Source organism: Amycolatopsis sp. 3B14 (genome assembly GCF_050958625.1).
GTDB classification, from domain to species: Bacteria; Actinomycetota; Actinomycetes; order Mycobacteriales; family Pseudonocardiaceae; genus Amycolatopsis_E; species Amycolatopsis_E thermoflava.
In genome coordinates, this window is sequence record NZ_JBHZEN010000024.1 from 55,375 (window position 1) to 110,385 (window position 55,011).

57 protein-coding genes and 1 riboswitch (2 of these 58 cut by a window edge) are annotated in these 55,011 nt (G+C 73.5%); of the genes, 21 read left to right on the top strand and 36 right to left on the bottom strand.

The annotated features are described in order from the left end of the window. A protein-coding gene (locus tag ACCP09_RS15275; RefSeq protein ID WP_433747160.1) for a methylenetetrahydrofolate reductase crosses the window boundary here: on the bottom strand, positions 1-542 show its 5' portion. It extends 304 nt beyond the left edge of the window; only the first 542 of its 846 coding nucleotides appear in the window; the start codon lies at positions 540-542; its stop codon lies off the left edge, out of view. A 162-nt stretch (positions 543-704) separates the two neighbouring features. Here ACCP09_RS15275 and ACCP09_RS15280 point away from each other — a divergent pair, with 162 nt between their 5' ends. Genes ACCP09_RS15280 through ligM form a run of 3 tightly spaced genes read left to right on the top strand, consistent with a single transcriptional unit; the run spans position 705 to position 3,519 of the window. Then, a complete protein-coding gene (locus ACCP09_RS15280; protein ID WP_433747163.1) occupies positions 705-1,424 on the top strand; it encodes a PIG-L deacetylase family protein in 720 nt (239 codons plus the stop codon). Beyond that, the gene (locus tag ACCP09_RS15285) at positions 1,421-2,110 is read left to right on the top strand and encodes a 4-carboxy-4-hydroxy-2-oxoadipate aldolase/oxaloacetate decarboxylase (protein ID WP_433747166.1); all 690 of its coding nucleotides are present in this window, start codon (positions 1,421-1,423) and stop codon (positions 2,108-2,110) included. The genes ACCP09_RS15280 and ACCP09_RS15285 overlap by 4 nt, the downstream gene beginning before the upstream one ends. Before the next feature lie 5 nt (positions 2,111-2,115). Next, entirely contained in the window at positions 2,116-3,519 is a 1,404-nt protein-coding gene (gene ligM, locus ACCP09_RS15290) for a vanillate/3-O-methylgallate O-demethylase (RefSeq protein WP_378364900.1), read from the top strand. Between the two features lie 49 nt (positions 3,520-3,568). Here ligM and ACCP09_RS15295 read toward each other — a convergent pair whose 3' ends face one another. Both ACCP09_RS15295 and ACCP09_RS15300 read right to left on the bottom strand, forming a co-directional pair. Further along, positions 3,569-5,179: an SLC13 family permease gene (locus tag ACCP09_RS15295; RefSeq protein WP_433747170.1), complete on the bottom strand. Its 1,611-nt coding sequence runs from the start codon at positions 5,177-5,179 to the stop codon at positions 3,569-3,571. An 86-nt stretch (positions 5,180-5,265) separates the two neighbouring features. After that, a complete protein-coding gene (locus tag ACCP09_RS15300; protein WP_027930513.1) occupies positions 5,266-5,859 on the bottom strand; it encodes a TetR/AcrR family transcriptional regulator in 594 nt (197 codons plus the stop codon). A 93-nt stretch (positions 5,860-5,952) separates the two neighbouring features. On the opposite strand from ACCP09_RS15300, the gene ACCP09_RS15305 reads away from it, so the two are divergent. Next, a complete protein-coding gene (locus ACCP09_RS15305; protein ID WP_433747173.1) occupies positions 5,953-7,257 on the top strand; it encodes a cytochrome P450 in 1,305 nt (434 codons plus the stop codon). Positions 7,258-7,263: 6 nt separating this feature from the next. Here ACCP09_RS15305 and ACCP09_RS15310 read toward each other — a convergent pair whose 3' ends face one another. From ACCP09_RS15310 to ACCP09_RS15340, 7 genes are all read right to left on the bottom strand, one after another. Continuing rightward, positions 7,264-7,881: a class I SAM-dependent methyltransferase gene (locus ACCP09_RS15310; RefSeq protein ID WP_433747176.1), complete on the bottom strand. Its 618-nt coding sequence runs from the start codon at positions 7,879-7,881 to the stop codon at positions 7,264-7,266. A gap of 176 nt (positions 7,882-8,057) precedes the next feature. Next, positions 8,058-9,218 (bottom strand): hypothetical protein, encoded by a 1,161-nt coding sequence (locus ACCP09_RS15315; protein WP_433747179.1) that lies wholly within the window; start codon positions 9,216-9,218, stop codon positions 8,058-8,060. Next, positions 9,215-9,790 carry an RNA polymerase sigma factor gene (locus ACCP09_RS15320; protein WP_123682507.1) on the bottom strand — a complete coding sequence of 192 codons (576 nt, stop codon included), beginning with the start codon at positions 9,788-9,790 and terminating at the stop codon, positions 9,215-9,217. The genes ACCP09_RS15315 and ACCP09_RS15320 overlap by 4 nt, the downstream gene beginning before the upstream one ends. 57 nt (positions 9,791-9,847) lie before the next feature. Next, the gene (locus tag ACCP09_RS15325; protein ID WP_433747182.1) at positions 9,848-10,195 is read right to left on the bottom strand and encodes a hypothetical protein; all 348 of its coding nucleotides are present in this window, start codon (positions 10,193-10,195) and stop codon (positions 9,848-9,850) included. Between the two features lie 10 nt (positions 10,196-10,205). After that, entirely contained in the window at positions 10,206-10,505 is a 300-nt protein-coding gene (locus ACCP09_RS15330; protein WP_027930519.1) for an alcohol dehydrogenase catalytic domain-containing protein, read from the bottom strand. A 28-nt stretch (positions 10,506-10,533) separates the two neighbouring features. Then, positions 10,534-10,800: a DUF1876 domain-containing protein gene (locus ACCP09_RS15335; protein ID WP_027930520.1), complete on the bottom strand. Its 267-nt coding sequence runs from the start codon at positions 10,798-10,800 to the stop codon at positions 10,534-10,536. A 79-nt stretch (positions 10,801-10,879) separates the two neighbouring features. Further along, positions 10,880-11,611, bottom strand: a complete 732-nt coding sequence (locus ACCP09_RS15340) for a Type 1 glutamine amidotransferase-like domain-containing protein (RefSeq protein ID WP_400984147.1) — start codon at positions 11,609-11,611, stop codon at positions 10,880-10,882. A gap of 53 nt (positions 11,612-11,664) precedes the next feature. Here ACCP09_RS15340 and ACCP09_RS15345 point away from each other — a divergent pair, with 53 nt between their 5' ends. Continuing rightward, positions 11,665-12,300, top strand: coding sequence for a GntR family transcriptional regulator (locus tag ACCP09_RS15345; protein WP_027930522.1), 636 nt, complete (start codon positions 11,665-11,667; stop codon positions 12,298-12,300). Continuing rightward, positions 12,297-12,758 carry an OsmC family protein gene (locus ACCP09_RS15350; RefSeq protein WP_433747188.1) on the top strand — a complete coding sequence of 154 codons (462 nt, stop codon included), beginning with the start codon at positions 12,297-12,299 and terminating at the stop codon, positions 12,756-12,758. The genes ACCP09_RS15345 and ACCP09_RS15350 overlap by 4 nt, the downstream gene beginning before the upstream one ends. A 29-nt stretch (positions 12,759-12,787) precedes the next feature. On the opposite strand, the gene ACCP09_RS15355 is transcribed toward ACCP09_RS15350, so the two are convergent. Next, on the bottom strand, positions 12,788-13,480 hold the full coding sequence (locus tag ACCP09_RS15355; RefSeq protein WP_433747191.1) for an alpha/beta fold hydrolase: 693 nt from the start codon (positions 13,478-13,480) through the stop codon (positions 12,788-12,790). Between the two features lie 92 nt (positions 13,481-13,572). Between ACCP09_RS15355 and ACCP09_RS15360 the strand changes: the two genes are divergently transcribed. Beyond that, positions 13,573-14,559, top strand: coding sequence for an NAD(P)-dependent alcohol dehydrogenase (locus ACCP09_RS15360; protein ID WP_433747194.1), 987 nt, complete (start codon positions 13,573-13,575; stop codon positions 14,557-14,559). A 110-nt stretch (positions 14,560-14,669) separates the two neighbouring features. Here the strand turns inward: ACCP09_RS15360 and ACCP09_RS15365 are convergent, their stop codons facing one another. After that, positions 14,670-15,812, bottom strand: coding sequence for an ROK family transcriptional regulator (locus tag ACCP09_RS15365; protein WP_433747298.1), 1,143 nt, complete (start codon positions 15,810-15,812; stop codon positions 14,670-14,672). 105 nt (positions 15,813-15,917) lie between these two features. Between ACCP09_RS15365 and ACCP09_RS15370 the strand changes: the two genes are divergently transcribed. The 6 genes from ACCP09_RS15370 to ACCP09_RS15395 all read left to right on the top strand — a co-directional run bounded on the left by ACCP09_RS15370 (position 15,918) and on the right by ACCP09_RS15395 (position 22,743). Beyond that, entirely contained in the window at positions 15,918-17,024 is a 1,107-nt protein-coding gene (locus ACCP09_RS15370) for an ABC transporter ATP-binding protein (RefSeq protein ID WP_123682514.1), read from the top strand. Positions 17,025-17,131: 107 nt separating this feature from the next. After that, positions 17,132-18,310 carry a xylose isomerase gene (gene xylA, locus ACCP09_RS15375; protein WP_433747198.1) on the top strand — a complete coding sequence of 393 codons (1,179 nt, stop codon included), beginning with the start codon at positions 17,132-17,134 and terminating at the stop codon, positions 18,308-18,310. A gap of 48 nt (positions 18,311-18,358) precedes the next feature. Beyond that, positions 18,359-19,558, top strand: coding sequence for an ROK family protein (locus tag ACCP09_RS15380; RefSeq protein ID WP_123682516.1), 1,200 nt, complete (start codon positions 18,359-18,361; stop codon positions 19,556-19,558). A 79-nt stretch (positions 19,559-19,637) separates the two neighbouring features. Then, positions 19,638-21,305 carry a PP2C family protein-serine/threonine phosphatase gene (locus ACCP09_RS15385; RefSeq protein ID WP_433747202.1) on the top strand — a complete coding sequence of 556 codons (1,668 nt, stop codon included), beginning with the start codon at positions 19,638-19,640 and terminating at the stop codon, positions 21,303-21,305. 8 nt (positions 21,306-21,313) lie between these two features. Next, a complete protein-coding gene (locus tag ACCP09_RS15390) occupies positions 21,314-22,393 on the top strand; it encodes a cobalamin B12-binding domain-containing protein (protein WP_433747205.1) in 1,080 nt (359 codons plus the stop codon). After that, positions 22,390-22,743, top strand: coding sequence for an STAS domain-containing protein (locus ACCP09_RS15395; RefSeq protein ID WP_431909187.1), 354 nt, complete (start codon positions 22,390-22,392; stop codon positions 22,741-22,743). The genes ACCP09_RS15390 and ACCP09_RS15395 overlap by 4 nt, the downstream gene beginning before the upstream one ends. A 500-nt stretch (positions 22,744-23,243) precedes the next feature. On the opposite strand, the gene ACCP09_RS15400 is transcribed toward ACCP09_RS15395, so the two are convergent. The 5 genes from ACCP09_RS15400 to metH all read right to left on the bottom strand — a co-directional run bounded on the left by ACCP09_RS15400 (position 23,244) and on the right by metH (position 31,182). Next, positions 23,244-24,758, bottom strand: coding sequence for a sigma-70 family RNA polymerase sigma factor (locus ACCP09_RS15400; protein ID WP_433747209.1), 1,515 nt, complete (start codon positions 24,756-24,758; stop codon positions 23,244-23,246). A 104-nt stretch (positions 24,759-24,862) separates the two neighbouring features. Beyond that, positions 24,863-26,041 (bottom strand): 4-hydroxybenzoate 3-monooxygenase, encoded by a 1,179-nt coding sequence (locus ACCP09_RS15405; RefSeq protein ID WP_433747212.1) that lies wholly within the window; start codon positions 26,039-26,041, stop codon positions 24,863-24,865. A 130-nt stretch (positions 26,042-26,171) separates the two neighbouring features. Beyond that, the gene (locus ACCP09_RS15410; RefSeq protein WP_027930534.1) at positions 26,172-26,639 is read right to left on the bottom strand and encodes a DUF6292 family protein; all 468 of its coding nucleotides are present in this window, start codon (positions 26,637-26,639) and stop codon (positions 26,172-26,174) included. A 68-nt stretch (positions 26,640-26,707) separates the two neighbouring features. Further along, positions 26,708-27,577: a hypothetical protein gene (locus tag ACCP09_RS15415; RefSeq protein ID WP_433747215.1), complete on the bottom strand. Its 870-nt coding sequence runs from the start codon at positions 27,575-27,577 to the stop codon at positions 26,708-26,710. After that, complete coding sequence (gene metH, locus ACCP09_RS15420; protein ID WP_433747218.1) at positions 27,574-31,182, bottom strand: methionine synthase; 3,609 nt, start codon at positions 31,180-31,182, stop codon at positions 27,574-27,576. Before metH ends, ACCP09_RS15415 begins: the two co-directional genes overlap by 4 nt. A 15-nt stretch (positions 31,183-31,197) precedes the next feature. After that, positions 31,198-31,275, bottom strand: a riboswitch (S-adenosyl-L-homocysteine riboswitch). 87 nt (positions 31,276-31,362) lie between these two features. Here metH and ACCP09_RS15425 point away from each other — a divergent pair. The 3 genes from ACCP09_RS15425 (at position 31,363) to ACCP09_RS15435 (ending at position 33,283) form a co-directional block, all read left to right on the top strand. Further along, the gene (locus ACCP09_RS15425) at positions 31,363-31,869 is read left to right on the top strand and encodes a zinc-binding dehydrogenase (protein WP_433747221.1); all 507 of its coding nucleotides are present in this window, start codon (positions 31,363-31,365) and stop codon (positions 31,867-31,869) included. Between the two features lie 21 nt (positions 31,870-31,890). Continuing rightward, entirely contained in the window at positions 31,891-32,016 is a 126-nt protein-coding gene (locus tag ACCP09_RS15430) for a hypothetical protein (protein ID WP_433747224.1), read from the top strand. 259 nt (positions 32,017-32,275) lie between these two features. Further along, positions 32,276-33,283, top strand: a complete 1,008-nt coding sequence (locus tag ACCP09_RS15435) for a zinc-dependent alcohol dehydrogenase (protein WP_433747228.1) — start codon at positions 32,276-32,278, stop codon at positions 33,281-33,283. A 2-nt stretch (positions 33,284-33,285) separates the two neighbouring features. On the opposite strand, the gene ACCP09_RS15440 is transcribed toward ACCP09_RS15435, so the two are convergent. From ACCP09_RS15440 to ACCP09_RS15470, 7 genes are all read right to left on the bottom strand, one after another. Further along, positions 33,286-34,419: a winged helix DNA-binding domain-containing protein gene (locus ACCP09_RS15440; protein ID WP_431909087.1), complete on the bottom strand. Its 1,134-nt coding sequence runs from the start codon at positions 34,417-34,419 to the stop codon at positions 33,286-33,288. Positions 34,420-34,445: 26 nt separating this feature from the next. Further along, the gene (locus ACCP09_RS15445) at positions 34,446-35,489 is read right to left on the bottom strand and encodes an enoyl-CoA hydratase/isomerase family protein (protein ID WP_433747231.1); all 1,044 of its coding nucleotides are present in this window, start codon (positions 35,487-35,489) and stop codon (positions 34,446-34,448) included. Beyond that, entirely contained in the window at positions 35,486-36,133 is a 648-nt protein-coding gene (locus tag ACCP09_RS15450) for a TetR/AcrR family transcriptional regulator (RefSeq protein ID WP_123682526.1), read from the bottom strand. Before ACCP09_RS15450 ends, ACCP09_RS15445 begins: the two co-directional genes overlap by 4 nt. A gap of 79 nt (positions 36,134-36,212) precedes the next feature. Next, complete coding sequence (locus ACCP09_RS15455) at positions 36,213-36,974, bottom strand: 3-hydroxyacyl-CoA dehydrogenase (protein WP_433747233.1); 762 nt, start codon at positions 36,972-36,974, stop codon at positions 36,213-36,215. A gap of 105 nt (positions 36,975-37,079) precedes the next feature. Then, positions 37,080-37,598, bottom strand: a complete 519-nt coding sequence (locus tag ACCP09_RS15460) for an NUDIX domain-containing protein (protein WP_027930543.1) — start codon at positions 37,596-37,598, stop codon at positions 37,080-37,082. Between the two features lie 31 nt (positions 37,599-37,629). After that, on the bottom strand, positions 37,630-37,839 hold the full coding sequence (locus ACCP09_RS15465; protein ID WP_123682529.1) for a hypothetical protein: 210 nt from the start codon (positions 37,837-37,839) through the stop codon (positions 37,630-37,632). A gap of 74 nt (positions 37,840-37,913) precedes the next feature. After that, on the bottom strand, positions 37,914-38,036 hold the full coding sequence (locus tag ACCP09_RS15470; protein ID WP_267283890.1) for a hypothetical protein: 123 nt from the start codon (positions 38,034-38,036) through the stop codon (positions 37,914-37,916). A gap of 182 nt (positions 38,037-38,218) precedes the next feature. On the opposite strand from ACCP09_RS15470, the gene ACCP09_RS15475 reads away from it, so the two are divergent. Continuing rightward, complete coding sequence (locus ACCP09_RS15475; RefSeq protein ID WP_433747238.1) at positions 38,219-39,682, top strand: aminotransferase class I/II-fold pyridoxal phosphate-dependent enzyme; 1,464 nt, start codon at positions 38,219-38,221, stop codon at positions 39,680-39,682. Positions 39,683-39,688: 6 nt separating this feature from the next. Here ACCP09_RS15475 and ACCP09_RS15480 read toward each other — a convergent pair whose 3' ends face one another. Continuing rightward, entirely contained in the window at positions 39,689-40,342 is a 654-nt protein-coding gene (locus ACCP09_RS15480; RefSeq protein WP_433747241.1) for a response regulator transcription factor, read from the bottom strand. After that, a complete protein-coding gene (locus ACCP09_RS15485; RefSeq protein ID WP_027930547.1) occupies positions 40,330-41,451 on the bottom strand; it encodes a sensor histidine kinase in 1,122 nt (373 codons plus the stop codon). The genes ACCP09_RS15480 and ACCP09_RS15485 overlap by 13 nt, the downstream gene beginning before the upstream one ends. A 109-nt stretch (positions 41,452-41,560) precedes the next feature. Between ACCP09_RS15485 and ACCP09_RS15490 the strand changes: the two genes are divergently transcribed. Then, a complete protein-coding gene (locus tag ACCP09_RS15490; protein ID WP_433747245.1) occupies positions 41,561-42,082 on the top strand; it encodes a YceI family protein in 522 nt (173 codons plus the stop codon). Between the two features lie 80 nt (positions 42,083-42,162). On the opposite strand, the gene ACCP09_RS15495 is transcribed toward ACCP09_RS15490, so the two are convergent. Genes ACCP09_RS15495 through ACCP09_RS15505 form a run of 3 tightly spaced genes read right to left on the bottom strand, consistent with a single transcriptional unit; the run spans position 42,163 to position 44,944 of the window. Further along, positions 42,163-43,173 (bottom strand): ABC transporter permease, encoded by a 1,011-nt coding sequence (locus tag ACCP09_RS15495; protein WP_433747248.1) that lies wholly within the window; start codon positions 43,171-43,173, stop codon positions 42,163-42,165. Then, on the bottom strand, positions 43,170-43,826 hold the full coding sequence (locus ACCP09_RS15500) for an ABC transporter ATP-binding protein (protein ID WP_228684728.1): 657 nt from the start codon (positions 43,824-43,826) through the stop codon (positions 43,170-43,172). Before ACCP09_RS15500 ends, ACCP09_RS15495 begins: the two co-directional genes overlap by 4 nt. 17 nt (positions 43,827-43,843) lie before the next feature. After that, entirely contained in the window at positions 43,844-44,944 is a 1,101-nt protein-coding gene (locus tag ACCP09_RS15505; protein WP_378337034.1) for a polyprenyl synthetase family protein, read from the bottom strand. A gap of 356 nt (positions 44,945-45,300) precedes the next feature. Between ACCP09_RS15505 and ispH the strand changes: the two genes are divergently transcribed. Genes ispH through ACCP09_RS15520 form a run of 3 tightly spaced genes read left to right on the top strand, consistent with a single transcriptional unit; the run spans position 45,301 to position 47,905 of the window. Then, positions 45,301-46,590: a 4-hydroxy-3-methylbut-2-enyl diphosphate reductase gene (gene ispH / locus ACCP09_RS15510; RefSeq protein WP_433747253.1), complete on the top strand. Its 1,290-nt coding sequence runs from the start codon at positions 45,301-45,303 to the stop codon at positions 46,588-46,590. Next, a complete protein-coding gene (locus tag ACCP09_RS15515) occupies positions 46,587-47,633 on the top strand; it encodes a terpene synthase family protein (protein ID WP_433747256.1) in 1,047 nt (348 codons plus the stop codon). The genes ispH and ACCP09_RS15515 overlap by 4 nt, the downstream gene beginning before the upstream one ends. A gap of 17 nt (positions 47,634-47,650) precedes the next feature. Next, positions 47,651-47,905: a hypothetical protein gene (locus ACCP09_RS15520; RefSeq protein ID WP_433747259.1), complete on the top strand. Its 255-nt coding sequence runs from the start codon at positions 47,651-47,653 to the stop codon at positions 47,903-47,905. A gap of 727 nt (positions 47,906-48,632) precedes the next feature. Here the strand turns inward: ACCP09_RS15520 and ACCP09_RS15525 are convergent. The 7 genes from ACCP09_RS15525 to ACCP09_RS15555 form a co-directional block, all read right to left on the bottom strand. Next, positions 48,633-49,409, bottom strand: coding sequence for an adenylate/guanylate cyclase domain-containing protein (locus tag ACCP09_RS15525; RefSeq protein WP_027930553.1), 777 nt, complete (start codon positions 49,407-49,409; stop codon positions 48,633-48,635). Positions 49,410-49,690: 281 nt separating this feature from the next. Then, positions 49,691-50,290 carry an energy-coupling factor transporter transmembrane component T family protein gene (locus ACCP09_RS15530; protein ID WP_433747263.1) on the bottom strand — a complete coding sequence of 200 codons (600 nt, stop codon included), beginning with the start codon at positions 50,288-50,290 and terminating at the stop codon, positions 49,691-49,693. Continuing rightward, positions 50,287-50,961, bottom strand: coding sequence for an energy-coupling factor ABC transporter ATP-binding protein (locus ACCP09_RS15535; protein ID WP_027930555.1), 675 nt, complete (start codon positions 50,959-50,961; stop codon positions 50,287-50,289). Before ACCP09_RS15535 ends, ACCP09_RS15530 begins: the two co-directional genes overlap by 4 nt. Next, entirely contained in the window at positions 50,958-52,064 is a 1,107-nt protein-coding gene (locus ACCP09_RS15540) for a thiolase family protein (RefSeq protein WP_433747266.1), read from the bottom strand. The genes ACCP09_RS15535 and ACCP09_RS15540 overlap by 4 nt, the downstream gene beginning before the upstream one ends. 272 nt (positions 52,065-52,336) lie before the next feature. Further along, complete coding sequence (locus tag ACCP09_RS15545) at positions 52,337-53,566, bottom strand: class I adenylate-forming enzyme family protein (RefSeq protein WP_433747269.1); 1,230 nt, start codon at positions 53,564-53,566, stop codon at positions 52,337-52,339. After that, complete coding sequence (locus ACCP09_RS15550) at positions 53,566-54,135, bottom strand: biotin transporter BioY (RefSeq protein ID WP_027930558.1); 570 nt, start codon at positions 54,133-54,135, stop codon at positions 53,566-53,568. Before ACCP09_RS15550 ends, ACCP09_RS15545 begins: the two co-directional genes overlap by 1 nt. Before the next feature lie 51 nt (positions 54,136-54,186). After that, positions 54,187-55,011, bottom strand: the 3' portion of a protein-coding gene (locus tag ACCP09_RS15555) for an AI-2E family transporter (protein WP_027930559.1). Its footprint extends 345 nt past the window's final position; 825 of the gene's 1,170 nt are visible here — the last part of the coding sequence; the start codon falls outside the window, past its right edge — the gene reads right to left on this strand; it ends in the stop codon at positions 54,187-54,189.

The following is a 55,011-nucleotide window of genomic DNA, read 5'->3' on the forward strand; positions in this document are numbered from 1 at the left end:
GACGAGGCGATCCGCTCCGCCCAGGCGTGCGTGGTCGCGGCGGTGAAGCAGATCTGCGTGAGGATCCGCGTGGCCAGCGGCGCCTTCTGCTTCAGCGCGAGGTCGACGGCCTCCTGCGGGATGACGCCGTGGCCCTCGGGGTAGCCGCCGATGCCGATCGCGCGGAACGAGTGCCCGGTGCGTTCCAGCGCCTGCAGCAGCGCGTAGGCGTCGGGGTAGGGCCCGGCCGGGGCGGGCGCGTCGCCGCCGACGACGAACACCGAGTCGGCGCCGGCCTCCCGCAGGCGGGACGCCACGTCGGCGACGTGCCGGTCGTCGCGGAACAACCGCGCGGCGAGGTGCGGGGTGGCGCGGTAACCGTGGCCGAGCAGCCGTTCGGTGAGGTCGAGGGTGGTGTCGAGGCCCTTCGCCTCGGTGACCGTGACCGTCAGCGGCACGGTCACCGGCACGTGCTCGAGGACCTTCCGTTCGGTGCTCGCGAACGGCATGACCTCGTAGCTCATGGCGCGCACGAGATCCGTCAGGCGACCGGAGTGGCTCATGCAGCCCAGTAGACCCGAGCCGGCGCGGGGTTTCGCCCGGCATCGAGACAGCCCCGGGCGCGACAAATGACGCACACCGGAGCCGCCTGGAGGACCTCACGGCCGCCCCGCGCGGCTCCTAGTGTCCATCGTGGGTGCCGACGACGACACGAGGAGAAGGCGATGACGTTACTGGTGGTCAGCGCGCACGCGGGGGATTTCGTCTGGCGCGCGGCGGGTGCGATCGCCCTGGCCACCAGCCGGGGCCGGCGGGCCAAGGTGCTGTGCCTGAGCTTCGGCGAGCGCGGCGAGTCCGCGAAGGCCTGGCGCGAGGGCAAAACGCTGGACGAGATCAAGGAGATCCGGCGCGGAGAAGCGGAAAACGCCGCCGCGGTGCTGGGAGCCGAGATCGAGTTCCTCGACGCCGGCGACTACCCGCTGCAAGAGACCCCGGAGCTGGTCGACCGCATGGTTCGGGTCTACCGGGAGGTCAACCCGTCGGTGGTGCTGACCCATCCGCCGGCCGACCCCTACAACGGCGACCACCCCGCCGCCGCCCGAATGGCCTTGCAGGCACGGGTGCTGGCGCAGGCCATCGGCTACGACGCGCCGGGCGAGCCGCTGGGCGCGCCGCCGGTGTTCTTCTTCGAGCCGCACCAGCCGGAGCAGTGCGATTTCAAACCGAACGTGCTGCTGGACATCACCGAGGTGTTCGACACCAAACGCAAAGCCATGGAGTGCCTGCCCGCGCAGCAGCACATGTGGGACTACTACACCGATCTCGCCAAACGCCGCGGCGTGCAGGTCAAGCGCAACGCCGGCCCGAACCTCGGGCTGCCGCACCACACCATGGGCGAGGCCTACATGCGCCTCTACCCGCAGGTGACCGGGGAACTCGCATGAGGACGGTCATCGTCACCGACCCGCCCCGCGCCCCCATCCAGAAGGTCGACGCACTCGCCGAGTTCGGTGTGGCGACCGTGCACGAGGCCTTGGGGCGCACCGGTTTGCTCGGCCCGGAGCTGCGCCCGATCCAGGACGGCGCCCGGGTCGGCGGCACCGCTGTCACGGTCTTGTGCTGGCCGGGCGACAACCTGATGATCCACGCCGCTGTCGAACAGTGCCGGCCCGGCGACCTCCTCGTCGTCACCACCACGTCCCCCTGCCTCGACGGCCTGTTCGGCGAACTGTTCGCCACCGCCCTGCAGTTCCGGGGCGTGCGCGGGCTGGTCACCACCACCGGCGTAAGGGACGTGACCGACCTGCGCGCGATGAACTTTCCGGTGTGGTCGGCCTCCGTGTCGGCGCAGGGCACCGTCAAAGCCACCGCGGGCGCGGTCAACGTGCCCATCGTCGTGGGCGGGCAGCTGATCCGCCCCGGCGACGCGGTCCTCGCCGACGACGACGGCGCCATGGTCGTGCCCCGCGCCGACCTCGACCGCGCCCTCGACCAGTCCCGCGCCCGCGCGGAGAAGGAAGAAGCCACGCGGAAGGCCTTCCGCGACGGCGAACTCGGCCTCGACCGCTACGGCCTGCGCAGCAAGCTCACCGACCTGGGCGTCACCTACGTCCCCTACCAGAACGGATGACCCGCATGACCGCGAAGAACCTGCAGGAAGTGCTCGACCAGGCCGGAAACACGGTCCAGCTGCTGCGCGACTCCCAGATCGGCGCCTACATCTACCCCGTCGTGCCCAGCGAGTTCACCAACTTCCGCCGCGAGGTCACCGCCTGGCGGGAGACCGCGGTGCTGTTCGACCAGAGCCACCACATGGTCAACCTCTTCCTCTCCGGCCCGGATGCGCTCAAGCTCATCTCCGACACCGGCATCAACAGCGTCGCCAAGTTCGGAGTCAACACCGCCAAGCAGTTCGTGCCGGTCTCCCCCGAGGGCGGCGTGATCGGCGACGGCATCCTGTTCCACCTCGCCGAGGAGGAGTTCGTCTTCGTCGGCCGCGCGCCCGTCGCGAACTGGCTCACCTACCAGGCCACCCGCGGCTACGACGTGGACGTGCGCCTGGACCAGCGCTCCCCCTCCCGCCCCTACGGCAAGCCCGTCAGCCGCGACCTGTGGCGCTTCCAGATCCAGGGCCCGCGCGCCTGGGACGTCATCGAGAAGGTCAACGGCGGCCCGGTGGAGCAGGTCAAGTTCTTCCGCATGGGCTACCTGACCATCGCCGGCGAACGTGTCCGCACCCTGCGCCACGGCATGGCAGGCGCGCCCGGACTGGAGATCTGGGGCCCCTACGAGACCTACGACAAGATCCGCGACGCCATCCTGGAAGCCGGCCGCGAGTTCGGCCTCGAACCCTGCGGCGCCCGCGCCTACTCGTGCAACACCCTGGAATCCGGCTGGATCCCCTCGCCCCTGCCCGCCGTGTATACGAGCGAGGAGCTGCGGGCGTACCGGGAATGGCTGCCCGCCGAGAGCTACGAGGCCACCAACGCGCTCGCCGGCAGCTTCGTCTCCGACGACATCCGCGACTACTACCTCAACCCCTGGGAGCTCGGCTACGGCTCGTTCGTGAAGTTCGACCACGACTTCATCGGCCGCGACGCGCTGGCCGCCATCGACCCGGAAACCCAGCGCCGCAAGGTGACCCTCGCCTGGAACGCCGAGGACGTCGGCAAGCTGCTGGCCAACCCGGTCGCCAAGGACGGGCCCGTCTACCAGTTCTTCGACCTGCCCAACGCCAACTACGGATCGTCCAACTTCGACTCCGTCACCGACGCGGACGGCAACCTCGTGGGCCTGTCCCTGTTCACCGGCTACAGCGCCAACGAACGCACCGCACTCTCCCTGGCGACGGTCAACCCGGACGTCCCGCTGGGCGCCGAGGTCACCGTCGTCTGGGGCGAGCCCGGCGGCGGCAGCCGCAAGACCACGGTCCAGCCGCACGAGCAGTTCGCCGTCCGCGCGATCGTCAGCCCCGCCCCGTACTCGGCGATGGCGCGGGAGTCCTACCAGCCGGGCTGGCGCACCGCCGTGACCGTCTGACCCCGAGCAGGCCGGTCGCCACCCGACGGGGGTGGCGACCGGTCATCCATCACGCGAAGCCGACCGCGGCGACCATCACCGGGATCAGCAGCATGATCAGGATCGCGCCGACGACGTCGAAGGCCGCGCCGGACCGGATCATCTTGGTGATCGGCACCGCGCCGGAGCCGTAGACGATCGCGTTCTGCGGCGTGGAGACCGGCAGCATGAACCCGAACGACGCGGCGAAGGTCGCGGCCAGCGCCGGCGTGAACGGGTCCACCCCGGCGGCGATCGCGATCGGGATGACGATCGGCACCACCACCGCCGCCGACGCGGTATTGGAGGTCGTCTCCGACACCAGGATCGCCAGCAGCACCGCGAAGAGCGTCAGCGCGATCCCGCTGCCGATGCCGAGCGCCCCGGCCAGCCCGGTGCCCACGCGCTCCGCGAGCCCGGTGTCCGCCAGCAGCGAGCCGAAGATGATGCCGCTGCCGAACAGCAGGATGGTGCCCCAGTCGATGCGGGCGGCCTCGGACCAGGTGAGGGTGAACCGGCGCTCCCGCCAGTTCGTCGGCAGCACGAACAGCAGCGCCGCGCCGAGGACGGCGACGATGCCCTCGTCGAGCCGGTCGCTGACCAGTTCGTAGGCGCGGGAGTCGTTGCCCGCCACCAGTGCCACGATGCCCGGCGTCACCCACAGCACCACGGTGATGCTGAAGGCGATCAGGGTGTTGCGCTCGGCGACCGAGAACCGGCCCAGCTTCGCCCGCTCACCGGCCACGTACTCCTCGACGCCGGTGAGCTTCTTGATCTCCGGGCGGTTGAGCAGGATCAGCAGCACGATCAGGACGACGAACATCGCCACGCAGGCGGGCAGCGCCATCGTGGTCCACTGCAGGAACGAGATCCGCTCGCCGGTGGCCTCCTCGATCAGGCCGCGCCCGATCAGGTTGGGCGGCGAGCCGATCGGTGTGAGCAGACCACCGACGCTGGCGCCGTAGGCGAGGACGAGCATCAGCGCGATGCCCACCCGCAGCCGCAGCGGGTCGAACCGCTCCCCCTCCGGCATGCGGCCGCGGATCAGCTCGGCGATGACGGTCAGCAGGCCCACCGCCGTGGGCAGCAGCATCGCGACGGTCGCGGTGTTGGAGATGAACGCCGAGATCACGCACGTGACGAACCCGAGCGCGGCGATGACGCGCCAGGTGCTGCGGCCGACGCCGGGGACGGAGAGGATGAAGAAGGCGAACCGGCGGGCCAGACCGTGCCGCAGCATCGCCTGCGCCAGGATGAACGCCCCGATGAAGACGAACACCGTGGACGAGCCGAACGGCTCCAGCACGTCGTCGGCGGGCAGCACGCCGAGCACCACGATGGCGGCGACCCCGATCAGGCCGCCGATCGGGATCGGCACCGGTTCGCACACCCACAGCACCACCACGCCGAGCAGGACCGCCGCCAGGGTCTGCTGGCTGGAGTCCAGCGTGGTGGGCACGAACAGGAAGACGATGGTCACGAGCGGGGCGAGCACGAAGCCGACGGTCCGCCGGGCCCGCTCGAACCGCTCCTCCGCCGGGGACAGCTTCTGCTCGGCGAGGCCGCGGTAGGTGCCGCCGGTCAGCAGGGCCGAGGTCACGCTCTCCGTACGTTCTCTGGTGCGTTCCTCACTTGTGGACATGAAAGGGACGATAGCGACGAACGTGACCCACGTCACTCTTTCGTGTCCGGTTTCCGCCGGGCGCCGGCTGCGGGCGCCGGGGCAGGTCAGCGTGCCCGGGGTCCCATGAGCAGCATGACGACCTCGGTCGCCACGTCCACCGTGCCCGCCAGGTTCCCGCCCTCTTCCAGGGTGATCGCGATCAGCTCGCGCAGCCCGCCGAACAGGGTGATCGCCAGCTCCCGCGACGGCGGCACCACACCGGCCGCCCGCAGTTCCGGCGTGTCCGCCAGCGTGCGCATCAACGTCACGAACGAGTCCATCGTCTCGCGGGACAGCGCGCGGCCGGCCTCGCCCAGCGAGGGCGCCGCCCGCATCCAGCTCAGGCACAGCGCGGGATCGCTCTCCATCGACGCGATCAGCGCCTCCACCGCCTGGCGCGCCTGCGCCTGCCAGGGCGCGTCCCGCTCGACCGCGGCCGCGATGTCCCGGATCATCCGCGCGTTGGTCTGCCGCAGCAGCTCGACGAAGCACTCCTGCTTGCTCGCGAACTGCTCGTAGAAGGTGCGCTTCGACGTGCGGGCGTGGTTGACCACGTCGGCGATCGTGACGTCGTGGTAGTCCCGTTCGCGCAGGGCGGCGGCCATGCCCTGCAGCAGCCGGTCGCGGAACCCGGTGCCCGCCACGTCGACGTCCGTCACGCCGCCAACCTAACCCAGCCGCTTGACCGGGCGGCACGTCCGGCTCTACCGTGCCTGGTACCCGGCAGTACCACGGTGGAGGTGGATGTCGTGATGACCCGGCTGCAGGACGGCGTGAAACCGGTGGTGCGCTGGGGCATCGGCCACGCGCTGCCGCGCACGGTCCTGCGTGCCGCGGCCCGGCGCGGCGACCTGCAGGCGCGGCTCGTGGCCGAGGCCGCGGTCTCCCCCACCGCCGCGTTGTCCGGCCTGTTCGACGAGATCCGCGGCCACGGCCCGCTCTACAAAGGCTCGTTCGCGTACGTCACGACCAGCCACGCAACGGTGCGGGAAGTGCTGACCAGCAACGACTTCCGCGCCGGCGTGGGCGCCGGGTCGGACGGGGTGCTGGCGCGGCTGAGCGAGTGGTCGGCGTCGGACAGGCTGCACCCGATCGCGCCGCCGTCGCTGCTGGCGACCGAGCCGCCGGACCACACCCGCTACCGCAAGCTCGTGACCCGCGTGTTCACCGTCCGCGCCGTGGAGAAGCTGCGCTCCCGCACCGAAGAGATCGCCCGCGAGCTGCTGGACGCGCTCGACCCGGACCGGCCCGTCGACCTCGTCGAGGCCTACTGCGCGCTGCTGCCGGTGACCGTGATCGCCGAGATCCTCGGGGTGCCGCCGGAGCAGCGGCAGCGGGTGCTGGAGCTGGGCACCGCCGCGGCGCCGAGCCTGGACCTCGGGCTGCCGTGGCGGGAGTTCCGCGCGGTCGAGTCGGCGCTGGCCGACTTCGACGCCTGGCTCGGCGACCACCTGGAGCGCCTGCGTGCCGACCCCGGCGACGACCTGCTCAGCCAGCTGGTCGCGGCGCGCGAGGACGGGGTCGGGCTGACCGATCTGGAGCTGCGGGCGACCGCCGGGCTGGTGCTCGCCGCGGGCTTCGAGACGACGGTGAACCTGCTCGGCAACGGGATCACCCTGCTGCACGACCACCCCGACCAGCTCGCCGCGGTGCGTGCGGAGCCGTCGCTGTGGCCGAACGCGGTCGACGAGATCCTGCGCGTCGACCCGCCGGTGCTGCTCACCGGGCGCACCTGCGTGCGTGACACCGAGGTCGGCGGTGTGCGGGTGCGCGGGGGTTCGGTGGTGACGACGATCCTGGCCGGCGCCAACCGCGACCCGGAGGTCTTCGAGGCCCCCGCGAGGTTCGACGTCCGCCGCGAAAACGCCCGCGAGCACATCTCGTTCTCGGCGGGCAGGCACTACTGCCTGGGCGCCGCGCTGGCCCGCATGGAGGGCGAGGTCGGTCTGCGGACGCTGTTCGACCGCTTCCCGGAGCTGCGCCTCACGCCCGGCGCGACCCGCCGGAGCACCCGCATCCTGCGGGGCTTCGAACACTTGCCGGCGCGGCTGCGCTGAGCCGGGTCACGGGGACACCGCCACGCCGAGGTAGTCCGCGCCGAGGGACTTCGGCGCGCCCTTCTCGTAGAACCGGTCGAGTTCGCGGATGACGAACCCGGCCTCGGTGACCACGTCGGCGATCTGGCGTGTCAGGCGGCAGCCGCCGAACACGCGCCCCTGCAGGGGGTCCAGGCGGTGCTGCCAGCGCTGAACCTTGCCGTCCTCGGCCAGACCGTGGTCGAGGAAGTGCAACGTGCCACCGGGTTTCAGCACCCGCCGGACCTCCTTGAGCGCCGCCACCACGTCCGGGATCGTGCACAGCGTGTAGGTCGACAGGGCGGTGTCGCAGGTGTTGTCCGGCAGCGGTACGGACTGCCCGTCCAGGCCGGACCGCTCGACCGGGACGGACGAGGCGGCGACGCGCTCGGCGGCCAGCTTCCAGGCCACGTCGGAGGGTTCGATCGCGTGCACGGCGGTGACCGCGGCCGGGTAGAACGGGACGTTGTGGCCGGAGCCGAAGCCGATTTCCAGGACCCGCCCGTGCAGGCCGGCGCACGCGCGCGCCCGGTAGGGGCCTGCCACTTCCATGCCGCACAGCACGTTGATCAGCCGCGGCAGGACCTGCTGCTGGTAGATGCCCACGCCTGCACGGTGCCCCCACCGGGCGGCCGGCGGTAGTGCCGAAAGACCCGCACCGGCCAGTTCACCTCGCCAGACCAGTGTGCGGCCCGTGCGCACCCGGATAGGTCCGAAGTGGACGAGCACGACCGGCGCGGGCCCATGCCGGGTGCCGTGGCGGCGCCCCTTCGGTCGCACTGTCAGCGAAGCACGACCGAGCCGTTGTAGAGGGCGGCCCCTCGCGCGTCCTGCACCCGCACCCACGCCTCACCCGTGTCGGGATACACCGGCTTCGCGCCGTCGGGCAGCCAGACCGCGAACGTCCCGTTCACGACCGGCACCGTGACGGCCTCCCCGGTGCCGAAGTCGGCGACCATGCTCGTGGCCGACCGGGGCGCGAGGCCGACGAACGGCACCTTCCCGGCCTGCGCGGGCACCGACAGCCTGCGGACCGGGATCGACGTGCCGAGGAACGTGTCGAGGTGCAGTGACGATCCGGTGGGCCCGGTCACGCACGCGATCATGTGCGCGGCGCTGCGCCCGAGCACCACGCGGTACGGCCCGTGCTCCAGCAGGCCGCCGGGCTGGTAGCCGTCGGCGTCGGCGGGCGGTGCGGGCAGCGCGGCCAGGCATTCGTCGAGCGCGCGGCCGGCGGGCGAGGTCCGGTCACCGGGCCGGTCGACGACGCTGACCAGCGGCGCCGGGGCCGGCGGCAGCTCGACCCGCGGCCCGGGGCGGGTCTTCTGGCCCTGGACGGACATCCCGGCCCACAGGGTCGTGGTCGCCGGGTCGGTCGCGGTGAAGGCGGTGAACGCGCCGGTCCCCGGCATGACCGGCTCGACGGTGATGCCGAGGCCATCGGGCAGGGACAGCTCGATGGCCGGCCACGAAGGATCGGCGACCCCGGCAGCCAGTCCCGTCCCGGTGTAGAGCAACAGCCCGGCGCGGCTGCCCGCGGCGTAGGCCGGCTCGGCGGCCGGATCGGACACGGTGACCGTGGTCGCCGTGGTCTCGCAGAACACCGGCCTGCCGCCGGCGAGGTAGGAGGTGACGACGTCGTCGCCGAGCACGTGGCTGCCGGTGGCGCGCCACACCTCCCGCGGCGGGACCTGCCCGGTCTTGCCCGCGGACTCGATCGCGGCCCAGCACCGGTCGTCCACACCGCCGGAACCGGCGGGAACCGGCGCGGACGAGCGGAAGAACTGGGCGCCGACCAGCACCCCGGCGACGAGCACGATCACGGCGGCGCCGGCCACGAGGGCGCGGCCGCGGTGGGGGGCGATCCCGGCTTGCACGGTCGCGCGCATCCGTTCGCGGACCTCGGGCGGCAGTTCGCGGCGCGGCGGCAGGGTGTGGCTCATTTCTCCTCCAGCAGGGCACGGAGCCGGGCGCGGGCGCGCGACAGGTGTGCGCGCACGGTCACCTCGGCGACCTCGAGCAGGGCGGCGGCGTCGGCGATCGGCAGCTCGCCGAGCAGGCACAGCTCGACGACCTGCCGTTGCGCCGCGGGCAGGGCGCGGACGGCGTCGACGATCCGCTGCAGACGCGCCTCGGCGTCGATGCGGTCGGCGACGCCGTCGGCGTGGTCGGACACCGCGGCGGGAGCGGGCATCCGGCGCAGCAGCCGCAGCCGCCGCGCCCGGCCCCGGTGCTCGTCGCGCGCGAGGTTGCCCGCGACGGTGAACAGCCAGGGCAGCGCGCTGTCGCGCACCAATGTGACGTCGCCGCGTCTGCGCCACGCGGCCAGGAAAGTCCCGGAGGTGAGGTCCTCCGCGCTGGCCCAGGAGCCGGTCAGCCGGTAGGCGTGGTTCCACACCGCCTGCGCGTGGCGTTCGAAGAGCGCCGTGAAGGCCTCGCGGTCACCCCGCGCGGCCCGCGCCCACAGATCGGCGTCGCCCGGCTCCACCGGTGCCCCCAGTCCGGTCAGTTGCATGGTCACACCGGACAGTGGCCGGCACCGCGCCTGGTGTTGTCACCCCGCCTGATGTTGTCACAGCGTCCAGAGCGACGCGCCGAGGTCGAGCACGACCCTGGCCGGGATCTCGCCGGCCCGCAGTTCGGCGAGGCACGTCTCGGCCACCACGCACGTCCGCCCGGCGGCGTGCAGCGTGAACACGTCGGCCGTGTCGCGGCGGGTCCCGGCGATCGAGCCGGTCACCGCGTCGAACAGCGGCACCGTCAGTGCGCCGCGGGCGGGCAGCGCGACGCGCCCACCCGGCGGGCCAGGTCCGAGCCCGCCGACGCCGAACACCGCGACCAGCTCCCCCGAGGCAAGCCGGGACACCTTGACCGCCCGGAACGCGGTCGTCCCGGCGCACGTCAGCGCGGCGGCGTCCACAGCGGACTGTTCATCCGGGACGCTCGCAGTGCCCGCACGCCGAGCCGAGCCAGCTGATCGCCACGCGCTCCCCAGGCCGGTGCAGCGAGGCGACGGGCCCCAGCGCCTCCACCACCCCGACGCCCTCGTGCCCGGGTATCGACGACGGGCTCGGCCGCAGCGGCCAGTCGCCCTGGAGGAGGTGGACGTCGGTGTGGCACAAGGCGCTGGCGAGCATCCGGACCAGCACCTGGCCCGGTCCGGGCTCCGGCACCGGGCGGTCCCGGATCTCCAGCTTGGCGCCGGTCTCGGACACGACAGCCGCTTTCATCACGGTCCTCCCCTGGCCGGCAGCGCTGTCAGTACCGCAGGTGCGCGGGCTGGTGGGTCACTTCCTCGATGTCGCCCGCGGCCGCGTCGAGCAGCCGGTGCGCCAGATCGCTGAGCGCCCGCGCGGTGGCCAGCTCGTCGCCGATCTCGGGCACGTTGGTGTCGGCCGGGTTGAGGCGGGCCGTCCCGATCCCGACCAGGTTGGTCCGCTCGCCGGTGCGCAGCCGCGCCGTGGCGCGGGTGCGCGTCTCGTGCTCGTCGATCACGATGTCGACGCGCCAGTTCTTGTCCCGCATGGCAGCCTCCCGGTGGTCTCCGGCTTCCACGCTGCTCCGGCCGGCGGGGCGCAGGAAGGGCCGGAAGTCACCGCGTGCGTCAGCGGATCCGGCGCACGTCCAGAGGTGTCTCCACCGCGCCGCCGTCCGGGCCGCGCTCCACCCGGTACGCCCCGGCGCGGTCCCGCTCGGCGAGCGCCTCGGCCAGTTCGCCGCCGCGGTAGAGCAGCCCGGCCCCGTCGTCGGTCGCGTAGCCGGGCGGCAGCGTGCCGTCCGCCACCAGCGACTGGAACAGCGGCCGCCGGGCGGGTTCGCTGTCGTGGTGGACGCCGTTGGACCACGGGAGCAGGCCGAGCCCGTTGGTCACCGGCCGCAGCTCGGGGCCGAACGAGTCGGTCGTGCCCCCGGTGTGCCAGCAGATGGAGCCCGCGGACACGCCGGTGAGAACGACCCCGGCCTGCCAGGCGTCGCGCATCACCGCGTCCAGGCCGTGCAACCGCCACAGCGCCAGCAGCCCGGCGACGCTGCCGCCCCACACCCAGATCACGTCCTGGGACAGCAGGTGCCCGGCGAGGTCGGCGATGTTCGGCATCGGCAGCAGCGCCACGTGACTGCCCGCCCACCCCTCGCGCCACGCGTTCTCGTAGAAAGTGGCGGTCAGGCGGCGGTCGTCGCCGCAGGCGGTGCCCAGGAAGCACACCCGAGGCGCGCGGCCGGTGACGCCGGCGAGCTCGACCGCGTAGCGCGTCAGGGGGCCGACCTCCCAGTCCAGTCGCGCCGAGGCCCGGACGCCGCCGGAGGTGGCCAGGATCGTCGGTTCGTCGGCTGCCATGGCGTGATCCTACGGACTGGCGTCGCTTGCATGCATTGTATACAGTGCATGCCGTGGAGACGACGTACGACCGCGTGCGGGAGCTGATCGTCGGCGGAGCCTTCCCGCCCGGGCAGCGCCTCACCGAACTCGACCTGTCGCAGCGGCTCGACGTGAGCCGCACGCCGGTGCGGGAGGCGTTGCGGCGCCTGGAAAGCGACGGCCTGGTCGAGAGCGGGCAGCGGGGTGTCACCGTGATCCGGCTGAGCGATGCGGAACTACGCGAGGCCTACCTCGTCCGCGCCTCCCTGGAAGCGCTTACCGCCGAACTGGCCGCCCAGCGGCAGCAGGCGGGGGAGATCGCGCCCGCCGCGCTGGCCCGGCTGACCGGTCACGCCGACGACGCCGACCGCGCCACCCGGGCCGGCGACCTGATCGCCGGTGTGCGGCACAACCGCGAGTTCCACCGGCACGTCGCCGTCCTCGCCGGGAACTCCCTCGCACTCGGTTTCCTCGACCGCGTGTGGGACCGGATCCTCGTGTCCACACGGGACTCCCTGTCCGCCCCCAGCCGCACCGGCCAGGTCGACGACGAGCATCGCCGGCTCGTCGGGGCCATCACCGCCGGGGATGGGCCGTCAGCCGCGGCCCTGGCCCGCGACCACGTCCTGAGCACCCTGTCCGCACTACCCGGAGGAACATCCCGATGAGCAAGGAACACGGCTACGAGGTCACGGTCAGCTGGAACGGCTCCACCGACGGGGGTTACCGCGCCTACGACCGCGGGCACGACGTCACCGCCGAGGGCAAGGCGCCCATCGCGGCGACCGCCGACCCGGCCTTCCTCGGCGACCCGGCCCGCTGGAACCCCGAGGAGCTGCTGGTGGCGTCGCTGTCGCAGTGCCATCTGCTGACCTACCTCGCGTTGTGCGCCCGGCACGGCATCACGGTCACCGGCTACCGGGACACCGCGACCGGCCGCATGGCCGAAACCGCCGGCGGCGGCGGGCACTTCACCGAGGTGACACTGCACCCGGAGGTCACGATCACCGACGCGAGCGCGGCGGACAAGGCCGCCGAGCTGCACCACCGGGCGCACGAACTGTGCTTCATCGCGAACTCGGTGAACTTCCCGGTCCACCACGCCCCGCTGATCCACGTCGCCTGATCGCGGAGATCACGGAAATCCGGAGTGGACTAACCGAGCGCGGCCACGATCGCCGCGCCGAGGTCGGCCGGCCTGCTGAACTGGGGCCAGTGCCCGGTCGGCAGGTCGACCAGATCCACGTTGCCCATCGCCGCGAGCTCGGCCACATACGGGTGCTGCGCGGCGATCAGCTCACGCACCTGGGCGGCGGGCATCGACGTGCAGATCACTGTTGCCGGGATGGCGCGGCGGCGCTCGTCGGACAGCTCGACCGGTTCGCGGGTCACGGCAGCCGGCTCGGGAATCGCCTCGGCGCGCATCCGCTCGCGCAGCTCGCCGGTGAGGCCGGCCAGTTCGCTGTCCTCGAACGCCGCCCAGTCCGGCAGCGGCACGTCGGCGCCTTCCGCGGGCAGGGCGTCGTTGATGGATGCGCCGCTGGACAGCGGCCCGGCGTCGACGAAGACGATGCGCGCCACGCGGTCCGGGCGGGCGTCGGCGGCGGCGTAGGCGAGGGGCCCGCCGCCGGAGTGACCGACCAGGACCACCGGCTCGTCCTCCGCGTCGATCGCGGCCACGATGGCGGCGACGTGGTCGCGCACGCCGATCCCGGAGCGGTCGGCGTCCGCTTCGAGGCCGGGCAGGGTCAAGGCGCGCACGGTGTGGCCGGCGGCGGTCAGCGGGGGTTCGACGTCGCGCCAGGACGACGCGCCGAGCCAGAAGCCGGGGACGAGGATGACGATCATCGGCAGAGCCTAGAACGTCAGGGTTGTCCCCGATACCGGTTTTACCGGGATCGCCTTACGGTCGCCGTACCGCCACGACACGGAGGCTTCCGATGAAGGCGATCGTCCAGGACCGGTACGGCTCACCCGACACGCTTTCCCTGCGGGAAACCGCCCAGCCGCGGCCCTCGTCCGGTGAGGTCCTCGTCCGCGTGCGCGCGGCCGCGGTCAACGCCTACGACTGGCACATCATGCGCGGCGATCCCTACGTCCTCCGCCTCACCGCGCGTTCCTTGCGCGGCCCGCGGTTCCGCATCCGGGGCCGGGACCTGGCCGGCGTCGTCGACGCGGTGGGGGACGGCGTCACGGGCCTGTCCCCCGGCGACGAGGTGTACGGCGACACCGGCGAGTCCGACGGCGCCTTCGCCGAGTACGTGTGCGTGCCCGCGGAACGGCTGGCGCCCAAGCCGGCGAAGCTCACCTTCGAGCAGGCCGCCGCGGTGCCGCTCGCCGGCAGCACCGCGCTCGTCGGGCTGCGCGACGCCGGGCGGTTGCGGGCGGGACAGCACGTCCTGGTCAACGGCGCGTCCGGCGGGGTGGGCACGTTCGCGGTGCAGATCGCGAAGGCGCTGGGCGCGACGGTGACCGCGGTGTGCAGCACGCGCAACGTCGAACTGGTGACCTCGCTCGGGGCGGACCACGTCGTCGACTACACGCGCGAGGACTTCGCTCGGGGCATGAACCGCTACGAGCTGGTGCTGGACCTCGTCGGGAACCGCTCGCTCGCGGACCTGCGCCGGGTCCTGACACCGGAGGGCACGCTCCTGCTCTCTGGCGGAGGCGTCTCCCGCGGCGGCAGCGTGTTCGGCCCGATGGGCCTGATCATCCGCGGACGGCTCGCGTCCCGGTTCACCCGGCAGCGGATCGCGGACTTCTCCGGCTCGTCGAACCGGGCGCTGCTCACGTCCCTGACCGAACTGATCGAGGCGGGCCGCGTGGAGCCGGTGATCGACCGGGACTTCCCGCTGGAGAAGACGGCGGAGGCGATCCGCTACCTGGAGACCGAACACGCGCGGGCGAAGGTGGTGATCACGCTCTGACGGCCGCCGGCCGCGCCGCACACCACGTCGCGCCACCACCTTTCCCCCCCGGCGGGGGTACCGCTTCCCGCGCCGCCACGTCTCGCGGCGCCGAACAGCAACGGGGACGGTCAGCCCTCGATCCAGCTCAGCGGGTCCGCCACCACCCGAGCGATCACACTGCCCGCCGCGCCGCGGAGGGCCGCGTCGGCGCCCAGTTTCGCCTGGCGCAGGGTCAGCCCGGGCGCGAGCCGCTCCACCACGCGCTGCCGGAAGGGCTCCCCGAAGGCCGCGAGCCGACCACCCAGCACGATCGTCTCCGGGGCGAGCAACGCGCGCACCCCGACGAGCGCGTCGGCCATCGCCTCGCTCGCCCGGTCCACCGCCCGCAGCGCCGCCGGGTCCGCCGCGCGCACCCGCCCCACCAGCGGCTCCTCCACCCCCAGCAGCCGGGCCACGCCCCCATCCGCCACGCCCGCCGACGCCGCCATCCCGGCGCGGCCCGCGTACAGCTCCAGGCACCCCCGCCCGCCACAGGCGCACACCTCACCACGGCGCCGCACCGGGACGTGCCCCAGGTCGCCGGCCAGTTCGGCCGCCGGGTTCAGCGGCGCGAGCCCGATCACCTCCTCGCCGCCGAGGTACCACCAGTCCCGCGCCGCCCCGGCCTGATACTCGGCCAGCGCCGCGCACGCCACCTCGCCGGCCACCAGCACGTCCAGCCCGTGCAGGTCCAGCGCCCGCAACTCCCCCGCCACCAGCGCCCGCACGTCGACCCCGCGCCACCCCAGGGGCAACGCCGTCACCAGTCCACGCGACACCAGCCCGCCGACCGCGACCCCCACCCCGGCCACCAGCCGCCCGGCCGTGGTCGCCTCGTCGAACAGCCGCCGCAGCACCGGCCGCGCCGCGCGCGCACCCTCCGCCGCACCGGCCCCGGCCACGTCGAACCGCCGCAGCTCCCGCGCGAGCGGCCGCCCCGACAGGTCCAGGATCACCCCGGCGATGTGCCCGGACCCGAACTGCAGCCCCAGCGCCACCGGCCCGTACGGATCGAGCACCAGCCGCCCCGCCGGACGGCCCGGCGCCCGGCCCGGCTCCGGCCCGAGGTCCCGCACCAGCTCGGCCCCGGTCAGCTCCGCCACCAGGCTGGACACCGTCGCCTTCGTCAGCCCCGTCCGCTGCGCCAGCTCGACCCGCGACACCGGCGCGTCCCTGGCGATCAGCTCCATGACCAGCGCGACGTTGTGCCGCCGCATCGCCTGCGCGCCCATCGCCTCCACATTCGTCAGTTTAGTGAATTGACGAACTCTGGCCAGCACCGCGGCCGCCCGGATAGACAGTCCGGGTACGACGACGTGACGCGAAGGGCGGTCCCCATGGCTGAGGTCAGCTACCGGCAGGCGTCGCGGCTCTACCCCGGCAACCCGCCGGTCCGGGCCGTGGACAGCCTCGATCTCGACATCGCCGACGGCGAGTTCCTGGTTCTGGTCGGCCCGTCGGGCTCGGGCAAGTCGACCGCCCTGCGGATGCTGGCCGGCCTGGAGGACGTCGACGAGGGCGCCATCCACATCGACGGCAAGGACGTCACCGCCGTCCCGCCGAAGGACCGCGACATCGCGATGGTGTTCCAGTCCTACGCGCTCTACCCGCACATGACCGTCGCCGAGAACATGGGCTTCGCGCTCAAGCTCAAGCGGGTTTCCAAGGCCAAGATCGCCGAGCGGGTGCGCGAGGCCGCCGCCCTGCTCGACCTGACCCCGTACCTGGACCGGAAGCCGAAAGCGCTTTCCGGCGGTCAGCGCCAGCGCGTCGCCATGGGCCGCGCGATCGTCCGCGAGCCCGCCGTGTTCCTGATGGACGAGCCGCTGTCCAACCTGGACGCGAAGCTGCGCGTGGAGACCCGCGCCAACATCGCCGCGCTGCAGAAGCGCCTGGGCACCACCACCATCTACGTGACGCACGACCAGGTCGAGGCCATGACGATGGGCCACCGCGTCGCGGTGCTCAAGGACGGCAAGCTCCAGCAGTGCGACACCCCGCGCAACCTGTACGAACGCCCGCGCAACGCTTTCGTGGCCGGCTTCATCGGCTCGCCCGCGATGAACCTCAAGACGGTCGCCCTCACCCCGGACGGCGCCCAGCTCGACGGGCTGACCGTGCCGCTCCCCCGCGCGACGCTCGCCGCGGCGCGCTCGGCCGGGGTGGAGTCGGTGACGCTGGGCCTGCGGCCGGAGTCGCTGCGCCTGGCCGGCGCGGGTGAGCAGGCGGCGAAGCTGACCGTCGAACTGGTCGAGGAGCTGGGCGCGGACGCCTACATCCACGGCGGCGTGAAGATCGGCGACCGCGTGGAGCGGTTCGTGGTCCGCGCCGACGGCCGCCGCCCGCCGCAGCTGGGCGAGACCGTCCAGATCGCGGTCGGCGACGCCGACGAGGTGCACGCCTTCCACCCCGAGACGGGCGAGCGGCTGCCCTCCGCCGACTGACCCGACGACACCACGAGGGGCCGGTGGCGGATCCGCCACCGGCCCCTTGACTGTCCGCACCCCTCGCGAATAAGTTACTCCGGAAAACAAAACCCAGAGGAGCTGCGATGGCGCGCCAACCGACCCCTGAGGACAAGTTCTCGTTCGGCCTGTGGACCGTGGGCTGGACCGGCACGGACCCCTTCGGCGGCCCGAGCCGCCCGGCGCTCGACCCGTGGGAGTACTCCGACAAGCTCGCCGAGCTGGGCGCGTGGGGCATCACCTTCCACGACAACGACGTCTTCCCCTTCGACGCCGACCTGGCCACGAAGCAGCGGCTCACCGGACGGCTCAAGGACGCCGCCGACAAGGCGGGCCTGGTGATCGAGATGGTCACCACCAACACCTTCAGCCACCCGGTGTTCAAGGACGGCGGCCTGACCTCCAACGACCGCGGCGTGCGCCGCTTCGGCCTGCGCAAGGTGCTGCAGGCGGTCGACATCGCCGCCGAGATGGGCGCGAGCACCTTCGTCATGTGGGGTGGCCGCGAAGGCTCCGAGTACGACGGCTCCAAGGACATCCACGCCGCGTTCGAGCGCTACAAGGAGGGCCTGGACACCGTCGCCGACTACATCAAGTCGCAGGGCTACGGCCTGCGGATCGGCCTGGAACCCAAGCCGAACGAGCCGCGCGGCGACATCTTCCTGCCCACCGTCGGCCACGCGCTGGCGCTGATCGCGCAGCTGGAGCACGGCGACATCGTCGGCCTCAACCCGGAGACCGGGCACGAGCAGATGGCCAACCTCAACTACACGCACGCGCTGGGCCAGGCACTGTGGAGCGGCAAGCTGTTCCACATCGACCTCAACGGCCAGCGCGGCCTCAAGTACGACCAGGACCTGGCGTTCGGCCACGGCGACCTGATCTCCGCGTTCTTCACGGTGGACCTGCTGGAGAACGGCTTCCCGGGCTCCCCGGACGCGCCCCGCTACACCGGCCCGCGGCACTTCGACTACAAGCCCTCGCGCACCGAATACATGGACGGCATCTGGGACTCGGCGCGGGCGTGCATGTCGACGTACCTGATGCTGGCGGAGAAGGCGAAGGCCTTCCGCGAGGACCCGCGCGTCCGCGAGGCGTGGGACCGGGCGGGGGTCCTCGAACTGGCCGAGCCGACGCTGGGCGCGGGCGAGTCGGTGGCGGACTTCCTGGCCGCCGACGACGGCTTCGACCCGGAGAAGGCGGCCCAGCGCGACTACGGGTTCGTCCAGCTGCAGCAGCTCGCGCTCGAGCACCTGATCGGCTGATTTCGTCCATCGGCTGGACGAAATCAGTGCGCCGTTAGGATCGCCGCCGTGACCGCCCTCGATCAGCAGACGAGCGCCCGCCAGTCCAGCCTGCGGGCGAGCAACCTGGCGCTGGTGGCGCGCACCGTGTGCGCGTCCGCCCGGCCGTTGTCGCGGGCGGACGTGGCGGCGGCGACCTCGATGACCCGCACCACCGCCACGCGGCTGGCCGACGAGCTGGTCGCGGGCGGGGTGCTCGGCGAGATCGAGCCGGACGGCGGCGGCAGGCGCGGCCGTCCGGCCACTCCCCTGGTGCCCGGCTCCCGGCTGGCCGCGGTCGGGCTGCAGGTCAACGCCGGGTTCCTCGCCGTGCGGGTGGTCGACCTGCGGGGCCGCGTGGTCGCCGAGTCGCTGGAGTACGCCGACCTGGTGGAAAGCGATCCGGAAGCGACCCTGGACCGGCTGGGCGCGCTGTCCGCGAGGGTGCTGGCCGGGCTGCCCGAAGGCCTGCGGCTGGTCGGGGCGGGCCTGGCGCTGCCCGGCATCGTCGCGGCCGCCACCGGCACGCTGCTGCGCGCGCCGAACCTCGGCTGGTCCGGCGTGCGGCCCGCGGAGCTGCTCGACCCGGCCGCGGTGGCCGGGTTGCCGCTGCGGGTGGGCAACGAGGCCAGCCTCGCGGCCCGCACGGTCGCCGAGGTCGCGCCGGGGCGGCCGGGCCCGTTCCCGGACTTCGTGTACCTGTCGGGCGAGATCGGCATCGGCGGCGCGGCCGTCGTCGGTGGCGAGGTGATGGCCGGGCGGCACGGGTGGGCGGGCGAGATCGGCCACGTGTGCGTCGACCCGGCCGGCCCGGCCTGCCGCTGCGGGTCGACGGGTTGCCTGGAGACCTACGCCGGCCGGGACGCGCTGCTCGCCGCCGCCGGCCTGACACCCGCGTCGACCCCGGCGCACCTGGCGGAACTCGCCGCCGCGGGCGACGCGCGGGCGCGGGAGGCGGTGACCGCGGCGGCACAGGCGCTCGGCGTGGCGCTGGCCGGGGTGATCAACGTGCTGGACATCCCGACGGTGGTGCTCGGCGGGCACCTGGCGCAGGTGGCGGACCTGCTGCGGCCGGAGCTGGAGAGCCGCCTGCGGGAACGCGTGCTGTCCGCGCGGTGGACCCCGCCCGCGATCCACGCGGCGAAGAACATCCCCGCCCCCGGCGCGACCGGCGCCGCGTACCGGGAACTGGCCGGGGTCCTCACCGACCCGGCCCGCTGGCTGCCGTGACCGGCGCGGGTTCGGGACCGGCCGGCCCCGGTTGATCACCGACCCGGTTTGCTCCCGTCCGGCGCGCTGGGGGAAGCTGATGCCGAGGCATCTCACCCCGACCACGTTCGAAGGGAGCGGGCACGCCGGCGCCCACGTCTTGACTGAATCCGACCGTCTCGTCTCCGCCTCCCCCGCCGGGATCGACGCGGGCTGGGACGGTGCGCCGCACCCCGCCCTGCTCGCCGCCCCGGACGGCACCGTCCACGCGGCCAACGAAGCCGCCCGTCTGCTGTTCCCCGCGCTGCGTCCCGGGCGTTTGCTCGCCGACTGCGTCTCGGCCTGGTTGTGCGCCGCCCACGCGGCCGGACCTGCCGTCGCGGCGGGCCGGGTCGACGACCGGACCTTCGACGCGCACCCGGTCCGGCAGCCGGACGGGCCGGTGATGTGGTGGCTCGTGGAGACCACCGAGCTCCACGCGGCGCGCGAGGCGCTGCGCCGGGAACGGGAACGCACCGCCTTCCTCAGCGCGGCCTCGGACGCGCTGCTCGGGTCGCTCAACGTGCCCCGCACCATGGAGGTGGCCGCCGAACTGTCCGCGGGCCACCTCGCCGACGCGGCCTGGATCGTCGCGCCGGGCACGCGCGGCCGCTACTCCGCCGTCGTCTGCGTGCGCGGTGCGCGGCCGTGCCCGCTGACCCTCGAGATCGACCCGGACGAGCTGCCCGGGCTGGCCGAGGCGCTGCAGGGGTTCCCGCCGGTGCCGTCACGCTGGATCGACCCGGCCCAGGCCCCGACGTGGATCGTGCCGGAGGGGTTCGGCCGGGTCGGCTCGGTCGTGGTGACCCCGCTGCCCGGCCACGGGGTGCCGGCGGGCGCGCTGATCCTGCTGCGCCGCACCGAACACCACGCCTTCACCGAGGACGAGGAGGTGTTCGCGCGCCTGTTCGCCGCCCGCTCCGGCGCGGCGATGTCCGCGGCGCGCCTGTTCGAACAGCAGAGCTCGATCACCGAGGTCCTCACCGAAGAGCTCCTGCCGCCGGTGCTGGAGCAGATCGGCGGGGTCGAGTTCGCCGGCGGGTACCGTCCGGCCCAGGACACCGACCGGCTCGGCGGCGACTTCTACGACGTCCACCCCCTCGGGGAAGGCGAGTCGCTGGCCCTGCTCGGCGACGTGTGCGGCAAGGGGCTCGAGGCCGCCGTGCTCACCGGCAAGATCCGCAACACGCTGCACGCGCTGCTGCCGATGGCGGACGACCACGGCCGCATGCTCCGCCTGCTGAACTCGTCGCTGCTCAGTTCGCACCACACGCGGTTCGCCACGCTGGCGCTGGTCTCGGCGTGCCGGCACGGCCAGGAGGTCCGGTTGCGGGTCACCAGCGCCGGGCACCTGCCGCCGCTGGTCGTCCGCGCCGACGGGACGGTCGAAGAGGTCGTCTGCCGCGGCAGCCTGATCGGGGTGCTGCCGGAGATCGAGGTGTCCGGTCAGGACATCGTGCTGGCCCCCGGCGAGACCTGCCTGCTCTACACCGACGGCATCACCGAGGCGCGGGGCGGCCCGCTCGGCGGCGAGATGTTCGGGGAGGCCCGGCTGCGCCGCGCGCTCGGCGAGTGCGCCGGGATGCCCGCCGAGGCGGTCGTCGAGCGCGTGCAGATGCTCGCGAGCGAATGGGTGGGCGCCGGACTGCACGACGACATGGCCCTGCTCGCCATCACCGCCCCGCGCGAGCGGCACCTGACCGCCGTGCGCGGTCCCGGATCATCGTAGGTAGCAGCATGAACAAGACCGTGACACAGCCCGCGAACACCACGGACCACGCCGAGCGGCTGTGGGACGCCGTCCTCGACGGCGACGAGTACGCGGCCACCGAGGCGGTGCTGGCCGCGCGGCACAGCGGCGTCGGGACGGAGGCCGTGCTGCTGGACGTCATCGGCGCGGTGCAGCGCCGGGTCGGGCACGAGTGGGCGGCCAACCGGATCAGCGTCGCGCAGGAGCACGCGGCGACGGCGATCAACGAGCGGGCGATCGTCCACCTCGTCCGCGAGACGCCGCGGCCCCGGGTGACCCGCGGGCGCATCACGGTGTCCTGTGTGGACGGTGAATGGCACGCGCTGCCCGCGCGGCTGCTGGCCGAAGTGCTGACGCTGCGCGGGTTCCGGGTCGATTACCTGGGCGCGCAGGTGCCCACCCCGCACCTGATCACGCACCTGCACCGCACCGGGCCGGAGGCGGTCGCGCTGTCCGGTTCGCTGCCCACCCGGCTGCCGGCCGCGCACGCCACGATCAGCGCGTGCCAGGCCGCCGGGGTGCCGGTGATCGCCGGCGGCGCCGCGTTCGGCCCGGACGGCCGGTGGGCGCGGCTGCTGGGCGCGGAGGCGTGGGCGCCCGACGCGCGCGCCGCCGCGGACCGGCTCGCGGACGACCCGCTGACCCGGCCGCACGCCCCGCACCAGCCCATCGACGACCTGCCGCACCTGGCCGACCAGGAGTACACGCTGGTCCGCCGCAGCTCGCCGCAGCTGGTGCGCGCGGTGTACGCCGGGCTCGAACAGCGCCTGCCCGCGACGCGCGAGTACACCGAGCTGCAGCGCCAGTACACCATCGAGGACCTGGCGCACATCGTCGATTTCCTGTCGACCGCGCTCTACACCGGCGACGCCTCGCTGTTCACCGCGTTCCTGGCCTGGACCGCCGACATCCTGGCCGCGCGCGGGGTGCCGCCGGGCTCGCTGATTCCGGCGCTGGACCTGCTGGCCGGTGAGCTGCGGGACTTCCCCAGGGCGACCGCGCTGCTGGCGGAGGCGCGGGCGGAGTTGTCCGGCCACCTCGGGACCGGCCGGGGCGGGCCGGGATGACCGAACCGCGGCCGCTGACGACGAGCTGGACCACCCCCGACGCCCGGACGCTGCGCGGTGTCCTCGCCGGGGACCTGGACTACCGCAGCGGCGACGACCTGCTGAGCGAGGTGACCGCCCGGCTGGCCCCGGGCCTGCGCGACGTCCGGCTCCACTTCGGGTCGCTGGACTTCTGCGACTCCTACGGGCTGTCCACGCTGCTGATGATCGCGCGGCGGGTGCAGGGCGCCGGGGCGAACCTGCACCTGGACGACCGGCCGCCGGTGCTGGAGCGGCTGCTCGACATGACGCGCACGCTGGACTACCTGACCGCCCCGGCGCGGAAGGACGGCCAGGGGGATCCCGACTAGCCCCGGGGTTCGGTTCCTGCGCCTCGAGCCGGGGCAGATCGGGTGCGCGGACCATGGCTGGTGGTGGCGGCAGTGCCGCGGCACCGCTTGAGCCGGAGTGGCTCCGCGAGCGAGCCGGCTACCTCCGCCCGGGCCCCCCGAACAGGCTCTCGCTGCGCGAGCCCCGCACCGGCAACCACGGGCCGCCGCCACCGCGAGCTTCTCGGACAAGTCCCGCCGCGCAAGCAACGCACCGGCGACCGTGGCGCCGCCACCCGCGAGTTTCTCGAAAGTCTCGCTGCGCGAGCCGCGCACCCGCAACCACGGGCACCGCCACCCGCGAGTTACTCGGACAAGTCCCGCTGCGCAAGCAACGCACCCGCAACCACGAGCACCGCCACCGCGAGCTTCTCGAACAGGTCCTGCTGCGCAAGCAACGCACCCGCAACCACAGGCACCACCTGCGAGTTACTCGGACAAGTCCCGCTGCGCGAGCAGCCGAGTGGGTGGCTGGTGGGCCCTCACTTCCGCGGGGAGTCGCCGGGATTCGCCTCCGGCTCGGGGCGTTCCAGCTTCGGGGGTTTCGGCTTGGCCGCCTTCGGCTCGGGGCGTTCCAGCTTCGCGGGTTGCGGCTTGGCCGCCTTCGGCGCGGCGGCCTTGGCCTGGCCGGTCGCGCTCATCACCGCGCCCTTGCCCTTGACCTCGCCATTGCCCTTGGCCCCGGCGCTGCTCCTGGCTCCCGCGGCGCCCCTGGCCTCGGCGTTTCCGTTGGCCCCGGCGTTGCCGGTCGCAATGCCGTCACCGTTCGCAGAACCCTTGCCGGCCGCAATGCCGTTACCGGCCGCGGCGCCGTTACCGTTCGCAGTGCCCTTGCCGGTCGCAGCACCGCTACCGTTCGCAGAACCCTTGCCGGTCGCAGCACCCTTGCCGGTCGCGACGCCATTACCGTTCGCAGTGCCCTTGCCGGTCGCAGCACCGTCACCGGTCGCAGAACCCTTGCCGTTCGCGGGACCGTTGCCCTTCGGGCGGCCGTCCTTCGCCCCGCTCTCCGCGAGCGCGGCGCCGACCGTGCCGGGGACGCGGACCTGAGGAGCCACAGCGGCGACGTCCGGCGCGACAGGCCGCACCGGGGCCGCGGCCAGGGTCTTCGGCGCAACCGCCCGGTCGGGCACCACCGCAGGTCCGGCAACGGCCGCGACCGCCGCGAGCGTGACCGCGGCGGCCATCTTCGAGATCGCCGTCACCCCGCCACCGGCGGCCATCGACGCCGCGGGCGCCCCGCCGCCACCCAGCAGCCGTCCGAGCAGCGGCAGCAACGCCAGCGCGGGCAGCCCGCCGTTGACGGTCTCCAGCACCGCGGCGACCCGGTGGCACTTGGGGCAGCCGGCGAGGTGCGCCGACACCGCCCGGCCCTGCCGCGCGGTCACCTTCCCGCGCGTCCACGCCCCCAGCCGCCGCCGCACGCTGCGGCAGTCCTCGGCGCGCGCCGCGGGCACGTGGGCCTGCAGGAACGCCTGCCGCAGCCCCTCACGAGCACGCACCGCCAGCGCGGCGACCCCGTTGGCGGTCATGCCCAGCTCCGCGGCCAGCGCCGCGGGCCGGGTGCCCAGCATCTCGGTGTGCCACAGCACATACCGCCAGCGTGGCGGCAGGGTTTCGAACGCCGAGAGCGCCACCTGGCCGGTGAGCCGGTCGATCACGATCTCCTCGACGCCGGGCGCGCCTTCGTCGCGGGTTACGGCCCACGGGTCGCACCGCTCGCGGCGGCGCCCCCAGTCCATCGCCAGGTTCCGCAGCGTCACGAGCAGGTAGGGGCGGAACCGCTCGGCCGGACCCGCGCCGTCGCGAATCGCCGCGAGCACCCGCAGGAACGATTCGGCGACCAGGTCGTCCACCTCGGACCGGTCCCGCCACATCATCGACGCCACCCGGCGCGCCGCGGGCAGGTGCCGCCGGAAGAGACGGTCGTAGGCGAGCAGGTCGCCCGCGCGGACCGCCTCGATCAGGTCGGCATCGACGTCCGTGTCCCCCGCCATGGTCCTCCTCGTCGCCCGGGCGCCTTTGCCCGAGGAGACTCCGCACTCGCGAGTTTCGTTACGGGGCAGCCTGCCATGCCGCGTGGATCACCGCACGGGATTGGTCAGAAATCCGCGGCCTTGCCGATGTATATCTCGCTGAACGAGGCCGCCGCGGCGGGCGACCCGAGCAGACGGCGCAGCCGGGCCTGCGCCAGCCGGGCGCGGAACGGGTCGGCCGGCGGGTCGACGGTGGAGCTGTGGAAGATGTCCGACAGCCACTGCGAGAACTCCTGGTACTGCCACACGCGGGCCAGGCAGGTGTCCGAGTAGCGGGCCAGCGGGCCGTCGTCGCCGCCGTAGTGGGCCTCGATCGCCTCGGCCAGGTGGAACGCGTCGTGCAGGGCGAGGTTGAGGCCCTTCGCCGCGATCGGGGCGACCAGGTGCGCCGACTCGCCTGCCAGGAACAGCCTGCCGCGGGACATCGGCTCGTGGACGTAGTTGTGCATGTCGAGGACGCGTTTCTCGATCAGCTCGCCCTCGACGAGCGGACCGTCCGGCACCCCCAGCCGCTGGTGCAGCTCGGACCAGACGCGCTCGTGCGGCCAGTTGTCCTCGGAGTCGCCCGGCGGGCACTGCAGGTAGAAGCGGGTGACGGTGGGGGTGCGCGCCATGTGCGCGGCGAACCCGCGGGGGTGGATGCCGAACAGCACGCCGTCGGCGCTGGGCGGCGCCTCGGCGAGCAGCGCCAGCCAGCCGATGCCGTAGTCGTGGGTCAGCAGGTTGCCTGCGAGGTGACGCCGCGTGACGCCCTGCGCGCCGTCGCAGCCAGCGATGAAGTCGCAGCCGAGACGGCGGGCGGTGCCGTCGGCTGCGGTGAAGGTGACCGCGGGCTTGGCCGATTCGATGTCGTGCACGGCCACGTCCCGGACCCCGAACTCGATGTCGCCACCCTTGTCGGCGTAGTGCGCGACCAGGTCGGTGACGAGGAGCTGCTGCGGGTAGACGAAGTGCCGCTGGCCGGCCCACTGCTCGTAGGAGAAGGGGTGGCGGCCGTTTTCGAACCGGAACTCGAAGCGGCCCTGGCTCGGCGCGGTGGACAACAGCTTGTCGGCCAGGCCGCGCTCGTCGAGCGCGCGCACCGCCCACTCCTCGATGAACCCGGCGCGCGGGCGGGCCTCGATGAAGGCGCGGGTCTGCTCCTCGAGCACCACGCAGCCGATTCCCCTGTCCCGCAACACGTTGGCGAGGCCGAGCCCGGCGGGCCCGGCCCCCACGACGACGACCCCGGTGCGCGCGACCACGATTCCTCCCCAGGTGGTGCGATTGCGGCAGTGTGCCGGAAAGTGCCCGGCGCTGCAACGGTTTCCGGGGAGGACGTGGATGGTGGTCTCGGCGCGCTCAGGCGCCGGCCGCGGTGGGGTGCCGCCTGGATCAGCGGGCCGGGCCGCGGCGCGACCGCTCGACGGGCCGTCCGGGCCGCTGCGCAGGCCGATCCTGGTACGGGATCGCGTAGGTGGCCAGGTGCTGGCGGACCGCGGCGCCGTCGGTGGTGCCCACGGGCGCCGCGTCGGGGGCGCGGCCCTCGAAGACCTCGGCCACGAACCGGGCGACCTCGGGAGGCGGCGGCAGCAGGTCGGTCCCGTAGTAGCGGACCACGCTCAGCTCGTGCCCGGCCGTGGTCTCGATCGCCACCGCCCAGCCGTCGTGCTCGTTCCACACCAGGGCCGTGTCCTGGGCGGGGTGGTCGCGCAGCCGGTCGTCGAGCGCGAGGTAGGCGTACGCCGGCGGCGGGTCCAGGTGGGCGTAGTAGGCCTCGCCGCTGCAGCCCAGCTCCTCGGCGACGGTGTTGACGTAACGACGCAGCCCGGAGGCCGCCGCGTGCTCGTATTCCAGATGCATCTCACGCCCCGTTGAGTGAGTAGTCGGCCGTGCGGGCGGACTACCACCTGACCGGGTGACCAAAACCCTCAACCGACCACGCCGAGTCCCGTCGCCGCGTGAACCTCCAGCCGGACGAACTGCGCCTGCGGAACCGCCTCGACGGCGAAGTGGTCCCCGCGATGGGGATCGTCGACCGTGGTGGGCTCGAGCCAGGTGAAGCTCCGCAGCGCCCGGGCAGCGGCCTCCACGGCCTCGAACGCCTCCCACTCGGTGCCACCCACGAGCGCGGCGACCTCGACCGTGCCGCTCGGCCGCCGCCGCGGCTCGCTGACCTCGATGTCCTCCTCCGACGGGAACGTGTGCCGCCGGAGCTCGCCGGCCAGCCCGCGCACCATGTCCCGCGCATCGATCCCGTCCGCGCCGGATATTTCCGCGACGATCACGACCCGCGTGCTGGTGGCAGCGTGCGCCAGCTCCATCAGTTCACGGATCTCGTCCTCGTCGAACCCGCCCTCCGGGCCGAGCGGTTCGAGCTCTTCGACCTCGATCTCCTCCGGCTCGGTGCCGAACGGGTCCTGCCCACGCTTGACGAACATCGTCGCGAACGTGCCGTCCGGCAACTCGGCGCGGTAGACGCGGCCGAAGGGCTGCCCGCCGATCTCGGTGACCTCCAGCAGCGCCGGGTCCAGCCCGATCACCTCCAGGTGCCCGAGCGCCACCCGCCGGATCGCCTGGATCCCGCTTTCGCCGTCCCGGGATCGGGACCGGATCAGCAGCCGGGCGTCGTACGGTCCCGGCGGATCGCTGTTGGCCGGCCCGATCGAAAACCGCCACGCTCCCAGCGCCGCGATCAAGTGCTGGCAGGCCGTCACGGCATCGCCGAGGCTGGGCGCCGGGAACCACAACTGGAGCTCCGCGACCACATCGGTGTCACGGAGCTCCTCGGAGATCGTCACTCCGCGGGATCGTAGTCCAGGTTGGGGCGCAACCACTTCTCGATTTCCGGCTGCGGCAGTCCGCGTCGCCGGGCGTAGTCGGTCACCTGGTCGCGTCCGAGGCGGCCCACGGTGAAGTACCGGGACTCCGGGTGGGCGAAGATCAGCCCGCTCACGCTGGCCGCCGGGGTCATCGCGAACGACTCCGTCAACCCGAGGCCCAGGTCCGACGCCTGGAGCAGGTCGAACAGCTCCCGCTTCTGGCTGTGGTCCGGGCTCGCCGGGTAGCCGAGCGCGGGCCGGATCCCGCGGAACCGCTCGGCGTGCAGGTCCGCCAGCGACGGCTGCGCGTCCGGCTCGAACCACTCCCGCCGCGCCTCCAGGTGGATGGACTCGGCGAACGCCTCGGCCAGGCGGTCGGCCAGCGCCTTCACCATGATCGCCCGGTAGTCGTCGTTCTGGGACTCGTAGTGGCGCGCCAGCTCCTCGGCCCCGTGCACGGTCACCGCGAACCCGCCGAGGTGGTCCCCCGCAGGCGCCACGTAGTCGGCGAGGCAGCGGTTCGCGCGACCGTCCGGTTTGGACGTCTGCTGGCGCAGCATCGGGAAGCGCACCCCGTTTTCCAGCACGATGTCGTCGCCCTCGCTGTGCGCGGGCCAGAAGCCGTAGGCACCGCGGGCCTCCAGGAGCTCGTTCGCGACGATCTCGTCGAGCAGCGCGTTCGCGTCGTCGAACAGCTCGCGCGCCACCGGCTGCTCCAGGATCGCCGGGTACTTGCCCTTCAGCTCCCACGCGAGGAACAGGAACTGCCAGTCGATCATCTCGCGCAGCGCGGGCAACCCCGGCGACACCGCGCGCACCCCGGTGAACGACGGCACGGGCAGGTCGTCGAAGGACACCCGCTCCGGGTTGGCCCGCGCCTGCTCCAGCGTGAGCATCGGGCGGCGTTGCTTGCCCGCGTGCTGCTCACGCAACCGCTCCTGCTCCGCGCGGTTCGCCGTGTCCAGCGCCGCCGCGCGGTCGGGGTCGAGCAGGTCCGACACCACCCCGACGACCCGCGACGCGTCCAGCACGTGCACCGTCGTGTGGTCGTACGCCGGCGCGATCCGCACCGCCGTGTGCTGCCGGGACGTGGTCGCGCCCCCGATCAGCAGCGGGATCTTCAGCCCGCGCCGCTGCATCTCCGTCGCGACCGACACCATCTCGTCCAGCGACGGCGTGATCAGCCCGGACAGGCCGATCGCGTCGGCGTTCTCGGCGACCGCGGTGTCCAGGATCTTCGCCGCGGGCACCATCACGCCGAGGTCGATCACCTCGTAGTTGTTGCAGCCCAGCACGACGCCGACGATGTTCTTGCCGATGTCGTGCACGTCGCCCTTCACGGTGGCCAGCACGATCTTGCCCTGGCCGCGCTCGGTGCTCACCTGCCCGGACCGGCGCAGCTCCTCCTTCTCCGCCTCCATGAACGGCTCGAGGTAGGCCACCGACCGCTTCATCACGCGCGCGCTCTTGACCACCTGCGGCAGGAACATCTTGCCCGAGCCGAACAGGTCGCCGACGGTCTTCATGCCGTCCATCAGCGGACCCTCGATGACCTCCAGTGGCCGCGCGAAGTTCTGCCGCGCCTCTTCGGTGTCGTCCTCGATGTAGTCGACGATGCCGTGCACCAGCGCGTGCCGCAGCCGCTCCGCCACCGGAGCCTCGCGCCACGACAGGTCCACCACCCGCTTGCGGCCCTGGCCGCGGACCGTCTCGGCGAACTCCACCAGCCGGTCGGTGGCGTCCTCGCGCCGGTCGAACAACACGTCCTCGACCAGTTCCAGCAGGTCGGCGGGGATGTCCTCGTAGACGGTGAGCTGGCCGGCGTTCACGATGCCCATGTCCAGGCCGGCGCGCACCGCGTGGAACAGGAACGCCGAGTGCATCGCCTCGCGCACGACGTCGTTGCCGCGGAAGGAGAACGACAGGTTCGAGATGCCGCCGCTGGTGCGCGCGCCCGGGCAGCGCTGCTTGATCAGCGGCAGCGCTTCGATGAACGCCTTGGCGTAGCCGTTGTGCTCGGCGATGCCGGTGGCGACGGCCAGCACGTTGGGGTCGAAGACGATGTCCTCGGGCGGGAACCCGGCCTCGCGCGTGAGCAGGTCGTAGGCGCGGGCGCAGATCTCCACCTTGCGCTCGGTGGTGTCGGCCTGGCCCTTCTCGTCGAAGGCCATCACGACGACACCGGCGCCGTAGTCGCGGATTCGGCGGGCCTGGCGCAGGAACTGCTCCTCGCCCTCCTTGAGGCTGATCGAGTTGACCACGCCCTTGCCCTGCACGCACTTGAGCCCGGCCTCCAGCACGCTCCACCGCGAGCTGTCGACCATGATCGGGATGCGGGCCACCTCCGGCTCGGTGGCGATCAGGTTGAGGAACGTCGTCATCGCGTGCTCGGAGTCGAGCAGGTCGGCGTCCATGTTGACGTCGAGCAGGTTGGCGCCGCCGCGGACCTGGTCCAGCGCGACGTCGACGGCGGCCTGGTAGTCGCCGGACTCGATCAGCCGCCGGAACTTGGCCGAGCCGGTGACGTTGGTGCGCTCGCCGATCATCACGAACCCGGTGTCGGCGCCGATCTCGAACGGCTCCAGCCCGCTGAACCGGGTGTGGGTGCGCGGCGGCGGCACCTCGCGCGGAGCCGCGCCGGAGACCGCCTGGGCGATCTTGGCGATGTGCTCGGGGCCGGTGCCGCAGCAGCCGCCGACGATGTTGACCATGCCGCTGCCGGCGAACTCGCCCAGCATGCGGGCTGTCTCGTCCGGCGTCTGGTCGTAGCCGCCGAACGCGTTGGGCAGGCCGGCGTTGGGGTGGCAGGCGACGTAGGTGCCCGCCAGCCGGGAGAGCTGTTCGACGTGCGGGCGCATCTCCTCGGCGCCCAGCGAGCAGTTCACACCCACGACCAGCGGGCGGGCGTGCTCGATCGCGCTCCAGAACGCCTCGACGGTCTGGCCGGACAAGGTGCGCCCGGACAGGTCGACGATCGTCACCGAGATCCACAGCGGCAGGTGCGGGGCGACCTCGCGGGCCGCGGCGATGGCGGCCTTCGCGTTGAGGGTGTCGAAGATCGTCTCGATGAGCAGCAGGTCGACGCCGCCCTCGGCGAGCGCGGCGATCTGCTCGGCGTAGGCGTCGCGGACCTCGTCGAAGGTGACCGCGCGGTAAGCCGGCTCGTCGACCTTCGGCGAGAGGGACAGGGTGACGTTGAGCGGCCCGATCGAGCCGGCGACGAACCTGCCGCCTGCTTCGTCGGCGGCCTGGCGGGCCAGCTGGGCGCCGCGCACGTTCATCTCGCGGACGAGGTGCTGCAGGCCGTAGTCTGCCTGGCCGATGCTGGTCGCGGTGAACGTGTTGGTCGTGGTGATGTCCGCGCCCGCGGCGAGATACTGCCGGTGCACGTCGAGGATCAGGTCGGGGCGCGTGAGGTTGAGCAGGTCCGGGTCGCCGGTGACGTCCTGCGGATGGTCGCCGATCAGGTCGCCGCGGTAGTCGGCCGGGGTGAGGCCCGCGCCCTGCAGCATCGTGCCCCAGGCGCCGTCGAGGACGGCCACCCGGTCGCTCAGGATTTCCCGCAGAGCCTTCGTCGTGTCCACCGGCGCCCTCCCAACTGTCGGGAGGCGCCCTTGTTGCGGTTCACGGGGGCCGAGCGTGGCGGACCTGGGTCCGTTGCAGCGCCTCTCGGCCTGGCGAACACAGTACTGGACGCCCCGCGGCGGCACCAAAACCGTTCCCGCGATGTGGACGCAACCGGCCGAAGGTGAGGAGGTCGCCCAATGCCTCGCGCGGGCTCCTGTTCCTGCTCCCGACACGAACGAACAGCACGACCGGGGAGGTACGGGGCCGCGAAGCCGGGCGAGACCTTCGTCGTCTCGGCGGCCTCGGGGGTCACCGGGGCGCTCGCCAAGCAGCACGGCTGCCGGGTCGTCGGCATCACCGGCTCGCCGGAGAAGGGCGCCTGGCTGCGTGAGCTCGGGTTCGACGCGGCGGTCGACCGCACCACTGGCGACCTCGGCGAGGCCCTGCGCGAGGTGTGCCCGGACGGCATCGACGTCTACTTCGACCACGTCGGCGGAGCGGTGCTGGACGCCGCGCTGGGGAACATGGCGCTGTTCGGCCGGGTCGCCGCGTGCGGGCTGCTGAGCGTGTACGACCGCGACGAGCCGGCGCCGGGCCCGGCGCGGTTCGACCAGATCCTGATGAAGTGGCTCACCATGACCGGCTTCTTCTCCCCCGACTTCTACCACCACGGGCCGGACCTGAACCGCCGGCTGCTCCCCTGATACGAGCGGGGCGCGCTGCGGATGGTCTTCGACGTCACGCCAGGGCTGGAGAACACGCTCGATGGCTGGGCGCGGATGCTGTCCGGCGACAAGGTTGGCAAGGCGCTCGTGGCAGCCGGCCCGATCGAGAACCGACCCGGAACGTAGAACGGCGGGCCGGCTTCCCCAAGCCGGCCCGCCGTCGGAGACCGCCTGCCCAGTGGCCCCGACCGGCCGGGCATCGACCTCCCGCGGGCACCATCCCCCGACGGAACCCGCTTTCCCCGCCGTGCGGTGCCCCGAGCACCCGCACGTGCTCCTCCAGTATGCGCCCGGGAAGACCGTTCCGGGCAAGGCGGAAGTCCTCAAAGTGAGGACTTTGTGCCCATTGCCGTCCACAGTGGATCTTTCCCGCTACGCTCGGGCCATGCGCGCGTTCGTGGTCACCGCTCCCGGCGCGGGCGCCGTGGTCGAGGTCGAGCCGCCGTCCGCCGCGCCGGGCGAGGTCGTCGTCGCCGTGGCGCGGGCCGGGATCTGCGGCACGGACGCGGAGTTCTTCGACGGCAGCATGCCTTACCTCCACGACGGGCACGCCCGGCATCCCATGCGGCTGGGCCACGAGTGGTGCGGCACGGTCGTGGAATCCGGCGACGGCGTCGACCCGGCCTGGCTGGGCAGGCGGGTCACCGGTGACACGATGCTCGGCTGCCGCGCCTGCCGCCGGTGCCGCGGCGGCCGCCAGCACCTGTGCGAGACCCGCACCGAGATCGGGATTCGCGGTGGGCGGCCGGGCGCGCTGGCCGAGCGCCTCGCCGTGCCGGTGACCGCGCTGCACCCGCTGCCGGACGCGGTCGGGGCGGCCGCGGGCGCGATGGTCGAGCCGGGCGGCAACGCGCTGCGGGCGGTGCGAGGCGCGGATCCGCGGCCCGGCGACCGGGTCCTCGTCCTCGGCCCTGGCACGATCGGCCTGCTGTGCGCGATGTTCGCCCGCGCGGCCGGCGCGGAGGTGCACCTGCTGGGCGCCACCGCCGCGTCGCTGGAGTTCGCCCGCTCGCTCGGTTTCCGGAACGCCTGGTCCCCGGACCGCTTGCCGGAGCTGCCGTTCGACGCCGTGATCGACGCGTCCGGGGCGCCGGAACTGCCTGCCAGGGCGGTGGAACTGGTCGAGCCGGGCGGCCGGGTCGTTTACATCGGCCTGGCCGGGCGGCCGAGCCTGCTCGACACGCGCCTGCTGGCGTTGAAGGACGTCACCGCGGTCGGCGTGCTCTCGGCCTCCCCCGGCCTGGCCGGCACGATCGAGCAGTACGCGAGCGGCGCGGTCGACCCGGTGCCGCTGGTCGCCGCCACCGTCGGCCTCGGCGAGGTGGCCGCGGTGCTCGCCGGTGACCGGCCCGCCGGCGGGGCGCCGAAGATCCACGTCGACCCCCGCCGCTGACCTCAGGCGTGCGCGCCGACCGTCACCGGGCCGATCGTCAGCCGCGGCTCCCGGCCGAGGACCTCCCCCAGCCGGGCCACCTGTTCGTCCAGCTCGCGCCGGTGCGCGGCGCTCAGCGTCGTGAACGGTTCGACGGTGAGGTGGACCGCCCGGCCGGAGCGGCGCTGGTGCCACAGCCCGCCGGCCACGCCGTCGACGAGCAGCACCGGGAAGTTGCCGGCCTGCCCGCGGGCGAGGCACCGGTGCGCGGCCACGCCGGGGAAGAGCAGTTCCCGCGGGAAGCTGCCAACGACGTGGGCGTCGAACAGCGGCAGCAGCCGCAGCGCGGGCGGTGTCCGCCTACCCGGCAGCGTGTCGTCGGCGTTCAGCCACATGCGCTCGCCGTCGAGATCGACCGGACGCAGGGCGCTGCGGGCGAACAACGCCGACGCCCACTCCACCGGAGCGGACAGCCAGCGCGCGAAGTGCTGGGGCGTGGCCGGCCCGTAGGCGTGCAGGTACCGGGCGAGCACGCCGGTCAGCGCGGTTTCGGTCTCCGCGGGCCGGAACCCGGGCAGCCACCGGCGCGGGCTGGTGTAGGTGACCTGCCGCCCGCGGTCGCGGCCGAAGCACAGCGCGCCGCGGTGCGCCGCCGTCGCCAATGCCTGGCGCCAGCGCGGCCAGAACCCCTGAAACGCCGGCATGACGAGGTCTCCCGCCCACGAACCGACACGGTCGACGAGCGCCTCGGTGAGTTCGTCGGCGGTCAGTTCGGCGCCGGCGAGCGCGTCCGCGACGGCCTCGACGATCCGGTCGGTCTGCTCGTCGGTGAGCCGCACCGCGGACGGCATGGTCGAACGTTGTGGGACCGCGGGAAGCGCACCGGTCCACAACGCCAGGTCGTCGGCAGGCAGCAGGTGCACAGTGCCGCGTGGGCCGAAGGTGCGGATCAGCGTGTGGTCGGCCACCGCATCGCGGACGTCGTCCGTGGTGCCGCCGGTGCGCAGGGCGACCGACATCTCCGCGGCGGTGCGGACCTGGGCGTGCGCGCCGCACATCGCGGCGACGACGTCCGCCGGGCTCGCCCCGGGGCGGGACAGGAAGTGCCGGTCGAGCCGGCGGGCTTGGACGGCGGTCCACGAAACACGGTCGGTCATGATCGGAACGCTAGGCCGCAAAGCGGTCAGAATCCGTCCTCGATGGCGTCGACCAGGCCCCAGTCGAGCGCAGTCACGGCGATCAGGGGCCGCCCGGACAACGCGGGCCACAGCGTGCGCCACCGGCCGATCCGGCGCGGCACGCTCACCGTGCCGCCCGCGCCGGGGATCAGGCCCATTGCGACCTCCGGCAGCCGGAACACGGTGTTCGGATGCGCCACCACGCGGCCCGCGAACGCCGCCAGCTCGATGCCCGCGCCGACGCACGCCCCATGCACGCGCACCTCCGCGCGCCCGGCGATCGCGTGCAGCGCCCGCGCGGCACCGGCCCTGGTGCGGACGAAGTGTGCGGTGACCAGGTCCGGGGTGGTGCCGAACTCGTCGAGGTCGCCGCCCGAGCAGAACGCCGGACCGGCCCCGTCGAGCACCACCCGGCAGTCCTCCGCCGCGGCGGCCCGCAGGGCGTCGGTGAGCGCGTCCCGAAGCTCGCGGCCGTACGCGTTGCGACGGTCGGGCCGGTTGAGCGTCACGCGGAGCATGTCGCCGTCGCGAGCCAGGAGCACCGGCGGTTCGGTCGCGGGCGGGGGCAGCGGCCGGTTCCCGCGATCGCCCAGCCACCGCGCGAACTCCGGCCCGCCGAGCAGCGTCGAGTAGGCGAACGACTCGACGTCCAGCGCCGCGCCGACGTCCAGGCGGCCGCTCGCCCGCAGCACCTGGCTCAGCACCAGCGCGGCCTGCGGGTTCGCCTCGGCCGCCTGCCGCAGCACCTCGGCGTCGCCCGCCGGGTCGTCGCTCGCCGCGAACTGGGGGCCGCTGCCGCAGCCGGCGGCCGCGAACGTCAGGTCGAGGGCGTCGGCCAGCGCCCAGCGCTCGTCGTCGACCGCACGGCAGGCGACCCCGACCAGGATCCGTTCGGACGTCCGGGCCGCCCGCGCGGCGGCTTCGACGACGTCGGCGGGCACGGGCTCGTCGAGGTCGACCACGACCAGCGGCCGCCGCACCTGACCGGCGTCGTCCAGGAGCGGGTCATGCGCGGCGCCGTCGGCGAGCGCGGCGATCTCCACGGTCATGCCGAGCGGGCCTTCCGGCGTGCCCGGGCCGCGGGCCGCTTGCGCACGCCGACGGTCATCAGCGCGATGTCGACGTAGCGCTCGGCCAGCTCGTCCGGCGACAGCGGGCCGCCGTCCGGGTGGTACCAGCGGCCGATGGACTGGAGCATGCCCAGCAGCGCCCGCGCGGTCTCAGCGGGCCGCTTCGCGACGAACAGCCCCTCGGCCACCCCGTCGGAGACGATCCGCGTGACGAGGACCTCGATCTCCTTGCGCCGCGCGGCGTACCGCTTGCGGTTGGCCGGGGACAGGTGCCGCAGCTCGAAGTCCAGCGCGGCGAGCCGGGTGCGGTGCGCCATGTGCAGCACGATCGCCTCGACGGCGTTGACCAGCTGCAGGTCCGGCCGCTCGCCTGCTTCCTCGACGGCCTGCCGCACCCGCCAGTCGAGGTCGCTCGTGGCCTCCTCGACGAGCGCGGTGAACACGCCCTCCTTGTTCTCGTGGTGGTAGTACAGCGCGGGCACCGTCTGGCCGACCCGCCGCGCGATGTCCCGCACGGGGGTGCCGTGGAAGCCCTGCTCGTAGAAGGCTTCCAGGGCGGCCGCCAGGATCGGGGTCAGTTCGAGCGGTCCGTACTCCCGCCACGCGCCCGCGGGTCGCGTCATGTCCAGCCCATCGAAGAAGTCACCGGAAAACGATAACGGGACGCGGCGGCGGGCCGGGGCGCCGCCGCCGCGTGCCGGGTCAGCGCGGGGCCATGCGGATGGCGCCGTCGAGCCGGATGGTCTCGCCGTTGAGCATCGGGTTCTCCACGATGTGCCGGGCCAGCGCCGCGAACTCGGTCGGATCGCCCAGCCGCGAGGGGTGCGGGACCTGCGCGCCCAGGGAGGCGATCGCCTCCTCCGGCAGGGTCGCGAACAGCGGCGTGTGGAACAGGCCGGGCGCGATCGTCACCACCCGGATCTGCAGGCTCGCCAGATCCCGCGCGATCGGCAGCGTCATCCCGACGATGCCGCCCTTGGACGCCGAGTAGGCGGCCTGCCCGATCTGCCCGTCGAAGGCGGCCACGGACGCGGTGTTGATGATGACGCCGCGCTCCTCACCCACCGGCTCGGTCTTGGCGATGCGTTCCGCGGCCAGCCGGATCACGTTGAACGTGCCGACCAGGTTGACGTTGATGACCTTGGCGAACCCGTCCAGCGGGAAGGGACCCTGCTTGCCCACGGTCTTGTGCGCGTTGCCGATGCCCGCGCAGTTCACCGCGATCCGCAACGTGCCCAGCGCCTCCGCCGCGTCCAGCGCCGCGGACACCTGGGCCTCGTCGGTCACGTCGGCCGCGGCGAACACCACCCCGTCGCCCAGTTCCTTGGCCACCGCCTCACCCTGCGACGAGGGCAGATCCACGATGACGACCTTCGCGCCCTTGCCGTGCAGCTCCCTGACCGTCGCCAGCCCGAGCCCCGACGCGCCACCGGTCACCAGCGCGACCGCGTTGCCGACCTCCATGTCGCAACACCCCTTCCGTTCGCCCGTTCCGGCCGCAGCCGGAACCTTGCTTAGCGCACGTTAAGGGAGATCGACCGCGTGGGGAAGGGCCGCGGGGCGGATGTCTCAGCCGCGGGACTCGACGGCGAGCGCGATCAGGTCCGGCATCCAGTCCGCGCTCGCGCCGAGCAACGCCTGCGCCTCGGCGACCGCGGCGAGGCGGACCTCCACCACCTGCTCGCCGTCGTCGGGATTGCCCGGCTCGCCGACGATCTCCACCTCGGCCGCGCACCACAGCCACGCCTTCTCCGGGTGCGGCTGGTGCGGACGGTAGGGCTCGGGCCGGTCGCTGACGCAGTGGTGCGCGCCGATCCACCGCAGCTCGCCGGCCAGCCGGGCGCCGGCCTCCTCGGCCAGTTCGCGGGCGACGCACTCGCCGATGCTCTCCCCCGCCTCCCGCGTGCCGCCCGGCAGGAACCAGCCGTACCGCTCGTCCCGGCACACGACGATCCGGTCGCCGACGAAACCGGCCACGTGAACGTTGGTGACCAGCTCGTCGGCAGGCGCCGAGGTGGAGAACACGGCGTCGAGACCGCCCCACTCCCAGCGTTGCGGCGCGAACAGCAGCGGGCGGTCGATCTTCATGGACCGGATCGTACTGGCCGGCCGCGGTCGGTCAGGCCAGGTTCTGCCCGGCCAACTGGCTGCGGATGCGCCGCCAGGCCAGCGCGTAGGGCTCGGCCGGATCACCCGGCCGGACGATGCCGTTCGCGACGTCGGAGCGGGAGCGCGCGAGCTCCTGCTCGGCGAGCGAACGCGGTACGTGGAGAACTTCGACGATCTGCCAGAAGAGCTCGCCCGGCCCGGCTTCGGTCCCGTCCGCCATGCTCGCAGAATGGCGGCTCCCGCCTGCCTCCGCCACCGCAACGCCGGATTCCACGCGATCGGAGCCCGGCCGGGTCACGAGACGGTCTCCTCCACGACCCCCTCGGCCGCCGACGTCACCTCGTCGGCCTGCAGTTCGGACCAGTCGAGCCCGATCGCGGCGACCACGTCGTCGAAAATGGGTGTCCGGTCGCTCATCGCGCGCCCGGAACAGGCTTGGCACACATACGTTCCCCTCCAGCGTCGTGCACAGCCACGGCGAGGTCGGAAATTAACACGCGGCCAGCAGCGGCCGCCACGCGGAATCCCATGAACGGGGGACACCTTTCCGGGGATCGGGACGGAGTTTGCCGTTGGCCCGCAGGGGGAAGCCCGGCCGCGTGGACCATGCGCAGGCGCCGGTGATCGAAGCCATCCAGCGGTACCGCGAACGCGGTCACCTGGGATTCATCCCGCCCGGGCACAAACAGGGGCGCGGCGTCGACCCTCGGCTGGCCGAAGTCGTGGGCCGGGACGCGTTCGCCTCGGACATCATCCTCATGAACGGCCTCGACGACCGCCGCATGTCCCAGGGCGTGCTGGCCAAGGCCGAGGAGCTGATGGCCGACGCCGTGGACGCCGAGGAGGCGTACTTCTCCACCTGCGGCAGCTCCCTGTCGGTGAAGAGCGCGATGCTCGCCGTCGCCGGACCGGGCGACGAGCTGCTGGTGTCCCGCAACGCGCACAAGTCCGTGGTGGCCGGGCTGATCATCAGCGGCGTGCGGCCGGTGTGGGTGCACCCGCGGTGGGACGGGCGGTTCCACCTCGCGCACCCGCCGGGGCCGGAGGACGTCCGGGACGCGTTCGCCGCGCACCCCGGTGCCAAGGGGATGCTGCTGATCACGCCGACCGACTACGGCGGGTGCGCCGCGATCCGGGAGACCGCGCGGGTGTGCCACGACCACGACGTGCCGCTCATCGTGGACGAGGCGTGGGGCGCGCACTTCCCGTTCCACCCGGACCTGCCGTCGTGGGCGATGGACGCCGGCGCCGACATGTGCGTCACCAGCGTGCACAAGATGGGCTGCGGCCTGGAGCAGGGCTCGGTGTTCCACCTGCGGGGCGGCCGGATCGACCCGCAGGCGCTGGCGTCGCGGGCGGACCTGCTCGGCACGACGAGCCCGAGCGCGCTGATCTTCGCCGGGCTCGACGGCTGGCGGCGGCAGATGGTGCAGCACGGCGAGGAACTGCTGGGACGCGCGCTCGAACTGGCCGCGTCGGTGCGCGCGGAACTGGCCGCGATCCCCGGGATCCGCGTGATGGAGCGGGACGACCTGGTCGGGCCGCGGCTGGCCGACGACCACGATCCGCTCAAGATCGTGCTGGACCTCGCGGAGCTGGACCGGTCCGGCTACGACGCGAGCGAATGGCTGCGCGAGCACCACCGGCTCGACGTGGGACTGTCCGACCACCGGCGGATGGCCGCGCAGATCACGATCGCCGACGACGAGGAGACCACCGGGCGGCTGCTCACCGCGATCCGCGACCTGGCCGACCGCGCCGGCGAAATCCGTCCCGCCAAACCGGTCGACCTGCCCGAGCCCGGCGAACTGGAGCTGGAGCAGGCGATGCTGCCGCGCGACGCGTTCTTCGGTCCCATTGAGGACGTGCCGCCGGAGGAGGCGATCGGGCGCGTGTGCGCGGAGGTGATCAGCCCGTACCCGCCGGGGGTGCCCGCGGTGGCGCCGGGCGAGGTGATCACCCGGCCCGTGGTGGACTACCTGCTGAGCGGCCTCGACGCGGGCATGTACCTGCCCGACCCGGCGGACCCGCAGCTGAAGACGTTCCGCGTCGTGCAACGCTGACGGCGCTCAACAGAAACCGGCGTCGTGCGCCATGAGCGCGATCTGCGTCCGGTTGCCGGCGTCCAATTTGGACAGGATCCGGGTGATGTGCGCTTTCACCGTGGCCACGCTGAGGAACAGCTCCGCGGCGATCTCGGCGTTCGTCAGGCCACGGCCGACACCGAGGGCGACTTCGTGCTCGCGCGGGCTGAGCGCGGCGAAGGCGGCGCGGGCGCGTTCGTAGGATCCGGCTTCGACCGCGGCCCGGTCCATGAGCCGTCGCGTGATGCGCGGGGACAGGATCGGATCGCCCGCGGCGACCCGGCGCACGGCGTCGGCGATCTCCACGGGCGGCGCGTCCTTGAGCAGGAACCCGCTCGCCCCGGCGCGGAGCGCGCGCAGCACGTTCTCGTCGGTGTCGAATGTGGTCAGCACGACCACCTCGGGCGGGTTCGGCCGCGCGCGCGTCCGGTGCGTGGCGAGGATCCCGTTCAGGCGCGGCATCCGGATGTCCATCAGCACGACGTCGGCGGGGTGCGCGTCGAGCGCGGCGGGCACCTCGTCCCCGTCGCCGGCCTGCCCTACCACGGCGATGCCCGGCGCGCCGTCGAGCATCATCGTCAGACCGGACCGCACCAGGGCGTCGTCGTCCACGATCAGCACGCGGGTCACGCCGGCCACGGCAACTCCGCCGCCAACCGGAACTCCCCCGCCACCGCGCCGTGATCCAGCCGCCCGCCGGCCAGCCGCACGCGCTCGGTGAGCCCCACCAGCCCGACCCCACCGCCCGGGCCCGGAGCGGCGCCGGACACCGGGTTGGACACCACGATGCGCAGCCGGGCGCCGGGCGCGCCGCCCAGTTCCACGCGGACCGGGCTGCCGGGGGCGTGCTTGCGGGCGTTGGTCAGCGCCTCCTGCAACACGCGGTAGGCCGTGCGGCCGGTGGCGCCGGGCACCGCGGCCGCGTCGAGCGTGTCCCGCACCTCGACCGGCGTGCCGACCGCGCGCGACTCCTCGACCAGCTCGGACAGCCCGGCCAGCGTCGGCAGCGGCCCGTCCGGGTCCTCGTCGGTGTCCCGCAGCAGCGCGATCACGTCCCGCAACTCGTTCAGCGCCTGGTGCACCGTGGCCCGGATGACGCCGGCCGCCTGCGCGATCCGCTCCGGCGAGCTGTCCGGCCGGTACTCCAGCGCCCCGGCGTAGGTCGCCAGCAGCGACAGCCGGTGCGCGAGCACGTCGTGCATCTCCCGGGCGATGCGGGTGCGCTCGGCCGCGCGGGCCTCGGCGATCCGTCGGCCCTGCTCGGCCTCGGCGCGACGGGCGCGTTCGGTGAGCGACAGGATGAGCTGGCGGCGGGCTTCGGCGAGCGCGCCGCCGCCGACGAGCGCGGCGTGCCCGAGGACCACCAGCACGACCCACCACTCGTAGGGCAGGCCGGGCGTCGGCCGCCACAGTCCGCGCACGAGGTGGCCGGCGACCCCGGCCGCGGCGACCCCCACCGCCACGGCCAGCGGACCGCGCCGCGCGATCTGCACGACACCGACGCTCGCCGGCGGCGTCGCGGTCGGGACGAACGCGGTCAGCACCATGAGCACCACCGCGGACGGCACCGGCCACCGGAACAGCAACGGCACCAGCGCGCAGCCGAGGACGCCGACCACGAGATCCGCGACGAGCGGCGCGCCCCGGACACCCGAGACGATCTCCCCCGCCGCGGTCGCCGCGAACCCCGCCGAGGCGGCGATGGTCAGCGCCGTCCTCCCCCGCTCGCAGAGCAACTCCCCGTGCACGTGGAGGAGCGTACGGGTGCGAGAGCCGTGACGACCAGCGACCAAAGTCGACATCGGTGCCCACCGTCGGCCGACGCGCGGCCGGTGGTTCTCCGCCAGACTGGCGGGCATGACGGCTTCCAGCACGATCGAGATCCCCGCCGCGGGCGCCTACCGCATCGACGCGGCCGGGTCACGCCTGTCGTTCACCACGCGGCACTTCTTCGGCCTCGGCCCGGTGCGCGGCACGTTCCGGCTGCGCGAGGGGCGGGTGACGGTCGCCGACCCGGTGACCTCCTCCGCGGTGACCGCCACCATCGACGCGGCAAGCATCGACACCGGCAACGCCACTCGCGACCGCACGGTGCGGTCCGGGCAGTACCTGGAGACCGAGCGGCACCCCGACATCACCTTCGCCTCGACGACGATCGAGCGGGACGGCGCCGGCTGGGTCCTGCGCGGCACGCTGACCGTGCGTGGCACCAACGGCCCACTGGACGTCCACGTCGACTCGGCGGTCACCGAGGGCCCGCGGCTGCGGGTGCGCGCGCACAGCCGGGTGGACCGCTATGCCTTCGGCGTGACGGCGATGAAGGGCATGACCGGGCGTCACCTCGACCTGGAGCTGGAGCTGGTCGCCGAGCGGGCCTGAACCGCCCACACGGCGGGCATTGCCCCTCCGGCGGGGTGGCCCACCCCCGTGCGGATTGGCGAACACCGTGCAGGCGAGCGTCAACCGCCCGGCGCCGCGCTCGCCGAGCCGAGCGATTTCTCCGACAGCGGCAGCCATTCCGGCATCCGCAGCGGCGCGGGCTGCTCCGTGCACACCATCACCGGCCCGCGCCGCGACTCCACCTCCAGCGTCCCGTCCGCCCGCAGCCGCACCGTCACCACCGCCGCCTCCGGCTCGCCGGGACCGCCGGTGTGCCGCGAGTGGTCCTTGGTCCGCAGGTAGAACGCGCCCAGCCCGAACGCGGCGAACACCAGCAGCCACAGCGGCCCGAGCATCAGGTACCCGAACGACGCCGAGTCGGTGAACGTGGCCGCGACCCCGCTCTGCATCGGCCCGTACGTGGGCAGGAACCGCAGCACCGCCTGGTCCTTGCCCGGGTTGATCACCGGGTTCTGCACCATCACGTCGACCAGGCTGACCATGATGATCACGAACATCCCGGCCAGCTCGGTCGGCACCGCCACCCCGAGCGCCACCCCGAGCCCGCCGTAGATGAGCCCCGCCGACAGCAGGCTCAGGAACAGCATCCCGCCGGAGTGCGGATCGCAGTAGAACCCCATCACGATGCTCGCGTAGCCGGACACCACCGTCGCGACCAGCACCAGCCCCGCCAGTTTCGCCAGCAGCAGCACCGGCCGCGGGAACCCGGCCAGCACCAGCCGCTGGTCGAACTCCCGCGCCCGCCGCACCGACGCGAACAGCATGAACCCGATGATCAGCGTGAGCGCGTTGAGCGCGCCGGAGATCAGGGCGAGCTCGCTCGCGTCGACCGTGATCGGCGCCGGCGCGATCCGCGACTGGTACTCGATCGGCCGCGACGGGATCACCGTGCGCACGATCGCCAGCCAGCACGGGATGAAGAACACCACCAGCGACAGCGCCAGCCGGTTGCGCGCGTGCTGCGCGACCTCGAACGCGATCGCCTTCAGCAACGCTGCGTGCCAAGTCGTCGAGTCCGCGATCCCGGCCTGCCAGCGCCGGGCCCGTTCCACCAGCTCCCGGACGGTCATGACGCCGCCTCGAGTTCGGCGCCCGCCATCGCGTCGGTCGGCTCGACCTGGCCGCGGGCCAGCCGCAGCAGCCGGTCGAACCGTTCGGTGTCGTGCGCCAGGTGCGAGATGACCAGCACCGACCGGCCCTGCGCGCGCAGCTGGTCGGTCAGCGTCCAGAAGGTCAGGTAGTTCTCCCAGTCGAACCCCTGGTAGGGCTCGTCCATCAGCACCACGTCCGGGTCGTGCATCAGCGCCAGCGTGAGGTTGAGCTTCTGCCGCGTGCCGCCGGAGAGCACCCCGGCGCGGGTGTGCCGGAACGGGTTGAGCCCGAGCCGTTCGGCCACCGACTCGGCCACCGTCAGGTCTTCCAGGTGGTAGGCGCTCTGGAAGTACCGCAGGTGCTGGCCCACGGTCAGCTCGTCGTTGACGACGATCCGCTGCGGGCAGTAGCCGAGCCGGCCGCGGTGCACCACTTCGCCGCGGTCGGCGCGCAGCACCCCGGCGAGGATGCGCAGCAGGGTGGACTTGCCCGCGCCGTTCTCGCCGAGGACGCCGAGCAGCTCGCCGGGCCGCAGCCCGAACTCGACGCCCCGCAGCACGTGGCGCGCCCCGAAAGACTTGTGCAGGTTCACCGCCTGCAACACGTAGTCCGAATTGGACACTGTGGACACCGGATCTCCCTTCCCGGTCAGCGGGTCCGGCGGGTGGCCTGGTGCACGAGTTCCGCGCAGGCGCGGCGGGCCGTCGCGGGCAGGTCCGCCGCCTCCAGCGCGGCGAGCGCCTCGCGGGCCCTGGCCTCGATCAGCTCGCCGACCGCGTCTTCGGCGCCGGTGTCGGAGATGACGGCCCGCAGCCGCGCCGCGCCGTCGGCGTCCAGGTCCGGATCGCCGTGCAGCCGCCGGATCACCTCGCGCTGCCCCGGCCGCGCCCGCCGCCAGGTCAGCGCCATCAGCACGGTCTGCTTGCCCTCGCGCAGGTCGTCGAGCACGGACTTGCCGGTGGTGCCGGGTTCGCCGAACACGCCGAGCAGGTCGTCGCGCAGCTGGAACGCCTCGCCGAGCGGGCGGCCGTAGGCGGTGCACCAGCGCAGCAGATCGGGGCCGCCCCCGGCGAGCGCGGCCCCGATCTGCAACGGCCGTTCCACGGTGTAGCCGGCGGTTTTCAGGCGCAGCGCGCGCCAGGCGCGATCGAGCACGTCCTCGGTCCACTCGCCGCCGAGGTCGAGGTACTGGCCGACCATGACCTCGCTGCGCATCGCGTGCAGCACCGGCGCGGCCCGCCGCAGGTCGTCGTCGTCCACGCCCGCGGTCAGCAGCATTTCGTCGGCCCAGGCCAGGCACAGGTCGCCGAGCAGGATCGCGGCGTTCACCCCGAAGCGCGCGGCCGCCTCGGGGTCGTCGCCGTGGTAGCGGGCGGCGAGCCGGCGGTGCATCGACGGGCGGCCGCGCCGCAGGTGGGAGCCGTCCATGACGTCGTCGTGGATGAGCGCGAAGGAGTGGAACAGCTCCAGCGCCGCGCCGACCCGCGCGACCGGCGCGCCGGCCGGGTCGCCGCCCGCGGCGAGCCATCCGCAGTGGCAGAACAGGGGGCGCAGCCGCTTGCCGTCGCGGACGAACTCGCGCAGGACGTCGACCAGCGGCGGCAGGCAGCGGTCGGCCGGGTCGCGGGCCTGCGCGTCGAGGAACTCGCCGAGCGCGGCCTCGACCTCCTCCAGCGCCCGGCCGAAGTCCGGTTCCGCCGGGGCGCGCGGTCGCGGGGGTGCGGTCACATCGGCGAGCCGAGTCGACATGAATTCTCCTCGAGTGCTGGGGAAAGACGCGGTCGGAGAAGTAGCACCGGAGCGGACGGGTGAAACGGCGAACTCGCCGCACCACACTTCCGGGAGCCGGGGCCGACCTTGTGAGCGAGGATTCGCGTTTCCTCATCGCGGACGGTGAACAACTCAGCGGCGTGATGAACCCATTGCGGCGCAACGGAAACAAAAACTCGTTCGAATGAAGCTGCGCGGCGGGCTTGAAACCGGGCCCGCGCTTCGGGCACCGTGGAGTTGTCCGGCGATCACCGGAAACCCGAAATCCCTTGTCTGGCAGCGTTTTCCGCTGCGTTCGCACCGCCGCCCGAAATGGGCGGAACAGGAGGACCCGCATGACCGTCCCCATCCGCACCGGGAAAGTGGTGCCGCTCTTCGCCGCGCCCGGCGCCGATGTGTTGGTGCCAAACGAGATCCGCTGGCACGGCGGCACCGAACCGTGCCCGGCCGCTCCCCTGCTCGCCGGGGGACTGCGCCGCCGCGGGTTGCGCGTCGCGGACGGGGTCGTCCTGGCCGGATCGGGCCCGCCACCGGGGATCCCGCCCGGCGGGCGAGCCGCCCTGGCCCCGGACTGGGCAGGCGCGCCGGCCGGTCCACCGGGGCCTGCCCTCGCGGTGGGACACCTCAACACGGGGAATCTGCGCCAGGGACACGGCGAAGCCGTTCGCGCGGAGCTGGCCGCGGCGGCCAAGGCGATGCGGCCGCGCGTGGTGCGGCTGGCCGCGCCGCGGTCGTTCTGCGCGGGTGTCGAACGGGCGATCCGCACCGTGGAGCGGGCGCTGGCCGAGCACGGCCCGCCGGTCTACGTGCGCAAGCAGATCGTGCACAACACCCACGTGATCAACGAGCTGGCCGCGCGGGGCGCGGTGTTCGTCGACGAGCTGGACCACGTGCCGCGTGGGCAGCTGGTGATCTTCTCCGCGCACGGGGTGCCGCCGTCGGTGCGCGCGCACGCCCGGGAGCGGGCGCTGCGGGTCGTCGACGCGACGTGCCCGCTGGTGTCGAAGGTGCACGCGGAGGCGCGGCGCTTCGCCGGGCGCGGCGACACAGTGGTGCTGATCGGGCGCCACGACCACGAGGAGGTCGTCGGCACCGCGGGCGAGGCGAAGGAGTCGACGGTGGTCGTGGAGACCGCGGGCGACGTGGCGGGGCTGCGGGTGCCGGATCCGTCGCGGGTGTCCTACCTGACGCAGACGACGCTGGCGGTCGACGAGACGGCCGGGGTGGTCGACGCGCTGCGCGAACGGTTCCCCGCGCTGCGCGGGCCGCGGTCGGACGACATCTGCTACGCCGCGACCAACCGGCAGGCCGCGGTGCGGGCGGTGCTGGACGAGGCGGACCTGCTGCTGGTCGCGGGCTCGGCCAACTCGGCCAACTCCCGGCACCTGGTGGAGCTGGCCCACCGCCACGGCACGCCGGCGCACCTGGTCGACCGGTGCGAGGACATCCGGTTCGCCTGGCTGCGCACCGCCACCACGGTCGCGGTGACGGCGGGCGCCTCGGCGCCGCCGGAGCTGGTGGACCGGATGGTCGCGGCGCTGGGCGGGCTCGGCCCGGTCACGGTCGAGGAGCGGGTCGCCGCGGTGGAAACCGTGCGGTTCGGCGAACCGGCGGTTCCGTCGTGACCACCGTGCGGCTGCGGCCGTTCTACTGCCCGGTCGAGTCGCGGATCCACCCCGACGTCGACCTGATCGAGGAACGCGCCATCGCCTGGCTGGACCGGGTCCGCTTCTACCGCGACGAGACGGAGCGGATGCGGATCGTGGGCACGAACAGCGCCGAGTTCTACGCCCGCTTCGCCCCGGACGGGATCACGGAGAACGTGGAGGCCGCGGCGCACTGGGTGTACTGGGGTTTCGCGTTCGACGACGCCCGGTGCGACTCCGGTGAGTTCGCGCGCTCGCCGCACGAGTTCCTGGTGATGGCCGGGCAGGCGCAGCGCGCGCTGGAGAACCCGTGGCACCCGCCGCCGGACGGCGATCCGATGGTCCTGGCGCTGCAGGACATCGGCCGCACCTTCGCGGCGTGCGCGACGCCCGTGCAGGTGCGCCGGTTCGCCGAAGCCCACCGCGCGTGGCTGTTCGGGGTGGCGTGGCAGATCGCGTGCCGGGGCCGCGGCCGGATGCCGGACCTGGCCGAGTACACCGCGATCCGGCTGAACAGCGCGGGCGGGCCGCCGACGCTGGCGATGCTCGAAATCGCCGCGGGGCAGGAGGTTCCGGCTGCGGAAATGGATTCACCGGCGGTGCGGGCGCTCACCGAGATGACGATCCTCGTCGCCTCGTGGGACAACGACCTGCACTCCTACCGGAAGGAGGAAGACGAAGGCGAAACCGGCATCAATTTGATCAACGTGCTGCGCGCGCGGCACGGGCTCGGCGCGGAGGAGGCCGTGGTGCGGGCCTACGCGCTGCGGGACCGCGTGATGAACCGGTTCCTGCGCCTGCGCTCGGAGGTCGCGGCCAAGCCGGTCAGTGCAGCGCTGCGGACCTACCTGGACGGGCTGGGCCACGCGATCCGCGGCAACACCGACTGGGCCCTGCGGGTGCCGCGCTACCACGGGTACACCAGCCCGGGCGAGGACCCGCGCTGGGCCGACGAGCCGTCGGACCCGTGCCCCGACCCGGTGCCCATCCCCGCCATCGCCTGGTGGTGGGACTCGTTGTGAACACTTGTGGAGGAGTCATGAAGCGAAACGTCATCCGGAGCCTGATCGCCGTCGCCACCCTCGGCTCGGCGCTGGCGCTCACGCAGGTGCCGGCGTCCGCACAGGAGGAAGGCTGGGCGCCGGTGCAGGACCTGGGCAGCGCCTACTTCTGCCAGGCCGCGGGCATCGCCGGGCAGACCTTCGGCCGCTGGCAACCCGGCGACTGGCGGTGCGTCGGCCCGGTCCTGTGGGTCCGCAACGACCCCCTCCTCGCCGGCGGCGCCCCAGCGTGATGCCCGGCCGGGGCGAGGGCACAAGCACCAGCTCGGCCCGGCAGCGGCCGGTGTGAGACGTCGATCCGGGCGAGGCGCCGGTAGGCCCGGGGGTTGATCGGCGCCACGCCAGGGCCGGCCTGGCCCGGCCGGGGCAGGGCCGGGCACGCCAGCACGGGCCATGCCAGGCCATGCCGCAAAAGACGCCAACCAGGTCAAGCCGGGCCAGACCGGCCGCCCAGCCAGCCATGCCGGCCGCCCAGCCAGCCATGCCGGCCGGCCGGCCACCAGCCACCAGCCACCAGCCACCAGGCACCAGGCACCAGGCACCAGGCACCAGGCACCAGGCAAGGGAGGAGGGTCCCACCTCGATCAATCCGGACAAACCCGCGGCCCGCCGCCCTCGGCGAGTCCACCCCACGACGGTCCGGTTCCGGGCCGCGACAAGCCGGTGGGCGCCGTGTCCCCACTGCGACGCCCACCGGCCGCGGGCGCCGTGTCCCCATCTGCGACGCCCACCGGCCGCGGGCGTCATGCCCCCACCGCGACGCCCACCGGCCGCGGGCGTCATGCCCCCACCGCGACGCCCACCGGCCGCGGGCGTCATGCCCCCACCGCGACGCCCACCGGCCGCGGGCGCCGTGTCCCCATCTGCGACGCCCACCGGCCGCGGGCGCCGTGTCCCCACTGCGACGCCCACCGGCCGCGGGTGTCATGCCCCCTCTGCGGCGTCCACCGGCCGCGGGTGTCAGCGCGGCTCGACCGCGAAGATCTCCAGGTCGCGGGGCGTGCCCTTCGCCCGGAACCAGCGTTTGCGGCGCACCTCGAAGCGCTCCGGGTCGAGCGCCTCCCGCACCGGAGCCGAGATCAGGACCTGCCCGCCGCCCGCGGCGTCCGCCACCCGCGCGGCCACGTTCACGTCCACGCCCAGGTAGTCGTGCCCCAGCTTGCGCGGCGTCCCGGCGTGCAGGCCCGCCCGCAGGCTCGGCCGGTGCCCGGAGATCTCCAGCTCGGCGACCCGCGCGCACGCCTCGATCGCCGCCTCGACCCCGGCTTCCGGCTCGGCGAAGACCGCCATCAGGCCGTCGCCGAGGCGTTTCACCACGCGGCCGCCGCGGCGGGTGATCTCGGGCTCGCTCACGCGCCCGACCTCGCGCAGCAGGCGGAGCGCCGCGTCGTCCCCGGCTTCCAGCGCCCACGTCGAGAAGCCCACGAGGTCGGTGAACAGGATCGTGATGCCGGCGGTCTCGGTGGCGCGCCGGGAATCGGTGAACGCCTGCCACACCTGGACCGCGGTCAGGCCCAGCTCGCGGAGCACACTCGGCTCCGGGTTGCCGGCCAGGGCGCGCGCCAGCCGGTGCGACGGCAGACGGCCCGCCGTGGACAGCGGGTCGCCCATCTCACTGTCGCCGGGAGCGAGCCGCCGGACGAACCGCGCGGTGCGGAGCAGGCTCTCCCGCCGGTCGACCTCGCGCAACGCCTGGCCAAGCCTGCTGCGGCGGCCGCCGGGGGCCTCGTCGGTCACCGCGCCAGGATAGTGGCCCGCGATCACCCCCACCGAGAGCCACCGCGGCTACCGGTGGCCACGTCGATCACCAAGCGACCAGGACACTGCCCCGCAATCACCCCCGCGACGCCTCAACGACCGCCCCCGCCGCCAGCTGCGGCGGCCGCCGACGGCCTCACCGGCCACCACCCCACCGCCAGCCACCGACGGCCTCACCGGTCACCACCCCACCGCCAGCCACCGCGGCCACCTCGGTCACCACGCGACCAGGACAGCGGCCCGCAATCACCCGCGACGCGTCAGCGATCACCCTCACCGCGCGCGGCGAGGGCCTCCCCGAGCTCGTCGGCGTGCCGCAACGTCCGGACCAGGAACGGGACGGTGATCGCGACCACCGACCGGTCCGCGCCGCGCGCCTTGGCCGCCTCCCGGACCTCGCCCGCGATCCCGGTCAGCGTCGCCACGGCCTGCAGCGTCAACCCGACCAGCAACCCGAGCCGCTCCGGCCGCACCCCGAACCGCCGCAACGGGCCCAGCCCGCGCTCGATCGCGGCCACCAGGTCGTCGACGCGGGTCGTGACCGTCACCAGGTTCGCGGCGGCGAGCGCGGCGACGATCCGCAGGCACACCACGACCGCAGGCTCCAGCCCGAGCAGCCACCACTGCAACGCGAACACCACCGCGACGAGCAGCCCCAGCGACCGCAGCAGCCCCCAGCACCGCCGCCCGGACACCCGCGCGACCGCGTAACCGGCCACCGCGGCGGCGCACAACACCCCGAGCCACACCGGCGACCGCAACACGAAGATCACCACGGCGAGCGCCAGCAGCACCAGGAACTTCACCCCCGCCGGGGTGCGGTGCAGGACGCTCGTCCCCGGCTCGTACCAGGCGTTCACGCGATCAGCTTCCGGTACCACGCCAGCGCCGGCCCCGGCGCGTCGTCCGCCACGACCCGGCCCGCGTCCAGCACCACGACCCGGTCGAAGCCGCCGAGCAGCTCCAGGTCGTGCGTCACCAGGACCACCTGCTGCGGCAGCCCGGCCAGCGTCTCGGCGAACCGCCGCTTGTTGCGCAGGTCCAGCAGCGTCGTCGGCTCGTCGCAGACCAGGATGTCCGGCTCCAGCACCAGCATCGCGCACAGCGCCAGCAACTGCTTCTGCCCGCCGGACAACTGGTGCGCCGGGTGGTCCACGTAGTCGCCGAGGCCGTAGCGCGCCAGGACCTCCGCGGCCCGCCCGGCGCGCTCCGGTTTGGACAGCCCGCTCCGGCGCAGCGAAAACGCGACGTCCTCACCGGCGGTGGGCATCACGATCTGGCTGTCCGGGTTGGTGAACAGGAACCCGACCCGTTTGCGCACCGCCCGGCCCTCGCGCACCGGGTCCAGACCGTCGACCAGGACGCGGCCTTCCGTGGGGGCCACCAGCCCGTTGATCATGCGCGCCAGCGTGGACTTGCCGGAACCGTTGGCGCCCACGAAAGCCACCCGCCGCTCCGGGATGCGCAAGTCCACATCGGACAGCACGACCCGCGAGCCGTACGCGTGCCCGACGCCCTCGAACTCGATCATCCCGTCTCCCACCTCGTCGCCACACCCACCCCGCCGCCTGCGGACAGCGCGGCCAGCCCGCACGTCCCGGCCCGCCGCCGCACCAGTGTGCCGAACAGCCGCACGACCAGCACGGCGCCCGACGCTCCCCACGGGTGACCCAGCGCGATCGCCCCGCCGTCCGGGCTCACGACCTCCTCGTCGATCCCGGCCGCGTCCAGGCACGCCAGCGCCTGCCCGGCGAACGCCTCGTTGAACTCGACCACGTCCGGCCGCCGGTCCAGCACGCGCCGCATGGCGGGCACCGCGCCGAGCCCGAGCCGGTTCGGGTCCACCGCCGAGGTCGCCGACGCGGCCAGCCGCAGCCCCGGCACCCCGAGCCGCTGCTGCACGCGCTCGCTCACGATCAGCACCGCCGCCGCGCCATCGTTGATTCCGCACGAGTTCGCTGCCGTCGCGGTGCCGTCCGGGGTGAACGCGGGCCGGAACCGCGCCAGCCGCGCCTCGGTGAAGCCGTCGCGCGGCCGCTCGTCCCGCACCACCCCGCCGACCGGCACGATCTCGGCGTCGAACCGGCCCGCCCGCTGCGCCGCGACCGCGCGGGCGTGGCTGCGTGCGGCGAAGGCGTCCTGCCGCTGCCGCGAGATCCCGGCCTCCGCGGCGACCAGGTCGGCCGCCGGACCCATGTCGGGATCGCCGATCTCCGCCGGCGCGAACGGCGCCCGCGTGTAGAACTCGCCCGGTTCGCTGCTCCCGTCCACCCGCCAGGCGCGGAACGGCGCCGTCGAGGCGCTCTCCACCCCGCCCGCGAGGAACACCTCGCCCTCACCGGCGCGGATCATCGCCGCCGCCAGGGTGATCGCGGCCAGCCCGCTCGCGCACTGCCGGTCGACGGTCACCCCGGGCACCGCGAGGCCAGCCCGCAACGCGGCGACCCGCGCGGGGTTCCCGCCCGGCCCGAACACGTTCCCCAGCACCACGTCATCCACTGTGGACAGACCGGCGTCGTCGAGGGCAGCCCGCAGCACGGGCGCGGCCAGCTCGTCGACCGGCACCCCGCGCAGGGCTCCGAACGCGTTGCCGATGGCGGTCCGCCGAGCGGCGATCACAACGGGCGTGGTCACGACAGCAGCCCCACATCCACCGCCCCCAGCCGCGCGGCAACCAACACCCGCCCCAGCCCGACACACGCCACGACCACCACAGGCACGATCACGACACCAGCCCCACATCCACCGCCCCCAGCCGCGCGGCAACCAACACCCGGCCCAGCCCGACACACGCCACGACCACCACAGGCACAGTCACGACAGCAACTCCACATCCAGCGCCCCCAGCCGCGCGGCAACCAACACCCGCCCCAGCCCGACACACGCGGCAATCGCGGCAGCCATGGTCACCTCAACGGCTCCACGGGCAGCGTCCCGTCCGCGAGCCCCGCGGCGACGAGCGCCCGCGCCGGCTTCCCGGACGCCGTGCGCGGCAGCGATTCGACCGCCAGCCACCGCCGGGGGCGGTTCGCGGGCGACAGCCGGTTCCGGGCCACCGCCCGCAGCTCACCCAGCCGGGGCGAACCTTCCACCACCGCGGTCACCAGCTCGCCCAGGCGGGGATGCGGAGTGCCGGCGACCAGCACGTCCACCACCCCGGGCGCGGTCCGCAGCACGGCCTCGACCTCCTCGGCGGGCACCAGCCGCCCGCCGCTGGAAATCGTGGCACCCGCCCGGCCGCGCACGGTCAGCGCGCCGGACGCGTCGAACTCGACCAGGTCGCCAACCGTCGTCCAGTCGCCGGCCGCGCGCAGGTCGCCATCGCGGAGCTGCCCGGCGCAGGCCAGCGGCGACCGCACCCACAGCACCCCGTCGCGCACGTCCAGCTCCACGCCGGGCACCGGCCGCAGTCCCCCGGCGCCGCGCCGGATCGCGATCAGCGAGTGCTCCGCCGAGCCGTAGTACTCGACCAGCTCGGCCTCCGGCAGCACCCGCGCGAAGCGCTCGCGGAGCTCGTCGCCGACATGCGCGCCGCCGCACACCACCGTCCGCAAGGCGCACCGCCCGCCACGCCGTTCCAGCACCGCGAGCAGCGCGGACAGCATCGCCGGCACCAGGTGCACGGTGGTGGCCTCCGTCCGGGCCGCGGCCTCGGCGTCCCAGCGCGGCAGGGTGACCACCGGCCGGCCGCACCACCGCGCGTGCAGCGCGCCGAACAGGAACAACGACGAACTCAGCGGCCCCGGGATCAGCACCGGCCCAGGCAGCGGTCCGAGCGCGGCGAAGCTGCGCAGCCACGAGTCGCGGGTGCGCACCAGGACCTTCGGGCTGCCGCTGCTGCCCGAGGTCGTCGGCAGGTAGAAGAACGTCTCCCCGTCACCGGCCTGCTCGACCGGCCCGGCAGGCGGCGGGGCCGCAGCGGTGACCACCAGGTCCGGGCGGGCGTCGGCGAGCACCGCGGCCCGCTCGGCCGGTGTCCAGGCCGGCTCGACCACCAGGGACGCGGCACCCAGCAGATCCGCGCCCAGGAACCACGGGAGCACGTCGGGCACGTCGAGCGCGACCCGCGAGCCTTCGCCGATCCCGCGGCCGGCGAGCCACCGGGCCGCGCCGTACGCCCGGCCGTCCGGGTCCATCACTCGCTCCGCGACGCCGATCCCACGAGCTTGCCGGGCAGCGCGCGGTGCACGACGGCGCCGATCAGGGCGACCGCGACGACCTTGGCCGCGTCGCCCGGCAGGAACACCAGCGACTGCACGGCGGCGGCGCCCAGGTCACCGGTGTAGATGCCGAGGTAGGTGATGCCGAAGACGTAGTCGGCGACCACGCCGGCCGCGGCGGCGAGCAGCAGCACCGGCACGTTGGGGCGCTTCAGCCGCGCCACGATCAGCCCCACCACCAGCGCCGAGAAGATCCAGCCGATCAGGAACCCGCCGCTGGGCCCGATGAACGGCGCGATCCCGCCGCGTCCGCCGGACAGCAGCGGCAGGCCGATCGCGGTGAGCGCCAGGAACAACACGACCGACGCGGTGCCGCGGCGCGCCCCCAGCACGCAGCCGGCCAGGAGCGGGCCGGCGTTCTGCAGCACGATCGGCACGCCGGAGCCGCCGACGTAGAGGCCCGGGAAGAGCCCGAGCACGGCGATGAACGCGGCGAAGACGACGGTGCGGGCGAGGTCACCTGCGGGCAGGGCGGGGCGGGACACGCGGGAACGGTAACCCGTGCTCCGCCGCGGCGGGAAAGACGCAGGTCACATTCAGCTGTGATCCATGCGGTGGAAGACGATTTCCCGCACGAACAACAGCACCGCGGCGGCCACCGGGATGGCGACCAGCGCGCCGACGATGCCCAGCAGCACCCCGCCCAGCACCACCGCGACGACCGTGACGAGCGCGGGCACGTCGACGAACCGGCCGATGATCTTCGGGGTCAGCAGGTAGTCCTCGACGAACCGGTAGACGACGAAGAACCCGACGGTGGCCAGGCACACCGGCCAGGACACGGTCAGCGCGGCCAGGCTCACCACGACCCCGGCGATGATCGCGCCGATCACGGGGATCAGGTCGAGCACCGCGAGCAGCAGCGCCAGCAGCACCGGGTACGGGATGCCGAAGATCGTGAACCAGATGAACCCCAGCACCCCGGCGATGATCGAGATGACCACGTTGCCCAGCACGTAGGAGCCGACCTTGGCGAAGATCTCGTCGCCGATGAGGATCGCCCGCGGACGCCGGGTGTGCGGGACGAAGCGGTAGATCGTGGCGCGCAGCCGCGGGAAGTCGGCGAGGAAGTAGATCGTCAGGACCAGCACGATCAGGGTGTCGGTGAGCGTGCCGAGCACCGCTCGGCCGCTGCCGAGGAGCCCGTTGACCAGGGCCGGGTCGGGGTCGCTGAAGGTGCTCTGCAGGCGTCGCTGCAGGTCGAACCGCGCGCTGACCTGGCCGAGCCACGAGCTGCGGTCGCCCAGCCGCGCCACGTACTCCGGCGCCTGGTCGATGAACCGGACGGCCTGGTCGACCAGCGGCGGGATGAGCGCGGCGAAGAACCCGGCGGCCAGGCCCAGCCCGCCGATCACGATCAC

What these genes read in the sequence shown, in the direction of transcription:
- ACCP09_RS15330 (WP_027930519.1), bottom strand. Translation starts at nt 10,505, where the DNA reads ATGAAAGCGGCTGTCGTGTCCGAGACCGGCGCCAAGCTGGAGATCCGG.
- ACCP09_RS15440 (WP_431909087.1), bottom strand. Translation starts at nt 34,419, where the DNA reads ATGACCGACCGTGTTTCGTGGACCGCCGTCCAAGCCCGCCGGCTCGAC.
- ACCP09_RS15360 (WP_433747194.1), top strand. Translation starts at nt 13,573, where the DNA reads ATGAAGGCGATCGTCCAGGACCGGTACGGCTCACCCGACACGCTTTCC.
- ACCP09_RS15520 (WP_433747259.1), top strand. Translation starts at nt 47,651, where the DNA reads ATGAAGCGAAACGTCATCCGGAGCCTGATCGCCGTCGCCACCCTCGGC.
- xylA (WP_433747198.1), top strand. Translation starts at nt 17,132, where the DNA reads ATGGCGCGCCAACCGACCCCTGAGGACAAGTTCTCGTTCGGCCTGTGG.
- ACCP09_RS15365 (WP_433747298.1), bottom strand. Translation starts at nt 15,812, where the DNA reads ATGGGCGCGCAGGCGATGCGGCGGCACAACGTCGCGCTGGTCATGGAG.
- ACCP09_RS15435 (WP_433747228.1), top strand. Translation starts at nt 32,276, where the DNA reads ATGCGCGCGTTCGTGGTCACCGCTCCCGGCGCGGGCGCCGTGGTCGAG.
- ACCP09_RS15350 (WP_433747188.1), top strand. Translation starts at nt 12,297, where the DNA reads ATGAGCAAGGAACACGGCTACGAGGTCACGGTCAGCTGGAACGGCTCC.
- ispH (WP_433747253.1), top strand. Translation starts at nt 45,301, where the DNA reads ATGACCGTCCCCATCCGCACCGGGAAAGTGGTGCCGCTCTTCGCCGCG.
- ACCP09_RS15400 (WP_433747209.1), bottom strand. Translation starts at nt 24,758, where the DNA reads ATGGCGGGGGACACGGACGTCGATGCCGACCTGATCGAGGCGGTCCGC.
- ACCP09_RS15315 (WP_433747179.1), bottom strand. Translation starts at nt 9,218, where the DNA reads ATGAGCCACACCCTGCCGCCGCGCCGCGAACTGCCGCCCGAGGTCCGC.
- ACCP09_RS15470 (WP_267283890.1), bottom strand. Translation starts at nt 38,036, where the DNA reads ATGAGCGACCGGACACCCATTTTCGACGACGTGGTCGCCGCGATCGGG.
- ACCP09_RS15465 (WP_123682529.1), bottom strand. Translation starts at nt 37,839, where the DNA reads ATGGCGGACGGGACCGAAGCCGGGCCGGGCGAGCTCTTCTGGCAGATC.
- ACCP09_RS15450 (WP_123682526.1), bottom strand. Translation starts at nt 36,133, where the DNA reads ATGACGCGACCCGCGGGCGCGTGGCGGGAGTACGGACCGCTCGAACTG.
- ACCP09_RS15490 (WP_433747245.1), top strand. Translation starts at nt 41,561, where the DNA reads ATGACGGCTTCCAGCACGATCGAGATCCCCGCCGCGGGCGCCTACCGC.
- ACCP09_RS15495 (WP_433747248.1), bottom strand. Translation starts at nt 43,173, where the DNA reads ATGACCGTCCGGGAGCTGGTGGAACGGGCCCGGCGCTGGCAGGCCGGG.
- ACCP09_RS15335 (WP_027930520.1), bottom strand. Translation starts at nt 10,800, where the DNA reads ATGCGGGACAAGAACTGGCGCGTCGACATCGTGATCGACGAGCACGAG.
- ACCP09_RS15395 (WP_431909187.1), top strand. Translation starts at nt 22,390, where the DNA reads ATGACCGAACCGCGGCCGCTGACGACGAGCTGGACCACCCCCGACGCC.
- ligM (WP_378364900.1), top strand. Translation starts at nt 2,116, where the DNA reads ATGACCGCGAAGAACCTGCAGGAAGTGCTCGACCAGGCCGGAAACACG.
- ACCP09_RS15285 (WP_433747166.1), top strand. Translation starts at nt 1,421, where the DNA reads ATGAGGACGGTCATCGTCACCGACCCGCCCCGCGCCCCCATCCAGAAG.
- ACCP09_RS15535 (WP_027930555.1), bottom strand. Translation starts at nt 50,961, where the DNA reads ATGATCGAGTTCGAGGGCGTCGGGCACGCGTACGGCTCGCGGGTCGTG.
- ACCP09_RS15390 (WP_433747205.1), top strand. Translation starts at nt 21,314, where the DNA reads ATGAACAAGACCGTGACACAGCCCGCGAACACCACGGACCACGCCGAG.
- ACCP09_RS15355 (WP_433747191.1), bottom strand. Translation starts at nt 13,480, where the DNA reads ATGATCGTCATCCTCGTCCCCGGCTTCTGGCTCGGCGCGTCGTCCTGG.
- ACCP09_RS15295 (WP_433747170.1), bottom strand. Translation starts at nt 5,179, where the DNA reads ATGTCCACAAGTGAGGAACGCACCAGAGAACGTACGGAGAGCGTGACC.
- ACCP09_RS15505 (WP_378337034.1), bottom strand. Translation starts at nt 44,944, where the DNA reads ATGTCGACTCGGCTCGCCGATGTGACCGCACCCCCGCGACCGCGCGCC.
- ACCP09_RS15455 (WP_433747233.1), bottom strand. Translation starts at nt 36,974, where the DNA reads ATGGAGGTCGGCAACGCGGTCGCGCTGGTGACCGGTGGCGCGTCGGGG.
- ACCP09_RS15320 (WP_123682507.1), bottom strand. Translation starts at nt 9,790, where the DNA reads ATGCAACTGACCGGACTGGGGGCACCGGTGGAGCCGGGCGACGCCGAT.
- ACCP09_RS15370 (WP_123682514.1), top strand. Translation starts at nt 15,918, where the DNA reads ATGGCTGAGGTCAGCTACCGGCAGGCGTCGCGGCTCTACCCCGGCAAC.
- ACCP09_RS15280 (WP_433747163.1), top strand. Translation starts at nt 705, where the DNA reads ATGACGTTACTGGTGGTCAGCGCGCACGCGGGGGATTTCGTCTGGCGC.
- ACCP09_RS15385 (WP_433747202.1), top strand. Translation starts at nt 19,638, where the DNA reads ATGCCGAGGCATCTCACCCCGACCACGTTCGAAGGGAGCGGGCACGCC.
- ACCP09_RS15545 (WP_433747269.1), bottom strand. Translation starts at nt 53,566, where the DNA reads ATGGACCCGGACGGCCGGGCGTACGGCGCGGCCCGGTGGCTCGCCGGC.
- ACCP09_RS15430 (WP_433747224.1), top strand. Translation starts at nt 31,891, where the DNA reads ATGGTCTTCGACGTCACGCCAGGGCTGGAGAACACGCTCGATGGCTGG.
- ACCP09_RS15410 (WP_027930534.1), bottom strand. Translation starts at nt 26,639, where the DNA reads ATGCATCTGGAATACGAGCACGCGGCGGCCTCCGGGCTGCGTCGTTAC.
- ACCP09_RS15425 (WP_433747221.1), top strand. Translation starts at nt 31,363, where the DNA reads ATGCCTCGCGCGGGCTCCTGTTCCTGCTCCCGACACGAACGAACAGCA.
- ACCP09_RS15340 (WP_400984147.1), bottom strand. Translation starts at nt 11,611, where the DNA reads ATGGCAGCCGACGAACCGACGATCCTGGCCACCTCCGGCGGCGTCCGG.
- ACCP09_RS15305 (WP_433747173.1), top strand. Translation starts at nt 5,953, where the DNA reads ATGACCCGGCTGCAGGACGGCGTGAAACCGGTGGTGCGCTGGGGCATC.
- ACCP09_RS15445 (WP_433747231.1), bottom strand. Translation starts at nt 35,489, where the DNA reads ATGACCGTGGAGATCGCCGCGCTCGCCGACGGCGCCGCGCATGACCCG.
- ACCP09_RS15460 (WP_027930543.1), bottom strand. Translation starts at nt 37,598, where the DNA reads ATGAAGATCGACCGCCCGCTGCTGTTCGCGCCGCAACGCTGGGAGTGG.